This window comes from Pseudoalteromonas sp. RWi3 (genome assembly GCF_054960735.1).
Genome location: NZ_JBHNYL010000008.1, coordinates 115,344 through 172,681, shown reverse-complemented (window position 1 = coordinate 172,681; position 57,338 = coordinate 115,344). Strand labels below are relative to the sequence as shown.

The window sequence follows — 57,338 nt, the reverse complement described above, 5'->3', positions numbered from 1 at the left end:
CTTCCGCTAATACATCAAGAATAGACATAGTATCGTCAAAGTTATAACGCCCTGGCTTTTGTACCGCGCCCATAATACGTACAACCCGCTCTTTAGGTGTACGTAACCAGTCTTTGTTTTTTTCTGGGATAAAAATAGTATCGCCAGGTTGAACATGCGGAAATAATGTTTCATCGCCTGTTTCAAAATAAAGTGCTAAATCTAACTTACTTACTCGTGCACGATTACTATTGCGATGTGTTACGCGGATATTTCTAATATCTGCATTTGCATTTGGCCCATCGGCAGCTGACAGAATATCAATGAAGTGCATATTATCATTAAACGCATAACGCCCCGGAGAGCCCACTTGTCCCATTATATAAATTGATTTGCTTGAATCTTGGCGTATCCACTGTGATTTATTATCCGCAGGATCAACAGGTAACTCTTCCACAATAATCGTATCGCCTGCATTCAAATCAGGTAAAGAGGTTCGTCCATCAGTAATAGTATATTTTTCTAAATCAAAACGTTGGGTTACATCACCGTCTCGAATTATTTTAATATCATTGATATTCGCACCTTTGGTTGGTCCACCAGCATGCGCAAGCAAGTCGGTAAAGTCCATTTCATCACTCCACTCATAACGTCCTGGCGATTGAATAGCACCAATGATTTTTATTGCTCGTTTAGTGGGGATTTTTAACCAGCTTTTTTCATTTACGTCTGTTTTCTCTGGCACAAATATGACATCACCGGGATTAAGATCTGGCACCTTAACCGTTTGTGTGCCTTCACTGTAACTTTGTAAATCAAATAAAATACTTTCCCCCTGAGGGGTCAATATTTTAATTAAACGTGTTTCAGCAAACCGTGTAGGCCCGCCAGCATTGGCTAAAATATCTAAAAAATTAGTACTGTCTGCCGCTTCATAGGCGCCAGGTTTTTGCACCTCACCCATAATGTAAACTGTACGTGAGGTCGTATTCACATCATCTACCATGATAGGCACATAAATGGTCGAGCCTGCTTCTAGCTCAGGCATACTATTGACAGGTTTATCAAGATAGGCTTTTAAATCAAATATGACGGGGGTTTCATTTAAAATGACCCTTATTTTAGTCACGTCGGCGTAACGCGTTACCCCTTCAGCACGCATTAGCGCATCTAAGATTGTCATTTTTTCTTTGAATGAAAAACTACCTGGGTTATGTACTTCACCTAAAATAGTGATGGCACTTTTGTCGCTGGCATCCCCAGTAGCACTGAGCGTTTGTGCATCAAAATCTATTTGTACATTACCTAATAAAGGTGAGACGGGCACAAATACGGTATCTTCACTTTTAAGTTTGGGTAATAGGCTAATATTACCTGTGTCTAAGTAGGCCTTGTAGTTAAATTCAATAACCTCATCGCCACGTCTTATCTGCAGCCTATCAAGCTGGGCCCCCGGCTTTAAGCCATCGGCTTTTGCAATAACCATTTGAATATTGCCATCATCTGGAATACTGACTTGAGATGGGTTAATGACATAACCTAACACGTTAATAAAAATATCGCGGCTACGCACTTCCACATAAAAGTCATCAATTGCAACATATAGCTCTGTTAATAGCGGCTTTAATTCAGATTCTATTTGTGCAGTCGTTTTATTAGCAACGTTAAATTTTCCAATTTCAGGGATGTTGATTTGGCCATTTTTATCTACCTCAAATAACTCATCAAACTCAACCTCACCCGGTATATACAAAAACAGTTTGTTACCTACTTGCACTTCAAGTTCGTCAGCAGCTGTGCTTGCAGCACTAGGGGTAACCAAAAATAGTAATATCAGCATGGTAAAAATGGTTTTCATGACACTACTCCTTTTTACTTGCAATAATTTTGGTCCATTTAACTAATGCTTTTTCTTTTTGATCTTGTGGATTCGTGTTATTTGCATCGAGTATTATTGCTTCAACTCTGCGGTCTGAGTGACGAGCACTTTCATTTTGAATTGCATTGTCACTATACGGTTTTAAACTTCCTTGAGTAAGTGTGGTAATACTCGCTTTAGGCACCCCATATATTACCAACCATTGCTTTACTGTTTCTGCACGTTTGAGGGCAAGCTCATAGTTACTATTCGTTGTACCTAATTTATCAGTATGACCTACCAATAAAATGCTGATACTTTCTAACTGTTTAATTAAATCCGCTGCTTGGGCCACCTTCACTGCATACTTAGGTGTTATTTCAAACGCATTAAATGCAAATTGGTTGTCACTATTTAGCAATTCTGATAATTGCTTTTTAACATTCACAAGCGCAGGCTTGGTCGTAGTTTCTGATGCGCAATCGGTGAGTTTACGTACGGTATCAAAATGATTAGTCAGCTGATTTAGCGCATGATAATGAAGTAGTAAGTCGTGTTCAGCATCTTGCCACATTTGAGCTGCAATTAATCGACGAATACGGTTTTCGTATATTTGCGCCTTGAGTAGCTGTGCAGGCATGCACGCCTTGATGTCTTGTGATTCAAGTAATTCAAGTTTAAGTACTAAATGCTCAAACTCACTGGTTACCACATCTTCAGGTTGCGTATAATTAGAATCATATAACTCATCTTCTTGTGGATAGTTTTGATATTTTTCAGCTAGCCCCCCTTTACCGTGCTCCGGCCAAGAAGAACACCCACCTACAAACAAAATAATGGCAATGATGATATAAGATCTCATTATACTCTCCTTAGTCCATTTAGATTGAGTCAATAAACGGAATTGTTTTATCTACTCTCAACAGATTCATTAGCTTAAACGGCTGACCCGTCACATTCAGTAAAGATAATGAATTACCTTGTTTTTCAATTCTTTTGTATAGAAAAACAATAGCACCAATTCCAGAAGAGTCGATAAATTCCGTGTTTGAGAAATCAAGAATAACCGAACTCGCATCCTGTTCTACAAAATATTCAAACTTATCTTTTAGTTCATCAACTGCAAAACCTGAGAAGTCTGTAGGAAGTGTTAAAACTTTTTGCTCTGTATCGCTGGCTAAATTAATCATGCTTGTTACCTTTTAAGTTTAAAGACTCTTAAAGTAATTCAAGAAGAATGCCAAATATAAACAGTTGAATTTTATTAGTTTTTATTTTGGTGCTTGGTATAAGCAGGCTTGATACGCATAATGCAATCGCTTTTTAAGTGTGCTTTTGCATTATGCGAAAAAAATTACTGACCTTTTCCTGTAAAGATAACAACAAAGGTTTTATACAAAATACTGCACTCCATATAACACCAACTACGCGCTGATGACGTACTTAGCATATAAGCATAATCCCAACCGATTTTATTTCGCGCATCATCAATACTTTCATCATATCCATTCATTACTTGCGCTAAGCCTGATATACCTGGTTTTATACCGTATGTTCTTTGGCAGAAATAAGGAATGTCTTTTTCCAGCTTTGAATAAAATACTGGGCGCTCAGGACGAGGACCTATCAATGACATATCACCAATCAGTACATTCCAAAGCTGCGGTAACTCATCTAGCCGAGTCTTACGAATAAAACGGCCTATAGGCGTGATTCTAGGATCATTCTTACTTGCCCAAACGGCACCACTTTTACTTTCAGCATCAACCACCATAGAGCGGAACTTAAGCACATCAAATAAGGCAACAAAATCATCACTACTCTCACCCACTCTTTGTTGCTTAAACAATACAGGTCCTTTCGATGTCATTTTTATACTTAGCGCCACTCCAAACATAACAGGCAATAATAGAATTAATCCGGTTGCAGAGCCGATAATATCAATTCCACGCTTGATAGTTTTGATCGGCGCATTATTTTGCGTATTTAAGTGATGCACACGCTGCCAATGAGTTTTGTAGTCTCCACGTTCGAATTTAACAATTCCCCAAAGCGCCAGTGCATAAGCACTAATAAGGTAATTAACGCTGTCTACAATTGGGAGTTTAGCTTTGATATTAAATATGCGTTTAATTACGCCAACTCCATGAACAGCAATTATCAACATACTTAACAATGAGGGGAATACTGAGCTGGACAAAAACGCTAGGGTAAACGTCGATACATAAACACTCAATAATATAATCGGCATTAGTCCACGTAACACCTTATGTGAAAAAAAGTTAAAACTAACCCAACCCAACTTAGGGTTTAATAAAGCAAACAATGCTTTTATTTGTTGCCAGTTTCCAGCACCAATTCGCACTCTTCTTGCATTATCATGGCTTTGTTCGTCACACTCTCTTTCTAAAATATTGATGTCACAATTAACCTGCGATTTACCCCCTTTTTGCAGCGCCTTCATAGAAAGAATAAAATCGTCATTGATGGTGCCGCCCTCTAAAAGTTCAGCAGCCTCAGAGCGTATAGCAAACATAGCACCTGGCATCCCAATAACAGCCCCAAGCGATGATTCCATACTTTTTACTTTGTTCTGATAATGCCAATACTGCTTTTGCTGTGCAGAGGCGAGTTCATCAAGCACATACACCCCAGTGATTACATTCACCTCTGGATTTTTAAAATCTGTATCGATTTTATTTAATACATCTATGCTTAATAAAGCGCTAACGTCGGTAAATAATAATGCATCGTAAGTTGGCTTAGTGAGTTTGATCAATTCATTGATGCCAAATGCCTTGCCTTTATTCTCTTTGCTAAAATGCAAATGACAATTAACATTTTGCTTTGCAAGATGCGATTGAGCAATCATGGCTTCTTGGTACGTTTTATCTGTGCAACCGTCAAGGTAAACATGAATTGCATAATACTGAGTATCGTAAAGCATTGACCCTAAGTTATATAACTTCTCTTTAATATGAGCTTGTTCATTGTAAGCACACATTAAAATTCCAAAGCGTGTGGTGGGAGTTACAGTGGGCTTATCTTCCTTATGCTTTTCATTACTAAAGAGTTTTAAAACAACTAAATACCCCACGTGATGGTACAAAACCAATACAATTAAAATTACCCATATAGTAAATAAGACTGACATAATGTTTCCCCTATAAAGCCAAACCATTATAAAAATGATCGTATGCTTTGCTCATTTGATCTGCATCGGCAATTGAGAAGATATGTTCTCTAATACATTGCCCTTGCTTCATGTTTAACGCTTTTAATAGAGCAACTTTTAAACCAACTAGATCATTTAACCCAATAAGTACTCCTTGCTCTTGCGTAACAACTTCACTAATGCCGCCAACATCACTTGCCACAATGACTTTTCCACACGCCATGGACTCCAATATAGAAAGTGGTAATCCCTCTCTTTGCGAATAAAGGCACATCACATTAATTGCCGAGTAAAACTGCTGCATATGCTGTACATTTCCTAAAAAATGCACTCGCTCAAACACACCAAGCACTGAAGCTGCATTTTGAAGCGACAACATTAAACTGCCATTTCCTGCAAACACTAACTCAATATCGCTGTCTAACTCAAGGAGCAGCTTTATTAAGTCCAAATGGCCTTTTCCTGGCTCTAATCGAGCAGAACACCCTATGAGTTTTTTATCTAAGGGTAACCCGAGCAGATTACGTGCATTGGCCTCGTTGATATCGGTAAACTGATGAAAATCAATTCCATTAAGAATAGTTTTATCAGCCTTGATAGATGTATGTTGGTAAAAATCATTTGCCACTACTTGAGCATCGGCAACCCAATTAATTTTGGTAAGGCTGTTTAATACTTTTGTTATTAAGCGTTGCTTAAAATTATTTAAATACCATGCATCGTGGATTGTTGAGACATGACGCACATTCTTGTTTGTCAGGCATACTAAACTGGCATAAAGCATAGGACCTATGTGATGGCTATGTATCACATCTATATTGTGCTCTTTGATTAATCGGGTTAGCTTTTTAAGTACGGAAAAATCAAATTTAGGTGATTTATTTAAGCTCACCATTTGATGCTCAAACTGTGCAAGCGCAGGCCACTCTTTTAATGCATCTTGTTCTTTACCTTCAAGGGAAACAATCAAGCTGTTATGAGCAAATTGGCTTTTTTGCATTAGTGTAACAGCCATTTTTTCTAAGCCGCCAATTTTAAAATGCTGAACCAAGTGTAAAACATTCATATTAATACCCCTTACTTAATAAGTTCATCGTTGAGTGCGAGTTCGTATAGATCTCCTCTTTACTTACGATGGGTAAAACAGTTATCACCTCAACGGCTGCTAACCTCTCAATAGTTTGAATATCTTTTAAGTGGCTATCGAATAACGTAGCAACGAAAACACATGTTCCACTTGTAAAGACACCTAATAAAATACCTACAATCACAGCGACCATCATTGAAGTGTTAATTGGTTGAGTTGGGCTATAAGCGCGCTCGATTGTTTTAACTTTATCTGGGCCTTCATATTTGACTAACTTACCTGTGACTTTAGCCATTTCGTATCGCCCTAACATGTCTTTGTACAAAGACTGTTTAACATCGTAATCACGCTCTAATTTTCGTAATTGTTTTTCAACATCACTGGTGACAAGTAAACGTTGGCTAAGCTCATTGACTTGTTGATCAAGCAGCTCAAATTCCTGTTGATGCTGATAAACTTGGTTTTTAGCTTCTTCCAACGCCAATATTTGTGACACAAGCACATTACTTTCATTATCCGTGTTAGCGGGTAATGTATTAGCCATTTGCCATAGTTGTTCAATATTTTTGGCATCTAGATTCTTGCCGTTTTCAATTAACGTTTGCTGACGAGCTCTGATGTTTATCAGCTCCCGTTGTTTTGAAATCACTTTACTGTGCTTGTCTGTGTAACGCGTTTTTAAAAAGCTTAATTCGGACTCAGCAGTAATGATTCGTTCCTCAATGCGCCCTAAAATAGGGTTTGCTTGGCCCATTTTTGAGGTTAACGCTTCAAGCTTGGCTTTGGCGCCAGACAGCACAATTGATTTTTGCTGCAAGTCACTCAATAACTTATCAAATGTCTGTCTGTTACTATGAAGTACAGTGGGCAGCGTATTACTGTTTTTAGCTTTGAATGCTGCTAACTCCTCTTCTGAAATCTCAAGCTCTTGACGAAGGCTAACAAGCTGTTGGTAAAAAAACTGCTCAGAAGTATCCAGCGAGGCTTTTGTGGGAGCCAATAAGCTCTCAATGAACTTTTCAACAATTTTTTCCAACACAGGCTTCATTTGTGATGGGTCATGCCAAATAAAGTTAACACGCACAAGTTCATCACCGACTAATGAAAGTGAAAGTGACTGAGACAACTCTTGGTGTACCTTTTCAATGGCTGCTGGGCTTGCATTTTTAGGCACTAAATTGGTTTCGCGTGCAACGGCAATAAGCACCTTACGGCTGATAACCAAGGTTCTTAAAGCTGCCATACGGTTAGTTAAGTCAAAAGAAAAAGATAAATCATCTAAATAAGGATTAAGTAATGCCGACTCTTCAATAAGAATTGTAGCGTGGTTAGTGTATTTTTTTTGTGCCGTTACTGCCAATAATATAACCACAACAGGGACAATCGCTAATGGCAGCACAAAAAGCTTAGCCCGTGTATACAGTGCATACAAAGCTAAATAAAGTAATCGTTTTATTTGCTCTCTAACTAACATAATCCCTACCTATATATTTGCATTTTGCTATGCATAAATGAGCGATTATTTGCAAAATAAAAATGATTTACTGCTAATAACCGGCTTTACTAGGTAGTTGCACAGGGCGCGCCAATATAACGTTTGCGCTAAAAAATTAGCGATTTAGCAGCGCTGTATCATTGATTACTGTATTCGCCTTAGATTGCCAACTATGTTGGAGTGCAATGTTTTGCTGTGTCTTTTCTAAGCACATTAATTGCGCTTTACTAAGGTTCAGTGCGTTATCAAGGTGGCTAATAAATTGCTCTGCAGTATCAGCTATAAAAAGGTGGGAAGCATAATGCTCTACAGCGGGGAAGTTTGTTGTAACAATAGGTTTGCCTGCGGCTAGGTATTCTTTTAGCTTTAGGGGATCGCATGCACGTATTTGATCGTTAATAACAAAAGGTAAAATCGATACACTCCAATGCGCAGAAAAAGATGCTAATCGCTCATGACTGACGGCTGGAATATGCGTCACATTTTTAAAACTTAATAACCGTTCTATGTTAGTAACAATATGACCTATTAATACTAATTGGTAATCTGGTCTTGCTGCTGCAAGTGCCTCAAGCAAGTCAATATCAAGCCATGCATTTATACTGCCGTAAAAGCCAATCACTGGCGCATTGAATGCTTTGATTTCATCGGCCTTGATTGTACTTTCACTAAATAACTCAACGCTCACGCCGTGGCTTAACATTTTAGCTTTGTTCGCGGGCATTTTTGCCATTAAAAAATCACTTATGACATAAATTAAATCTGCGGTTGCAATTAATTGTTTTTCAAAAGGAGCAACAAGCTGAACATCTACCCCTGCTAATGCTGAGAAGTCATCCCCACAATAATAAATCACCTTATCTTGTGGCTGTTTTTTTACAAGGTAATGCGCAGTTGGCACACTTAGCCAATAAGTTACGGGGGTTGCAGCTGATTGCTCTTTGAAAAAATGAGCATAAATACGTTTATTTATAGAACGAATAAATCGGTTATCATGCCAAGGTAAAATAGGCAGTTTATATACAACCATATTTTTAGGCGTTGTAAGTGACTGTGTTTTGGTAGGTTTGAATACTTGTAACACTTTATCAAAAACACGCTTTAAATCATGTAGCCTCAAACGTGGTTTACGCATTCCAATAGAGTTCACCCAGTGAATCTCATGCTCTTTTGCAAGCTCATGAAATAAATGCTGAGTGCTGCTTGGGTGACTGCCCCAATCTTCTGCGAAAACGATAAATTTCATGCGTCACCCTCTATTTCCTTTACTACTTTTGCAGGGTTACCAGCTGCAATACAAAATGCTGGTACATCTTTAGTAACGACACTGCCAGCACCTATAATGGCCCCTTTACCAATAGTCACACCACCAAGTACAGTTACTCCGGTTCCAAGCCACGCACCTTGTTTTATTATGATATCACCAACCTGAGACTCATCATCACTTTCCCCCGCTGCGCGACGTTCACAGTCAACAGGATGCCCTGGAAAGCCTGCAAGGAACACTCTGCCAGCTAATCGAACATCATCTTCAAGTATGATAGTACGGCCAACAGAAAACGCATTTTGCCAACCGATATCAACGTTATTACCCACGGTTAATTTAGCCTTAGTATACCCACAAGAACGGCCACACAAGGTACTAATTCCAGAGACTCTAACGTCATCACCACACTCAATTTCAAGCTCGCCAAGAATCTGCGGCATACCCGAGTAAACATACAAGTGCTTCTTTGAACCTGAAATTTGGCTTTTAAAAAGTGGCGTAAAATATAAAACACGTAGTAGCTCATGGCTTAGCTGCTTAATCAAATGATGGAAGTGGAATAATCCAGAGTGAAACACTGGTATCACTATCATTTGCGGATTGCGAAGCGCTTTTGCAAAACGAAAAAATGGGGATGCCAGCGGATGTTCACTATTTTTTAGCCAATGCTTTAGTTGTATCAACATGCGGTTATTCCTTATTGTTTTGAACTGTTAGCTTTTCAAGTGCAATCGTCAGAGACAAGATAATGTAAAGAGGCCATGTAAAAGCTTGTGTTAAAAACGTGCCAGCTACCATGAACCCTATTAAACCTGCTTTTAATGCATTGGCATTAACAGCTACATCAGGGCTAAACTTCAGCTTATTCATGCACAGCACTCTAGATAAACTGCGGTAAATAGCAGCAATCACCAACACAAATATACACAAGCCTACAAACCCCGTCTCACCTAGAACTTGAAACCATGTGCTATGTACTGCATGATTCTTGCCATCCCAATGCGGACTATAAAAATAATAATTAACAAAAAAGTTATTTACACCGACGCCTGTAAATGGATTCGCTATCGCCATATTTATTGCCGCTTGCCAAGCATATATTCTCCCCATAGCTGATTCATCGACACCAGATTCAGCAGCGCCTCCACTTTGTCGATCTGAAATGCCTGCGAACACCATCATAGCTAACATGCCAACAGCACCGAATACAGCCACAACAACAGGGTTTTTTACCTTTTGATATAAGAAGAAACTTAAAATAGCGGCAATACCTAAAAGCCCGCCTCGACTTTGCGTTGCGATAACACCTGAAATAGCTAAAATTAATCCAACTCCGGCAAAAATGCGTCGATACTTATTCGCATGTGTATCAAACAACTCCGCCGCTAAAAAAGAAACAGGAAACATAAGCACCAAAGATAGATCGTTTGGGTCTCCTAGTTGCGAACGGTATTCACGTGAAATAGTTACTCGAGTACCTTCAACAAGCCCTACTCCATTCATCTTGTTATTAAGTGCGACCAAAGAAATCGTGACTCCTGAGATCATAATTCCCAGCCTCACAAAGCTAAAGTGAGAGAAACGAGTTAACCACCAGCTAATAGCAAACACCATAATAAACACTTTAACTAAAACACCTGACCAATATTCAATAGCCACGCCTCTATTTGAAGCTGAAAATACACACACCGTAAGCCATGCAAACCAGATCACAAATATCAAGTGAGTAGAACTCCAGTGAGGCTTTAATGTTTTGGAAATAAACAAATGCCATGCAATTGCCAGTAATGAAGCAATTGCCAACAATTTGGGTATTTTTAACGGCATGAGCACCACAAATGCTTCGTGGATTCTAAAATAACTGAAGAGGATAAACAGGATGACAAATACGGTACTTAAACGAACAGCTAAAAAGCCTGCAAAGGGCAAAAGTAATAATGCAAAAGCGGCGATTGGACCAAATAAGAAATACAGCACCAAAACTAAAACAGTGACCAACAGCCCATTGATTAATAAATTATTTTGCTTATACCAATTAACCATGTGCATTCCTTTTAGTTAATTGCTCAACGGTATTGGCTATTAAAGATTTATATTTCTTAACCAAAATCATCAGTAAACAAGTAAAAGTAAAGCACTGAATACTCACAGCATAGCTTACGTCAATCACAGCAAACGCAAAAATGCTTAAAAAGCACACCCAGCTTGGCACTATTTGATAAAAATTAAATGCTAAGGTTTCTAGCTTTTGGCTCACCACAAAGAATAAAACAGTTTTTAAAGTTTGTGCCAAAGCCAACGACACAACTGCACCTAATATTCCCCATAAAGGCACTAAAAAGGTAAGTAAAGCCAAAACAAACAATGCACTCACACCATTAATGGCCGAAACATATACACCATTCGAATGGATATAACAGCCTATATTTAACAAGTCACTATGATGGCGAAGTACAACAATAAAAATAAGACAAGGTAACAACCAAGCATTGAGTAAGTAGCTTTGAGGTAGCACAAAAATAAACAGGTATGGCGTAACAATTAGCATTAATGCACACAGTGCAATACCTATCTCAAGGCTAAGTTCGCATAAGTACACATAACGTGTAGGGTTGGAGGCTAATTCATCAAATCGGCGGGAGAACCACCACATTCTTATGGGCTCAAAAGTGAATGAGGTCATCACTGCAAATTGCAAAGCAACGTAATATTGCGCTAACTTCTCCTTCCCTATATTAGCTGCAATAAACCAATTTTCGGCACCGTTATTGGCATATACAAATAACGATGACACTAAAATACTTAATAAAAACAAACTATTTTTGCGTGAGATGCTCCATGGCACTTGTTTAAAATCAATGTTAATCCTTGAAAAAATAATACCAAGTGAAATGACTAAAACAACGCAGCTTGCAATCGCTCCTGATGCCATTACCCCTGTTACCCCAAAATCTAAGTAGAGTAAAACAATGGTTAAGAGTGTTTGACCCACCCCTTGCAAAACCGCCAGAAAACAAAATTGCTTCGCCATTTCGTAATACCTGAAAAAGCAAAAAACGAGTGATAAAAGTGACGAAAAAGCTAAGTTTAAGGCGAGTAACTGCAAGTCAATTAATGACAAAGAAATAGGTAACAGTTCACTTATAGGCTGAATAAAAAACCAGAGAATTAAAACAAACAATAAACTTAATACACTACACAGTAGTAATGCATCTCTAAATAATGCACGCTTATGGACTTCACTTTGCATTTGTTGTTTAAATAAAAGTTCTGGTAAACCTAAACATAAAAGCAACGACATCACAGCTGAAATAGAGACTAAAAAATTCAACTCACCAAATTGTGCTTGGTTTAATAACCGTGTTGAAATAGGCAATAAAACAAAACCTAACCCCTTGAGAAGTAAGGTTGATAGTCCAAAGTAGGCAATTTGCTTTATTCCTTTCATACACTACCCCTGTGCTTTTTGCACCCATTGCGATAATTTTTTAGCTTGCGCATTCGCATTGAACTTACTCGCAGCTAAACGTTTTGCATTTACACCTTTTGCATATCTCTGGTATGGGCTTAATTCACAAAACTCCCTGAGTATTTTTTCTAGGCCAGAAATACTAGATGGCTCACACTTATAACCTACCGCATCATTGACTATCTCTTTCGTTCCCATCAACTCAGTGGTTAACACAGGTATACCACTGGCCATCGCTTCTTTTAAAACTACAGGGCCTGTGTCTCTATCACCGTTACGCGACACGCAAAAAGGTGCAACAAGAGCAGAATAATTACAGGCGTTCTTTGACAACCAAAACGGTGTTTTGCGACCTAAAAACCGCACGTTATTCTCTATACCGAGCTTTTCACATAAAAATTTAAGATCATTTAATAATGGACCATCTCCTACAATATCTAAAGAAATGGGGTACTTAGTACTTAATTTCTTGATTGCAGGAAATAGAAACTGCAATCCTTTCTTTTCAACTAATCGACCTACAAAAAGTAACTTTACTGACTCGCTTAAGCGGTTTGGCGAAGAGTTGAATAAACTAAAATCGATACCGCAATGAAGTAACTCAACTTTACCTGCTTTGTATTCATTTAGTTTCTCAACCATGTCTTGGCAAACTGCCACTGAAAAATCACAAAGAGAAAGTTTAAGCTTTAAATCTGAATAATTAACATACACATCATGGCCATGGCCGATAGAAGAAACGCTGATACCCGCCATTTTGCTACCCGCAATTGCGTAGGCCAGTGGTGCATGCATAAAGTGACAGTGTATGTGCGAAATTTTATGCTGTTTTATAATAGCAGCTATATTTGCACCAAAACCCAATAATGACTGTGTTGATATTGATTTAAATTTAGTTGCGATTAATGCTGTATTTATAAATTTGCCTGGGTGCGCTGATGCAAACTTCACGGCTTCAGATAGCGACCTTTTTACAACGATAACGTTAACGCTTTTATCGATATTGCTAGACTCATCAGAGTTTTCAAATGTAATAACACTTACTTTATGCCCTGCTCTAACAAGCGCGTTAATTTCGGTTACCACAAATGTTTCTGAAGGTACGTGAAATGCAGGGACTACAATGCCGATATGTTTCATGGTGAATGCTCCTAATAATAACTAACTTGTTATTTCGCAAGAACCATGCCCACGTTATTTCCCATAAAATAGCGACTAAAAACCCAATTTGCGAACATATATTGCAATATGCAAAGCATTAGACAAAAAACGCTGCGTTAAGCCATTAAAATAGTTGGCACCTAAATTGCGTATACCCTTGTAAGTTAATTTGAACCTCACAAGGTAAACATTATGAGCGTAGATATCAGTGTTATTATTCCAAACTACAACTGTAAACAGTATTTAGCCAAAGCGATTAGCAGTGTTGTTAGACAATCTAAAGTAGATGTAGAGATTATTATTGTTGATGACGGCTCAACTGATGGCAGCCTTGAGTGGCTAAAAGAAGCACAACAAACTTTTCCACAACTTGTGATTTTAGAACAAGAGAATACAGGCGTCGTCAATGTCAGAAACAGAGCCATTGGTGCAGCAAAAGCGGAGTATATTGCATTTTTAGATGCCGATGATTACTGGACAGATGACAAGCTGTTTGAACAGCTAAGCTATATGCAACAGCATAAGGATTGCGTACTCAGTTTTACCAATTATATGCACGTAAATGAAGCGTATGAACCCATTGTAGATTGCTTTTCATTTTGGCCTGAATTTGCAAAACACATAGATCATAATGATCTTGGCTATCAAAACTTAAAATCACCGATGGATTTGCTCATTTACGCCAATGTTATAGGCACATCCTCTGTTATGGTAAAACGCTCTACCATTAACTATATTGGCCGGTTTGACAATGCATTAAACAGCGCAAGTGACTGGGATTGTTGGTTAAAACTAGCTCGAATTGGTGATGTTGCTTTTTCGCCTAATGTATCGATGGACTACTTAATGCGAGCAGGCTCAATCACAGCAAATAGAACTAATAGGCTTAATGCAATGAAAGAAATTGTATCACGTTGTAAAGATGATGCAGGCTTACTTGCACAAGTAAAAGCGCAAGCGCGTATTTTAGAGTGTTACGGTGAATATTATCGTGAAATAGGGAATAAATTTAAAGCGTTATCAACGGCCGCGGCTGCTTTTACTCTATTTCCACATAAACGAAATCTTCGCCATTTATTACATGACTTAAAGAGCTCGATATCAACAAGTTAAAATCCAGCCAATCTAGTTAAAAAAACGTGCTAATTATGGGCACGTTTTTTATTGCTATTTAGATATTAATTTACACCGAGGGCGTAACTGAGCATTTTGTGATCGCTGCCTTTAAAAGGAGTCACCGACAAATTATCAAGCGACAGTTCACGACTAAATAAACAATGATCAATGGGTAATCCAGTAAACATCGAATCAATAAAGTCAAAAGGGGTAAAGCTAGTATAAGCGTTCGCTTGGCTATAACAGCTGTTTGCTTGTGCAAAATTAAAATAGTATGACCAAGGCACGGTATTCAAATCGCCAGCAACTAACCAAGGTGTTTTTTCACTGAGTACAGATGCGTTAATTGAGGCCAATAAACGGTTTCTATTGTGCCAATGTTGTCGCGTTCTGGGTGACGGTGGGTGAGCTACATAAGTTGTAATCATCCTGTTTTTAAATAGCACACGCAGCTTTATATAACCTAGCCGATCACCGTCGAGCTTTATTTGCTGCCTATAAACGATAGGTAAACGTGAAATAACCACGATCCCATAAGGTATCCCTTCAACTTCTCGATAGCCAAATAAATCAGCCTGCGTTAAAAATGGGCGAAGTAAATGGCGATTCAAATCACTGAATTCTTGTAGAATTAATATATCCCATGTTTGCTCTTTAAGGGCAGTTAAATGCTCAGCAATAAAAGGATTGGTATAGCTAAGATTAATTTGCTTAATGTTAATAGTATCTTGGCTACTTAATTTTGATGATGACGGCAAAGGGATCAAAGTACCCAGCCCCACAGCACTTGCCAACAGCATGAGCAAGGCAACCCCTTTTGATTTTGTTAGCATCAATAATAAACTACACACTACTGTGAAGCTTAATAAAGGCATTCTCAACGAAATAAGAAGATCGCCATAGTAACTCTCAAAGGGAATGTATGCGCAGGCAATACACACAATGCAAACAACGATTCCCAGCCACTTTAATAGGCTTTTTTGCCAGCCCTTTATGGACTTTTTTTGCTCAATATAATCAACCATTTTCTATAAACCTTTACGCATAGAAAAAAGAATATACCTAAGTATATTCTTTCATATTTTTAACCATTACTCAGTACTAGCGAATCTCGAATAACTGCTGCTGTTGCTGTGTGTCGTACTGCCATGAATATGACAATGGCTCAGTGCTGGAGTCATAAAACCAAATTTCAGCTACTAACTCAATGTCTTGACGACTCATCACCACCGTTGTGTCTATCATGCCTTGAGTTAAAGGAGACCTAACAACGCAGTTATTGTAATCTGCGCGATCTGATTGGTCTTTTTTGTAGCACACATTTAGATAAGCCCGTTGATCACCCGCATTAAGGTTTACGTCTATATCCAGCTCAAACTTAGTCGATAAATTGAAATCATTCGCGATGGTTAACCCTTGCATTCCTGTTAAATCAGAGTCTGTAGTAGCTGTTGTGGTATCCGTTGTTGATGCCGCGCTAGTCGTTGTCGTTGCTGCTGCCGATTGCACTGATGATGTTGCTTTGTCATCACCACCGCCTCCACCACACCCAACTAAGCATACTGAAAAACATAAGGTAATCGTTAATTTGTTCATTATTGCTCCCCTTTTACAACATTGCCTACATTGTAATTTTTAAACCATTGTGAATTTTGTTGCCCTGAAGATTCTGCAAAACTAGCGAAACGATCATAGGCAGTTGTAATATCAACCCCTTCAAGAGGATGTAACCACTGTGTTCCAACTTCAATTGCCCACGGCAGACCACTTTCAGTTTGAAAATATAGGTTGCTAGCAGGCTCGCTCACATCGTCGCTCTGTGCGTATTTAAATAAAGCAGTGTCAAAGGCCGCTGTCGGCTGCTGGTTTTTCATATGAACCTCCCAACTACGTGCCTCTTTGCCAACTAAAAAATCACCATGGTAAAACCCCTCGCTTGCAAAAATAAACGGGTCTAACAATGTGCCTGGAGAAACGGATTTAGCTTTAGGCGCCTTTAGAGGAATCGTCATTGAAAACGACACTTTAGTATTCACATCACAATCTTTTTGTGTTCTAAAGTAGCTACACCCTGTTTGAGTGGTTACATGTTCCCAGGTGTCCTGCATGAAGATTAAAATAGCATTCTCACGTCCTGTCTCTAGCACTTGCTTGTTCTGCAATTGCCCATCAATAAGATAAGTAATGTTTTCCTCATCCACTTCGCTGCGTAAAACAGTCAATGTGTTGCTGCCAACCGTTTCCTTTAAGCTAACTGCAAACCCATTATGGTAAGTTGCGCCTATTCCTATTAGTTGACCTTCAATTCTGTAACCAACAACATTACTACCTTCAATTAATTGCGTGGTGCGATAATTTAAAACAACATCATTGAAGTCATAGTCTCCTGCAAATGGCCATTTATCCTCATAGGCAAGGGTAACCCAATCACTTTCACCAGGGTAAACAGCGCTGGCAAATGTGGTAATTTCATAATCTTCGACTTCACCACCCAATACTCCACCAGTAGCAGTGATTAACGATGCCTCTGTACCATCTGTAACCCTAAAACGTGCCCAAGTTTGGCCTGACTTTGTGTTGTTAGGTACATCAACTAAAATGCTGTTGTCACCTTTATTAAGAACAGTCTTAGTCACCATTCGCTCAGTTTCACTAAAAACACCATTTTGATCCCAATCAAACCAGGCGTATAAATAGCTGCCCGCTGAAGCATTCACGATAATTTGACTTGATTGCCCTGCAGAAAACGCAGTAACAAAACTAACTCCATCATCTGATGCGTCGACTGGGTTAGAAGCAAGCTCACTGTCAGTGTTGATGTTTTCACCATCAACCGTTGCGCCTAAATAAATTAGATTAGTATTATCGCTATTTGGGTCGAATAAGTGTCTTGCACCACTTTGCGCTAGACTTGTGCGGTATGGCAAAGGTGCATCACCAAAATCAATTGAACTGTCAGTTACCTTAACTTCAGCGATAGCACAACGAGCACCATCATTTTGACTTGATTTAGGCCCAGACGTAAATACATTGGCCACCGGCGTGTAATCCACAACAGGGCTGGTACTTAAATCCACTTTATGAATTTTACCGCTTCTATTATTACTAAAATAAAATTGGCCATTAATATCAAAGTAGGCTGCCCCGAAAGCCCCTGTATCTGTGCCAATGTCTAGCTGCGTTATAAACTTACTGGTGTTCGCATCGACATCTATTTCATGTAAATCGCCATTTGATTCAACCGCATAAAGCAAGTTACTCTGGGGGTGAAATGCAAAGTCATAAATCCCTAGTTTCCAATTAACAGTACCAGGCATTAGGTTAGCGGTGATAGGTGCGTTTAAGTCACCATCCAAATCAATTTCATACAGCCCAAAGTTAGGCGAATAAACATAATATGCAGCACTTTGTTCCGCTTCTTCACCAGTGACACGAACATCACCAACATAAAAATTAGTGTCTGGAAGGCCTGAGATATCAAGGCGGGTCATCTCGTAACCACTGCCGATCTGCACCACACTTTTAGGTGCTTGGCGGCTAAAGCCATATAAATACTGATCTTTATAATTAAAACCAATTGCATTGACGCTTTCGTTGTTTGCTTCTGTAGAAAAGGTTAATTGAGAAGCTAAAACGGTGGGCTTTGCAGAGACCAAGTCTATTCCGTAGAGCTGAGCATTTGCGTCTTGCATTAAGAATGCTTGGCTTGGACACGTATCAAATGACTGACTATACGCGGTGCATGGGAGTAGCAATATACATGCTTTTGCTAAATAGGTTAATTTCATTAGATACCCCTCATAAGTTAAGTGGGTATACCAATGCAGGCTTCATTCCAAAATTTAACCTATTGAAAATTAACACTAAACATATTTAACAATGCATCTTGCAACTTGGTTTTTTGCATTATGCGAGTCTTTTTTGAAAATAGGCGAGCAACAGGATTCACTACGCTCAATTTGGTTGGTAGTTGAGTCAGGTGAGATAAATACAGTACAATAATGTAATTAAGGCTTAGCTCCATTAACGCTAAGCCTGTTTATTTTAGGTAACAAGCATGGCACAAAATCGCGGAAATCTATTTATTCTATCAGCCCCTTCTGGAGCAGGTAAATCAAGCTTAATAAATGCGTTATTAGCAAAACATGCAGATATGAAAGTATCTGTATCTCACACAACTCGCTCACCTCGACCTGGTGAAGATAATGGTGTGCATTACCATTTTGTATCCGTTGATGAATTTAAGTCGCTCATTGATAAAAATGACTTCTTTGAATGGGCTCAAGTATTTGATAACTATTACGGCACATCTAAACAAGCTATCGAAGAACAACTCGCGGCAGGTATTGATGTATTTTTAGATATTGATTGGCAAGGCGCACAACAAATGCGCAAGCTAGTTGATGATATTGAAACTATCTTTATTCTCCCCCCGTCAAAAGAAGAATTAGAAACCCGTTTAAACAATCGCGGTCAAGACTCTGCAGAAGTTATTGCTGGGCGCATGGCACAAGCACAGTCAGAAAGCTCTCATTACGACGAGTATGATTACGTTGTAATTAATGACGATTTCGACACGGCATTAACACAGATAGAAACAATAGTGCTTGCTAAGCGTTTATCTTTAAAGTGTCAGTCTGTTCGCCATCAAAGCCTTATTACTGACTTAATAAAATAGCTGTTTATATATTTATAGATAAAAATTAACCACTAGCTATTGGCGAATCTTACTGGGTGCAGTAAACTACGTCTTTGCTTAAAAATTTATTTGGAGTGCTGAAGATGGCTCGCGTAACTGTTGAAGATGCAGTAGATGCAATTGGTAATCGTTTTGACTTAATTTTAGTTGCGGCTCGTCGTGCCCGCCAAATTGCTGTGGGCGGTAAAAACCCACTGGTTGACCCTGAAAACGATAAGCCAACAGTTGTTGCTTTACGTGAAATTGAACTTGGTTTAGTTGATAGCTCATCAATGGATGTTATTGATCGTGAAGAGCAACAACACCAAGAAGCAGCTGAAATGGCTGCCGTTGCTGCTATTGTAGGTGGCAACCAATAATCTGACTTCCCGGTCTGATTTCGCCAACGGCGTAGTATTTCTACTCTAGCCGTTGGCAATCCCTTCTTTTCATCGTATATTCTTAACATACCGTTACCTATTTGCTTCACGAGAACATTGGAGTGTGAATGTATCTTTTTGAAGGTCTAAAAAAGAAAATATCAGAATATTTGCCATCGGCAGATGTAGAACTGGTGCAAAAAGCCTATGTTGTCGCTCGCGAAGCGCACGAGGGGCAAACTCGCTCTAGCGGCGAACCCTATATTACTCACCCAGTTGAAGTAACTCACATCCTTGCTGGCATGCATTTAGACCATGAAACTCTCATGGCTGCATTAATGCATGACGTCATTGAAGATACCGACTTTAGTCAACAAGACTTAGCCGATATATTTGGTGACACCGTCGCGGAGTTGGTTGAAGGTGTTAGTAAACTCGATAAACTCAGCTTCAAGGATAAAAAAGAATTTCAAGCTGAAAACTATCGAAAAATGATTATGGCCATGACGCAGGATATTCGCGTTATTTTAATCAAACTTGCCGACCGTACACATAACATGCGCACCTTAGGGGCTCTTCGCCCTGATAAACGTCGTCGCATAGCACGTGAAACGCTTGAGATTTACGCGCCAATCGCTAACCGATTAGGTATTCATGACATTAAAAACGAGTTAGAAGATCTTGGTTTTCAAGCACTCTATCCTATGCGTCATCGTGCACTTAAGTCCGAAGTAGCAAAAGCACGTGGTAATCGTAAAGAAGTTATTTCCAATATTCAGACCGAAATTACAGCTCGCTTAGAAGAGGCTGGTATAAAAGCAGGTGTTTCAGGTCGTGAGAAGCATTTGTATAGTATTTATAAAAAAATGCTAAACAAAGAACTGCTGTTCAATGAAGTTATGGATATTTACGCCTTTAGAATAGCTGTTGACTCCATGGATACTTGTTATAGAGTTCTCGGTGTTGCGCACAATCTTTACAAACCCATTGAAACACGTTTTAAAGATTACATAGCAGTGCCTAAAACTAATGGTTACCAATCGCTGCACACCTCCTTAGTTGGGCCTCACGGTATCCCTGTCGAAATACAAATTAGAACTCACGACATGGATCACATGGCTGATAAAGGTGTTGCTGCACACTGGATGTATAAAAAATCAGGCGATGGTGCAGGCCATACAGCGCAACAACGAGCACGCCAGTGGATGCAAAGCCTACTTGAGCTTCAGCAAAGTGCTGGCTCTTCATTTGAGTTTGTTGAAAACGTTAAAACAGAACTTTTCCCTGAAGAAATATATGTATTTACACCCGATGGCCGCATAGTTGAATTACCAATGGGCGCAACAGCCGTTGATTTTGCATATGCGGTTCATACTGATGTGGGCAATACCTGTGTTGGAGCCCGGGTTAACCGTAAGCCTCATCCGTTAAGTAAAGCATTAGATACAGGCCAAACTGTAGAGGTCATCACCAGCTCTGGCGCGCATCCAAATGCAACATGGCTTAACTTTATTGTGACTGGTAAAGCACGATTAGGTATTCGTAACTATTTAAAAAATCAACATCAAGAAGAAGCTTTACAACTGGGTCGTCGTTTACTTGACTCAGCATTGGGTGAATCAAATCTAAACGATTTACCTGATGAAAATATAACTCGCGTACTGAACGAACATAACTTAAATACCGTACTAGAACTGTTAGTCGAAATTGGCGCTGGTAATTTAATGAGCATGCTTATTGCCCGACGCTTATTACAAAACGATGATGAAGATTTAAGTGATATAGCCAAAAATGCCAAAGCAACAATAATTGGCACAGAAGGAATGTTGGTTAACTACTCTAAATGTTGTCGCCCAGTACCCGGAGATGCTATTACCGCACATATTAGTCAAGGTAAAGGCGTTACTGTACATCGCCAAGAATGTAAAAACATTCGTGGTTGGGAGTCTGAGCGCTCTAAATACCTAGTAGTGAAATGGGATGACAACCCTGAAAAAGAATATATAGCTGCACTGCGTGTTGAAATAATTAACCATCAAGGTGCACTGGCTAAATTGACCAATGTTGTTGCGACTACACAAGCAAACATTGTAGAAATAGCCACCGACGAAAAAGAAAGTAATCTCTATGTGATAGACCTTGGCATAACAGTGAAAAATCGTGTTCACGTTGCCAATATTATGCGCCGAATCAGGGTTATGCCTGATGTGCAAAAAGTCTATCGAAAAAAATAAATAGGACAATCATGAATAAAGCATTTATTTCTACCGATGATGCACCTGCTGCAATCGGTACTTATAGCCAAGCAGTAAAAGTAGGCACCGCAGTATACTTATCGGGTCAAATCCCACTTGTTCCTGCAACCATGGAAGTGGTATCAGAAGACTTCGCAGAGCAAACGCACCAAGTATTTAAAAATATCAGCGCAGTCTGTGCTGAAGCAGGTGGCACAATTCAAGACTTAGTAAAAGTGAATATTTATCTTACTGACTTATCAAACTTTGCCACCGTTAATGAAGTAATGAGCCAGTACTTTAAAGCGCCCTACCCTGCACGCGCAGCAATCGGTGTTCGCGCATTACCAAAGAATGTACAAATTGAGATTGATGGCATCATGGAACTGCCATCAACAAACTAGCATTATGACCCAAAACATGTTTAAGTACTTGATACTTAAACATGTGTTTGGCCATTGTACTTCCCCTTTTTTCTAATACCTTGACAGCTTCTAAATTCTCTAGCACTCTATGGTTATAAATTTTGATAACCTTTAACTTTAGTAGTGTAAAAGGATAATGTGTGTTTAAGCTTGCCCATAACGGAAATGTATTACTGGATGTTGTAGAACATTCACCTCCTAGTGCGGCCTTCGTAACCGAGGCTCTTGAGCGCTCGCAGTTTTGCGAGTACCGAGTAGAGCACGACTCAATCAAAGCCTATTTCGATGCACCAAATAACGAACGCACCCTTGTTGTTGCTAGTAAACATGACGCTAAGCTCGTCGTAACTATTGATAATGAGAAGATGCTTGCTACAGGTGAGTTAACCTTAGCCGAAGGTGGGAACATACTCGACCTAGACACAGCTAAACAACTATTAGTAAAGTCAGGCGTTTCCCGAGGTTATAAACAAGCATTTTTAGAACACTTATTACAACAACAATTTGAAATGGCAGCAGGTCAAACTGCCAAAGGTGTCCTTGCTAAAGGCCGGCTTCCAGTTGATGGGCAATCATCGCGACTAGTTCCTCACGTAGAAACTCTCAAAGAACGCTTAAAATCGCCAAAACTACGTGAAGATGGAACAGTAGACATGCGTGATTTTGGTAAGCTTGCCAGTGTTGAACCGGGCACATTGCTATTACAGCAGTTACCTGCGACGCCAGGTAAAGAGGGCTTTACCGTCACAGGTGATAGTATTTCAGCAAAGCCTGGGGAAAGCTTCTCATTGATCGCTGGTGATGGAACTGAAATATCAAAAACCAATCCGTTAGAGCTAGTCTCTACTATTTCAGGTGTACCTGTAGAAATAGCTAATGGCATGCGTGTTGATGACATTTACACAGTTAAAGACGTCAATGTTAAAAGCGGCCATATTAACTTTGATGGCAGCGTTATCGTTACACAGAATATAGAGCCTGGAATGAAGGTTACTGCTAAAGGCGACATTACAGTGATGGGTACTGTTGAGTCAGGAGAGTTAACTGCACAAGGCAGTATTACCATCAAACAAGGTGTTATTGGCCACCAACTTGATGATAAGTCACTTTCTTGCAAAATAATCTCCCAAGGTAATATTCATCTATCGCACGCACAGTATAGTTATCTAAGTGGTGAAAATATTTTTATCGAACGTCAATCAAGTCATTGTGTAATTAAAGCAACTCAACTATTACAAGTTGGTCAAAAAGATAATCCGCAAGGAAAAATTTTTGGTGGTGAAATACTTGATGCAGGAATGATAATCGCGGGCGAAATAGGTAATGAGTCTGGCGCTAAAATGCAGATCAACTTAGCCACTTCAGGAAAAGAGATCACTGAAGAAACAGATAATTGCTTTAAAGAACTAGCAAAAACAGATAGCCAACTTGATACCTTGCAATCAGCAATTGAAAAAGCTGATTTAGTAAAAGATATAGAAAAGAAAAAACAACTTCTCGCTAAAATTGGTGCAACACAGCAGCATTACTGTCAAGAAGCTGAACAACTCGAAAAGCGCCTATCAAAATTAGAAAAACACTTACATGACATACTTTGTAATGCTAACTTGGCAGTGAATAAAGTACTTCATTCTGGTGTGGAAATTCATATTTTTGATAAGGTGTTAAAAACTAACCGTAATTACCCTCCATGCAATGTAAAATTGCAAGAAGGTAAAATTGAAGTCGAATTTAAAACTAGCTAATGCGACTCAGTGGCGATGCTGCTTAATCTCATAAATTAACCTGGACTCTGGAGATAGATAAATACATTTGTACATATCTTAACCAGAGTTCAAGTTGAACTATTTAGGCACTATAGAATATCAGCGACTTCTTGTTTAAGTTGCTCATTCCAAACCCCTACTTGAACCTGGCCTATATGCGGTTTTTGTAAAAGCAGCATTGCTAAACGTGATTGGCCAATTCCACCACCAATTGTTTGTGGAAATTCATTTGCCAAAAGTTGCTTGTGCCAATCAAATTCTAACCTTGCTTGATCTGCGGTAATCTCAAGTTGTTTTACAAGGGCCTCGGCATCAACGCGAATACCCATTGATGAAATCTCAAACGCATCTTCAAGCACAGGGTTCCATACGATAATATCACCATTTAGGCCGCTGTATTGCTCACATGTCACGCTAGACCAATCATCGTAATCTGGTGCACGCACATCATGTATTTTTGCATCACCAAGTTGACCTCCAATACCAATTAAAAAGACCGCCCCGTACTCTTGAGCTATGGCTTTTTCTCGTTGTTTTGCAGTGAAATCAGGGTACATTTGGCGTAGCTGCTCAGAGTGAATAAAGGTAATGTCTGCTGGTAGAAAACCGCTGATGCCAAATTCATCAGCAACAAACTTTTCCGTAGCTTTTAAGCCTTGATAGAGTGATTTAACTGTCTGTTTTAATTTATCGAGGGAGCGCTCTGAGCTTGCACAAATTACTTTTTCCCAATCCCATTGATCAACATATACAGAATGAATTGGACTCAAAGATTCCTCATCAGGGCGCAGTGCTTTCATGTGGGTATACAACCCTTCTCCGACAGCAAAGCCATATTGAGCCAACGTTTTTCGCTTCCATTTTGCTAGTGAGTGCACTACTTCAAACTGACTGCCAGGAATCGCTTTAACGCTCACACTAACTGCATTTTCAGTACCGCTTAAGTTATCTTGAATCCCATCACCTACTTTTGCCAAAATTGGTGCCTGAACTTCAACTAATCCAAGCTGTGTTTCCAGTTGCTGTGAAAAAAATTGTTTAACTTTACATATTTGCTGCTGTTGCTGCACATAGTGTGAACTCATAATAATTGGCCTCATTCCCAGTTATTGTTACTTGCTTATTTTGTCGCCGCGACAAATCTCAATAAAACAATCCTTAATCATTTAGCAAAAAAACTCAATAACCCACAACAAAAACAACTTGAACATATAACTTTAGTTAAAATAGTGGTATAAAAAATAAAGATTAAATAATTTAAGACCCCAAATTATATGGAAAATTATCAAATCGATAATCTCGATAAACAGATACTTCACGCATTAATGGATAATGCACGCGCCCCCTATGCAGAATTAGCTAAACGCTTTGCTGTCAGTGCCGGCACAATTCATGTGCGCGTAGAAAAAATGAAGCAAGCAGGTATCATTACCGGCACGCAAGTAACCATTGATGCCAAGCAACTGGGTTATGACGTTTGTTGCTTTATTGGTATTAACCTAAATAATGCCCGCGATTACCCGCAAACCTTGCTGCTGTTAAAAGAGCTTGAAGAGGTAGTCGAAGCCTATTACACCACAGGTAACTATAGTATTTTTATTAAAGTAATGACTCGTTCAATTGAACACTTACAAGATGTACTGATTAATAAGATTCAAGCAATTGAAGCAATTCAATCAACGGAAACCCTTATATCACTTCAAAACCCGATTAGCCGCAGCGTAATGCCTTGAAGACCTAATTGGCGTATAATCACGCTACTTTAAAGATTATAGAAAAGGTAAATGATGGAAAACACACGCTTTCACCGAGTTAAAAATGTACTGGACCGTCGCCAAACAGATTTAACTGTGTGTTTAGAGGATGTGCACAAGCATCATAATTTATCAGCGATTGTACGTAGCGCTGACGCCGTTGGCTGCCATCATGTTCATGCCGTATGGCCTGAAAATCAAAAATGGCTTACCAACAACACTTCTGGCGGCAGTAAAAACTGGATTGAAACGCATCTACATAAAGATATTGATAATGCGGTAGCAACAATGCATAAGCATAATCCTGATGTACAAATCCTTGCCACAAACCTATCTCCAGATGCCGTAGATTACCGCGATATTGATTATACAAAACCAACAGCCATTATCGTGGGGCAGGAGAAAACAGGGATATCACCTAAAGCGCTGGCTCATGCAGATAAAAATATCATTATTCCAATGCAGGGAATGGCGCAATCACTAAACGTATCAGTAGCCGCAGCATTGATTCTATTTGAAGCACAACACCAGCGCCTAAAGGCCGGTTTATATGATCGCGATATGTTAGATGAACGCATAAAACACACCATGCTATTTGAAGGCTGCCACCCCATCATTGCACAAAAATGCAAAGAAAAAACCCTGCCATACCCTGCACTTGATGAAAACGGAGAAATTGTGGCTGATGAGATTTTTTGGCAGACACTAAAACACACTTGATGCCTTGCCTAATCGCACGTAAACTCAAAAACAATCTAAAAATTAAAGTGTTGAGCCTATTTTGTCAAAGCCCGATTTAAGTCGATTTCCGATAACCGAACTAAAAGGTGTTGGGCCAAAAATGGCTGAACGCCTAAAAAAATTAGGCATTATCACTGTACAAGATATGCTCTTTCACTTGCCTCTTCGCTATGAAGATCGCACGCGAATATATGCAATAAATGAATTACAAGCTCACAGCCATGTGAGTATTGAAGCCACGATAGAGACTAGCCAAATCACATTTGGCAAACGTCGTATGCTAGTCTGCCAAGTTAACGATGGGACTGGCAGACTTACACTCAGGTTTTTTAACTTTAGCGCGGCACAAAAAAATGCCATGGATGCAGGGAAAATCATTCGATGTTTTGGTGAGGTACGTCGTGGCCGTGTTGGCTTTGAAATGACCCACCCAGAATATAGCATCAGCGACTCACCCGCAGAGCAACCTACCGCCAGCACACTGACCCCCGTATATTCAACCACCGAAGGGTTAAAACAACTTTCAATTAGAGCATTAAGCGATCAAGCCATTGCGCTATTAGATAAATATCAGGTTGAAGAGTTATTGCCCACACAATTTCAACATGGTGGTATGGGGCTAACCCAAGCCTTGCATATACTTCACCGACCTAGCAATGATGTCGATGTCGCCGCGTTAGAGCTTGGCTCACACCCTGCGCAACAACGGCTTATTTTTGAAGAATTGGTTGCACAAAACCTCAGTTTATTAAAATTACGCCAGCAAGGTCAGCAAGTTAAAGCCGTCGAATTAACTCCGTCGAATACGCTGGAGAAAGACTTTCTTTCGCAACTCCCATTTGCACCTACGAATGCTCAAAGCAAAGTGGTGAACGAAATTAAGCATGATTTACAGCACCCTTATCCAATGATGCGTTTAGTACAGGGTGATGTAGGCTCGGGTAAAACCTTAGTTGCCGCACTAAGTGCCTTAACAGCAATAGCACAGGGCTACCAAGTCGCGCTAATGGCACCAACAGAAATACTGTCTGAGCAACATGGCATCACATTTTCACAGTGGTTTTCTGCTCTAGGAATAAAAACAGCATGGCTCGGTGGAAAAACCAAAGGCAAAGAACGAGCAACCACACTTGAGCAAATAGCCTCGGGCGAAGCTCAAATGATTGTAGGTACTCACGCTCTATTTCAAGAACAAGTCGTTTTTAATAACCTCGTCCTTATAATCATTGATGAACAGCATCGCTTTGGCGTTCATCAACGATTATCGCTAAGAGAAAAAGGTCGATTTGGGGACTGCTATCCACATCAGTTGGTCATGACTGCCACCCCAATACCTCGAACTTTAGCAATGACGGCCTATGCCGATTTAGAAACTTCAATTATTGATGAGCTTCCCCCTGGCAGGACTCCAATAACAACTGTAGCTTTGCCCGATCTCAGGCGTGAAGAAATTATCCAAAGGGTTAAAACTGCCTGCACAGAGCAAAGGAGGCAGGTCTATTGGGTATGCACGTTAATAGATGAATCTGAGGTGCTTCAGTGTCAAGCGGCTGAAGACTCAGCCTTACAGCTGACTCAAGCACTGCCTGAGCTCACTGTGGGCCTTGTTCATGGCAGAATGAAGCCAGCTGAAAAACAAGCCATCATGAGCGACTTTAAAGCCGGTAATATCCATGTGTTAGTTGCAACAACTGTGATAGAGGTTGGTGTCGATGTACCCAATGCCAGTTTAATTATTATTGAAAACCCAGAGCGTTTGGGGCTTGCTCAGTTACATCAATTACGCGGACGTGTTGGTCGTGGAGCCACCGCCTCCCACTGTGTACTGCTTTACCATGCACCACTTTCGGCAACCGCGCAAAAACGTTTAGCCGTACTTCGTGATAGTAATGATGGCTTTATTATTGCTGAGCGAGATCTAGAGATAAGGGGCCCAGGTGAAGTGCTCGGTACTAAGCAAACAGGGTTAGCTGAGTTTAAAATTGCCGATTTAAGCCGTGATAAGTATATCTTAAATCAAGTAAGACCAATCGCCTCAGAGTTACTTAGAACACACCCTAACCTAGTAGATAAATTAATTCACCGCTGGTTGGCAGGAAAATCAGATTACGCGCTAGCTTAGCGATACTTTTAAGCAAAAAAACCCAGCAACTCTGCTGGGTTTATTATCAACTATTTAAGATTACGATAGTTTAGAATTTGTATTCAATACCAACACCCATGTAATCTTGGTCTACTAAACTATCCATATCGAAGTTAGAGTAGAAACCGAATACTTTGGTGTTTTTAGTTAGTTTATGGTCAACACCTGCTGAAACAGCTGTTTTAGTATCACCCTGATCAAAGTCGATAACTTGATACTGTACTTTGAAAGTATTACTGTTTAGCTTGTATGCTGCATTTAACAAGTAGCCATCAGCTTCACTGCTGCCATCAACCTTTTCTTGTGTTTGGTACATTGCACCTAGTTTAAAGTCGCCCAACTTACCTTGAACAGTTGCACGAACAACATCATAACCTTTCACTTCACTGTCAGCGGCGACTGATGCATAAACATCGCTTTTCTTAAGACCTGCATCGCCGTAGGTTAAGGCCACTGAGTAACCATTATCACCATCACTTGAATCTTCTGCGATATAAGAGGCAAGCACTTTAAAACCATTAAGGTCATTTGACGCGTAAGAGATGCTATCTCCAACACGGTTTTCGCCTTTAAATAAATTTTTAAGATCGGCTTCTAGGTCGTTAAATAAATCAATTTTGCCCTGCGACTGCTTCGTGGCAGTGTCATTTCGGCCAATAACCACTTGACCAAAGCCACCTTTAATACCTACATATTGGTTGCGAGAAGTAATGTTATCTTTATCACCTTTTGAATCGGCATCAGATACATCTACACCAAACTCAAATTTATAAACAGCTTCAAGGCCGTTAGTTAAGCTTTCAGATCCTTTAAGGCCAAAACGAGAGCTATTACTTTTAATTTCAGTGAATGAACCTTCACCATCATCTGAAGATTGAACTGTAACGTTCGCTTTACCGTAGACGTCAACATCTGCTGATGCAGAAAAAGATAAAGCACCCAATACTGTTAGCAACAGACTAGATTTTACAAATTTCATATTAACAACCTCATAATCGCAACAAACTAATTTTCAAAACAGCTGCAGTTTGCCCGCATTTAATGACAGAATTATTACAACGGAAATATTTCTGCCTCATTTGTTTAATAAAAAAGAACAATTATCGACATGTAAATGTCATAGTTACTCGTTAAGCTACTGACCTAACTTTGGCCCTAACTCAATTAGCAAATTCACTAGCTTTTCAAGCAATTGTTTTTGTTCATTATCTTTATGGTAAGCAACAAAAATATCCCTTGAAGTATGTTCAACATCAGGAACTTCAAATAATTCACCCGCTTCGATGTAGTTTTTTACCAATACATCAGGTATAAACGCACTTCCACCACATTGCAAAATTAAATCTAACGCGATTCTTCCTGTACTTGTTCTAAAGAAAGGTGGTGTGCGGCCATTAAACTGGCGAGCGTGCCACAGTGAAAACGTAGTCCCCCAGTCAACATAAACATATTTGTTATCAAAAAAATTTTCGTTTGCAGCTGCTTCATAAGCACTAACCGGAATAATAGGAAGCTCGCAAATACGCTCAACCACCAGCTCATCTACTTTTGGCGGATCAAATAAAATAGCTAAATCCAGTGTCCGTTCGAGTAGTAGTCGCGTGCTTTCTTGTTGCGCTTTCACTTCAGCAACCAGTGAAACACCGGGCATAGCTGAAACTATATTGGTAATACCAAACTGTAAAAAAGCATCCCAAATATTAGGGGTTCCAGCTAAGCTTACTTGTTTATGCATATTATCAGCTAATGCAACGTCCACTTTCGCGCGCTGCATACCCGTAATAATCATTTGCGCATGAGGTAATAATCGCTCACCTGGGGCCGTTAGCTGAATATTGTTGCGCTGACGAATAAATAAATTTACACCCAATCCTTGCTCAAGCTGACGTATTCGAAAACTGACTGCTGACTGTGTTATATATAAATTTTCGGCAGCTTTGCCAAAATGTCTTGTCCGTACAACTTCTACAAACGTTTTTAATAAATCGATATCCAATTATTTATCCTCACGATAAAAATTTCTCGCTTAAAAAATCACGCAACTTGTTCCATACTCCAGCATGAAATTAAGGCATGAGGAAACAGCCATGAGCAATGATATTTCAGTACTTCGCCAAGCATTTGTAAGTCAACGTCAGTTCTATGATGACAAAAACTTCCCTCGGGGATTTAGCCGCAGTGGAAATTTCACATTACTTGAAGCAAGCATCCTAGAGCAACATGGAATTATTCTTAATGGGTTATACAACAAATCTCTTGCACCGCAAAATGAAATTCAAGAACAATTTTTAAATGTCATCAATGGCGAGTCTGCTGTTAGTAATACCATTGAAAGAGCATGGCTAAAATACTTAAAATTAACAACCTGTAAAACCAAGTTTCATACCTTGTTTGGGCGATCAAAAATGTCAGCCCCTGTGCCGCAAAGTCAAACATATTATTTTGAATCTGACGGGGCTTAAACCCTGTCAGTTTCTTGAATAATATCGTAATGTAATTTGCTTTTTTGTGTTTTACCAGTTACAACTTGTACTAGCAGCTGTTATTGCTTAAGTAAATTAGTATCAGGGTGATACGTGACACGAAAAATTCTAATTATTGAAGATACGCCTACCATTGCAATGGTTCAAAAACACATTGCACTGAAGGCAGGCTATGATGTTGATATTGCAGGCTCACTTGCGCAAGCAAAAGAATGCATTGAAAATAACAAGTACTTTTGTGCTGTGGTCGATTTTATATTGCCAGATGCCCAAAATGGCGAAGCCGTGCCATGCACTGTCGGTGCAGAAATCCCCACAATTGTTATGACTGGCAGTTTAGATTCTGCCACGCGAGATACTGTTGAAAAGTATCCCATTATTGATTACATCACCAAAGAAAATAAGCAAGCATACCAATACCTCTCAAAACAACTGTTACGTTTACCTAGAAACGAAAATATAAAAGTATTGGTTGTTGATGATTCCTCATCAACAAGGCGTCATATATTGAGTTTGCTTAAACGGCATAAATACCAAGTACTCCAAGCAGACAGTGGTGAGCAAGCATTACAAGTGCTTTCTCAAACTCCCGATATTGATGTGATCATTACTGATAACGAAATGCCAAATATGAATGGTGATGAACTATGCAGTGAAATTCGCAGGCTCTATAGCAATGATGAAAAAGCTATCATTGGCATTTCCGGTTCAGATGCTCAACACTTGTCGGCACGTTTTTTAAAAAGTGGGGCGAATGACTATTTACGAAAACCATTTAACAATGAAGAGTTTTATTGTCGGTTAAGCCAAAACGTCGACATGCTGGAAAACATAGCCACCATTCGTCTTCAAGCGAACTCAGACTATTTGACTAAGCTCCCTAATCGCCGTTACTTTTTTGAAGAAGCAAATAAGTCGTTAAAGCACCTAAAAAAGCAAGAAGAAGTAACCTCACTTGCCATGATAGATATTGACCATTTTAAATCAATTAACGACACTTATGGTCACGATGCTGGCGATGAGGTACTTAAAGGTTTAGCTGTTTGTTTTGCTAAACACTTTGAAAATCAGCTGGTAGCCCGTTTAGGCGGGGAAGAATTTGCCGTTTACTTTGCAGACACAGCAAAATCAGAAGCAACAGCGCTACTTGAGAAGTTTAGACAATTCATTGAGTTAAACAGCCCTAAATTTAGCACCGAAAAGATTAAGTTTACGATTTCTGTTGGCTATTTCCAAGGGCCTGTTTACAAACTAGATAACCTATTGAAACAGGCCGACATTAATCTTTACAAAGCAAAAGAGTCGGGCCGTAATAAAGTTATCGCCTAGACAGGCCTCACAGGCGCAGGAACCGCTGCACGCTTGCGCTTTTGTGATTGACGATATGAATCCCAACTAAAAATAGCCAGCGCACTCCAGATACATGCAAACGTCACCATGCGTTCATTACTAAATACTTCACCATAGAATATCACAGCAAGAATAAACATTAGACTAGGCCCTATGTACTGAAAAAAGCCCAGTGTCGTGTATTGTAAACGCTTAGCAGCCCCGGTGAAGCAAAGTAAAGGCAGGGTAGTTACAACACCTGCACTAATTAATAATAAGTTGGTATACCACTCATTTAACATTAAGTTAGAGCTCGATGTAGGAGCCATAAACCACCAATATATTAACGCAATTGGCAGTAAAATAACCGCTTCTAACAATAACCCTGGTAAAGATTCTATTGGTAGCTTTTTACGCAACAAGCCATAAATAGCAAATGAGCCAGCAAGAGAAAATGCCACCACAGGAAAAGAGCCAAAGCTCACCAGCTGAATAACTACGCCACTAAACGCTAATGCCACCGCAATGCCTTGCCACTTTCGTAATTTCTCACCTAAAAATACCATGCCAAGCAACACATTGAGCAACGGGTTAATATAGTAGCCTAAGCTTGCATCAAGCATATGGTCGTTATTGACAGCCCAAATAAACAACCCCCAGTTAAACCCAAGTAAGGTCGCAGTTAGCACCAACATAAGGAGCAGCTTAGGTTGCACAATCACATGTTTTATTTTACGCCATTGTTGCATTACCGATACAATAACGATAATGAACAACACAGACCACACAACACGATGCATGAGTATTTCAAATGCCGAAATATGCTGCAATAACTTAAAGTAAATGGGTGCCAAGCCCCACATAAAAAAGGCCATACAGGCTAATATAACGCCCTTACGTTGTTCAGGATTAGTTGGCATAAATTCACTCTAAGCATTGAAAAGGCGGCTAGTTTACTCTTCAAGCAATGTTTTATCCAACTAAATAAGTCCCTGTACCAAAGGCAATTTGCACACCCAATTCATTGTGTAACTCCATTCGGCAAACACACACTTTATTTCCTGAGCGAATCAACGTAGCACTGGCTGTAAACTCAGCTCCTTTACCTGGTCGCAAATAGTCAGTTCTTAAATCAATGGTGCCGAGTGTTGATAGCTGTTTTTGAATACTGATTACATCAACCGTTTCAAGCTTATCAATAATAGAAGCCGCAGCAAGCATGCCGCCAACATTGTCAAGCACGGCTGAGATAACACCACCATGCAGTATTTTTTGCGAAGGATTACCAATAAATACATCCTGCCAAGGAAAGGTTATCTGTGCTTGCTCTGCATTAAGTGATTTAACACTAATTTGTAAAAATTGGTTAAACGGCATTTGCTCAACAAAAATATGGGCAACTTGATTGGTTAGCATGGTTTTATTCATTGTTATTTTTCACTATTGCAAACTGGTAAGATGAGTAAAGCACAACTAAAAAGAAAGCGCGATAAAAAGCTCCTATGCAAGGTCGCTTAAAAGCTCTAAAATAACCGCGATGAATACACTAGCCCCTACTTCAAGCGCCTTAGTGCGCACTCCCGCAGCCATACTAAAGCAAGTATTTGGTTATAGCGAATTCCGAGACGGCCAAGAAGCCGTGATTAATGCTGCACTTGATGGCAAGGACTCGCTTGTACTGCTTCCAACTGGCGGAGGCAAGTCTGTGTGCTATCAAGTACCGGCCTTAGCTTTGAGTGGCCTCACAGTCGTGATTTCACCTTTAATCTCCCTCATGCAAGATCAAGTCACTCAATTGCAAGCTCTCGGAGTAAAGGCTGCGTATATAAACAACAGCCTAAATCGTGATGAGCAACAACAGATATACCAACAGTTACATAGTGGCCAAATAAAATTACTGTATGTAGCGCCGGAAAAAGTGTTGCAAAGAGAGTTTTTAGAGCGATTGAGCCACTTAAATATCAGTTTATTTGCTATTGATGAAGCGCACTGTGTATCGCATTGGGGGCATGACTTTAGACCCCACTATTGCCGTTTAAGTGAACTAAAACAGCATTTTGCGCATGTACCAATGATGGCTTTAACGGCGACAGCAGACAAGGCAACTCGGTTCGATATTGTGCAACAGCTTGGGCTGCAAACACCTTACATCCACACAGGCAGTTTTGATAGACCTAATATTCGCTACACCATTGAAGAAAAATTTAAACCACTGGCGCAACTACTACGCTACTTAAAAGAACAACAAAATCAAAGTGGCATTATCTATTGCACTAGCCGTAAACGTGTTGATGATATCGCTGAAAAGCTTGCCGATGCTGGTTTAAATGCAGCTGCTTATCATGCTGGCATGAGTAACGAACAACGCCAGTTCGTACAAACAGGCTTTGCCCGTGATGATATACAAATTGTAGTTGCGACTGTGGCATTTGGCATGGGAATTAACAAACCCAATGTGCGCTTTGTACTGCACTATGACATACCCAAAAGTATAGAAGCATATTATCAAGAAACAGGAAGAGCAGGACGTGACGGGCTCGCAGCTGAAGCAATCATGTATTTTGACCCAGCCGATATAGGCCGCGTCAGACGCTTTTTTGAAGATATTGAAGATGAGCAACGGCGTCGCGTTGAAGAGCAGCGCTTCAATGCCATGGCAAGCTTTGCCGAAGCACAAACATGTCGTAGACAAATACTGCTTAACTATTTCAGTGAATATCAACGCGAACCCTGCGGTAACTGTGATATCTGCTTAAATCCACCCAAGAGCTTCGATGGTACTTTAGTTGCGCAGCAAGCTCTTTCATGTGTCTATCGAGCTGAGCAACGATTTGGCTTAGGTTACGTAGTAGAACTCCTACGAGGCGCGAATACCAGCCGAATTAGGGATAATAATCATCACCAATTGAGTACTTATGGTATTGGTAAAGAGCACAGTAGTGAATTTTGGCTGAGTATTTTACGCCAATTGATTCATCAAGGCCTACTTAGCCAGGACATAACTCAAGGCTCAACGTTACGCTTAACGGAAGGAGCACGTGCTGTCTTAAAAAGTGAGTACAGCTTACAGATGGCTGAACCACGACTCCAAGCTAAACACGTATATCAAGATAAGCTGGCGCAATTTAATTACGACAAAAAATTATTCGCTAAGTTACGCGCCTTGCGTAAGCAGCTCGCTGATGATGATGATGTACCACCTTATGTTGTCTTTAATGATAAAACACTGGCAGAAATGGCTCAGCTTATGCCAACCAACGACAGCGAATTTTTAAAAGTCTCAGGGGTTGGTTTTACTAAGCTCAATAAATACGGCAGTCCATTTTTAACTGCAATACGTAATTACTTAGCCACTCCCTAAATGACGGTAACACCATGATAGATTTTCAACTTGATAATAAGCATAACGCCATTGTCATTTCACCAACAGAAATGCCAAACGACGAAGATTTTGAGCTTTGGGCTAACTTATTTCTGCACTTTCCACTTATTACTATTACTGAATTTGAAGCGGGTGCTGACCGCCACCAACTACGTTTCAATTATGAACAACACAACTTTAATTTAAATTTTGAACACTACAGCAATAGTATTTGGATTAACGGTGAAGGAGCAGGAGCTGAGCATTTACTTGCAGCATTAACACTGTATTTTATGACTCAACTACAACAATGATCTAGACATACATAATTAGTTAGTGTGTAGTGTACACATACTAACTAATTCATGTTCTAGGATTTAAATGGTCGTAAATAGTTATTACAAAGCAATATTGCTAAGCTGCATGAGTATTGGCTTATACAGCCCTATGGCTCTCGCTGAGCAGTTTGATAGTAACAGTTGTAGCAATCAACGCACCATCACTCCATCAGAACAAAACCTAAGACGCCAACTTAGTGGTGAGGAACAACTTCCAAAAAAAACCACCGGTTCAAAAATAGCTAAAGTCACTCTGAATCAACTCAATGTATTTAATACCAACTTAGAAGAAGAAAATAACGCTATTTTTAGATTCGCCAATCGCGTTCATATAACCACTGAGCCTGATGTCATTACTAATTTATTGTTATTTAAACCTGGTGATGAATACCTTCCTAGAAAGCTCTCAGAATCCGAACGCCTTTTACGCAAGAAAAATTACTTATACGATGCAGATATTAGTGCTGAGCTTGACTGTGATGGCAATATAAATGTCAACGTTACTACCCGTGACTTATGGACCTTACTGCCAGAAATAAGCTTCAGTCGCAGTGGCGGGGAGAATAAATCCAGTATAGGTTTTCGAGAGTCTAATTTATTTGGTTGGGGTAAGCGCCTGTCAGTCTCTCGCACCAGTGACGCGGATCGCGATGGCTATTTATTTGTGTATGACGACCCTAATATTTTTTCTAGTCGCTACCGTGGTCGTGTAGAGTATTCAGATAACGACGATGGAAAGCGTCATCTATTAGAGTTGACCTACCCCTTTTATTCAATTGATACACCTTATAGCTATGGTCTTGTCAGCTATTCAGACCAACGTATTGAGTCTCTCTATAAACGTGGTGAAGTATTTAGTGAGTTTGAACAAAGAACTGATTACAACCAATTGCACTTTGGTCATTCTAAGCAATTAGGTAATAGTTGGACGCAACGTTTAAGTGTTGGCTACATATTCGAAGAACACTCATTTAAAAATATACCTGCTACTAATATACCACTTGCCCAGAGTCGTGACTTAAGCTACCCCTATGTTAGCGGCCACTGGTTTGAAGATCACTATATTAAAGTTCGCAATTTTGACAGCATTTACCGTACTGAAGATTTAAATCTCGGCTGGAATGTGAAAGGCCTAGTTGGTTACTCTAGCGAAGAAATAAGTGACGATGATAGCCGCGCCGTTTATTCATTTAATGCTAAAAAGGCTCACTTTAGTGGTGACAACACCCTATGGCGATTTTATGCTAGCCTAGACGGTTACTGGAACGAACAACAAAGCAAAGTCGAAAACCTGTTTGCCACCAGCCAAATACAATATTACTTAAACACTAGTTTAGAACAATCTTGGTACGCTAAAGTACGTCTCGATTACGCAAAAAACCTGACACACGATAAACAGCTTAATTTAGGCGGGGACAACGGCCTTCGTGGTTACCCACTTAATTATCAGCAAGGCGATCGTAGTTTTTTAATCAATCTTGAAAAGCGCTATTACTGGGAATACGACTTACTGCAATTATTTAAGGTCGGGGGTGCTGCCTTTTTTGACATTGGTCGCGCTTGGTTTGACGATAAAAATAATGGCGCCAACGGTCAGATTTTAAAAAATGCTGGCGTGGGTCTTAGGCTAGCACCGAGTCGAGCTAATGCAGGCACAGTGATCCACTTAGACATAGCTGCCCCTCTTAATAAAAGTAATGATGTAGATTCAATTCAGTGGTTAGTTACTGTTAAAAATACCTTTTAAAGGCTGCTAAAATGACTAAAATACACTTTAAATAAAGCAGACATGGACTGGCCGTGGAATTACTTGATATTCTTAGCATGCAATATAAATGGGTGGTAACCCTAGTTGCCTTATTAGCCTTCCCTTTGCTATTAAAGTTCACCAAAAAACTACTCGAAAAAACCATAAAAGGTAAAGTCGATGTACACCGTAAATACCGTGCAGAGCTACTACTAAAAATAATCTTAGCGATTGTGATGATTTGTTTAGTATTGGTATTTTGGGGCATTGAACTAAGAGGCTTGTTAGTACTAGGCTCTTCATTATTTGCAATGCTTGGCGTTGCTTTATTTGCAGCTTGGTCGTTGCTAAGTAATTTAACCTCGTTTTTATTGATGTTCATACAAAATGACTGCCGTGTTGGTTATTGGATAAGAGTGATTGACGGCGCTAATTTTGTTGAAGGACGCATTATTGAAATGGGCCTAATGAATGTTGTGCTAGAGCACATCGATGGTCACCGTGTTATTTATCCTAATAACCTATTTGTAACGCGCCCTGTCATGGTTTTAAACAAAGAGCCCAAGCCGACAAAGCCCGCCGCAATAAAAAGAATCTTAGGCCCTAAAAAGCCCTAAACTTAAAAGGCGCTTGTCAGTCAGCCAACAAACGCCTTTTATAGCAAATTAAAAAATTAATTATTTAAATCGGCTGTTTTTAATTCGTCATCTATTTCATTAATACCATCAATAAAGGTTTCTAGCTGCTGTTCAACTAAGCTATTTGCATGGGCAAAATAAGCAATATGGAACACCGCATCCCCTTCATTTACTAATGGCATTGTTTGCTGACCAATAATAATTCCGCTGCGAGGTGCTAGTAACTCTAATTCAGAATCACCTAGCGGACTGCTGATATAGGCCAAAATCTGGCCTTTAACAACTCGCTCACCCAGTGATACTTGCGCACGTACAATACCGTCAACCTCAGCACGCACCCAACTGGTAGAACTTGCGATAATCGGCTCTGGTAACTTTTTAGCGCGTTTTCCTCGAATCATTTTTAAGTGACGCATTACATAATCAACCCCCTGCATACCTGCTGCAATGGCAATGGGATCAAACCTAAGCGCTTCACCAGCCTCATAGGTAATAACAGGAATACCTAAATTCGCCGCTTCACTGCGTAATGACCCATTACGAAGCGATGCATCAATCACAGCGGGTGTACCAAATGCTTTAGCCATTTCAGCTGTCGCCTCATCACTAAGGTTAGCCCTGATCTGTGGCAAATTAGTGCGGTGTATTGCCCCTGTATGCAAATCAATAATATGTGTGCAATGAACAGCTACCTGTGAGAAGAACATATGTGCCATGCGCCCTGCTAACGAGCCGCGAATAGAACCAGGAAAGCTGCGGTTCATGTCTCGTCGATCAGGTAAATAACGTGACTTATGAATAAAGCCAAACACATTCACAATTGGCACCGCAATAAGTGTTCCGCGCAACTGACTGGCATCAATTTTAGCAAGCAGCTGCCGAACCACTTCCACACCATTGAGTTCATCACCATGTATAGCAGCGCACACCATCAATACTGGACCTTCTTGTACACCATTAACCACTTCAATTGGGATATTCAACGGCGAGTGGGTATAAAGCTTTGCGGCCTCTAGTGCCAGCGTCTTGCGCTCTCCTACTCCGACCGTTTCGCCTAATAAAGAGAAGGCGCTATTAATTTTAACCTTTGCCACGTGTTGCTGTTCCCTTAGTCGCAGCGGCTTTCTCAATAAAATCGATCACCATACCTGCAATATCTTTACCTGTTGCCACTTCAATACCTTCAAGGCCTGGTGATGAATTCACTTCCATCACTAATGGTCCGCGAGATGAGCGCAGTAAGTCAACACCGGCTACATTCAAGCCCATTGCTTTAGCAGCAGCCACCGCTGTTTTACGTTCCTCAGGGGAAATACGTACTAATGTTGCGCTACCACCGCGGTGAAGGTTTGAACGAAACTCACCCTCTTGTGCTTGGCGCTTCATAGCTGCAATTACTTTGTCACCTAAAACAAAACAACGAATATCAGCACCACCAGCCTCTTTTATGTACTCTTGAACCATAATATTCGCTTTTAAGCCCATAAAGGCTTCAATAACACTTTCAGCCGCTTTACGTGTTTCGGCAAGCACCACACCAATACCTTGAGTGCCCTCTAGTAACTTAATCACAACAGGCGCGCCACCAACCATTTCAAGTAAGTCTTTAACATCATCAGGCTTACTCGCAAAGCCTGTAACAGGCATGCCTACACCTTTACGAGATAAAAGCTGTAATGAGCGTAACTTGTCACGTGAACGAGAAATTGCCACAGATTCATTTACTGGGAAAACATTCATCATTTCAAACTGACGCAAAACAGCACAACCATAAAACGTAACTGATGCGCCAATACGTGGCACAATCGCATCGAAGTCTTTTAAGTTTTCACCGCGATAATGAATTTCAGGTTGCTCTGAGTTAATGTTCATATAGCAGCGTAGTGCATCAATCACTTTAACTTCATGGCCTCGCTCTGTAGCGGCCTCAATTAAACGACGTGTTGAATACAAATTTTTATTGCGAGATAAAATACCAATTTTCATAGTTAAAACCTTAACTACCTAATAAATGAGATAAAGCCGGATCAACGACTATGCGATTTTCCATGGCGGTACGCCCTAACAACATTCTAAACTTCATACTTGAGCGACGAGTTAATGTCACTTCAATAGGCCAGCTCTCGCCTCCTGCGTGGAGCATGGTCTCAATAAAATAACGTAACTGGCGCTCTCCACTGGAGCTGGTCACGTATTTCATCTTTTTTACTTTTGCTTCACACTCTATTTGAGTGTGTTCATTACCCTGTATAGGCTGAGCAATAAAACGAACCCACTGCTGCTCATCACGTTTAAATTCTTCAATATTAATAGCATGTATGCATGACGTGCGGGCGCCAGTATCCACCTTTGCTTTTATTTTATTTATACCAAGCTCAGGTAAGCTTAACCACTCACGCCAACCAACTGTAATTTTTGCCGTCATAAATGCGCCCTTTAATAAAAAAATGACTTATACGCGATTACCAAATAAACACCAACGAAATAAATTACTCTTATCGATAAGAAACTTTAATTGACCTAGATTAAAGATTAGACAACTATAGCGCCCTTATTAAAAGTAGAGACAAACTTATGTTCGATGGCTTACTTCATGCGGTGCTACTCGATGGCAAAGGCGGTGCGTGCACACTAGACACTAGTAGCACTCTTGCTAATTGGCAACCTGAACAAGGGAAACTATGGCTGCATTTAGATTACTCACAAGATCAAGCTGTTAACTGGCTAAAAAACATCGAGCTGTTGAGTGACTATGAATTAGAGTCTTTTATTGCTGATGAAACTAGGCCCCGACTAAGCAAAGCAGCCAAAGGCTCAATGCTCTTTTTACGCGGGGTAAATCTCAATCCAGCACAAAGCCCTGAAGATATGGTATCACTTCGTCTATTTATTAATGATGATATTGTGATTACTACTCGTAGGCGTCGCCTGCTATCAGTACAAAATGTATTGGATTCATTGCTGCAAAATGATGGCCCGTGCAATATTTCTGAATTAGTGTGTCATTTAACACAAAGCTTAACTTCTCGAATGCAAAGTGTGATTGATGAACTTGACGATACTTTAGATATTTTTGAAGGCGAGATTGACGAACCGACAAAGCGCTTTGATAATCAAGGCCTATCACAGCTACGCAGGCAAACTATTGCTTTAAAAAGGTATTTACGACCACAAAAGGAAGCTTTAAGCTCGCTTGCTAGTAACCGTTTCACATGGTTAGAAGAAACGGATAAAGCCAAGCTAAATGAAACGACTAACTTGCTGATAAGATACCTTGAGGAATTAGACAGTGCGATTGAGCGTGCCCAGGTTATACAGCAAACAATCACTAACCATGTGTCTGAGCAGCTTAATCAACGCATGTATGTAATGTCTGTTGTTGCGGCATTATTCTTACCGCTAGGCTTTTTAACTGGCCTACTCGGCGTTAACGTTGGAGGGATCCCAGGCACTGATAGCCCGTACGCGTTTAGCGCATTTGTGATATTTTTAATTGTGCTAACAAGCGGTATAGGCGTTTATTTTAAAAGTAAGAAATGGCTTTAATTTTATCAAGGCGGACTTTATGTTCGCCTTGTTCTTCACAGCAAATCAGCAAAAACTCCCCCTGACCTTTATGGTTTTCAAGGTTAATCGCTTTACCAATTAGAGTTTCATCGTCAGTGGTGATAATTGTAACCTTAGCTTGCTGCATACAGAACAGCTCAAGTTGATCGTAATCACCACACTTAATAGGCCGATAATGCATAACTGATCTCAAAAGGATAAAAATTGAAGTGTAACAAAGTAAGTGGGATTTGATATATAAGAAAAGCAAATGGCGCTCTCGGCAGGAATCGAACCTGCAACTTAGCTTCCGGAGAGCCACGTGATATCCATTTCACCACGAGAGCACATTTGTTGCCGCCACACCGACTCGCGATATCGATGCTTTAGCACGGGCAATAATAAAGACATCTTGGGCTAAATGCTAGCGTCTGTTGCTTATATGCTCATTTAATACACTAATTATAATAATTTACTTCACAAGAAGACAAAAAACAGCTATTAAATTATACTTGATAAAAATTAATAACTATTTTGTAACATCTGTACGGTTCAAAACCGCTTTTCGAAATAGTTAACCACGAGGAAGTAGAGTTATGAGTTTAATGTCGACAGAGCAAGTCGCCGAGTTTTTAGGGGTTAAAGTTGAGCGCGTCAAACGCTTAGCCAGAGAGAGCCTATTAATTGCAAAGTCTGAAGATGCCAATGGAGAGCCACAGTTTGATGCTGAAGAAGTAGCGAAATACAAAGAGTTAGCTGCACGCTTTGGTGGCCTTTAATTCACAGTAAAGACGGCACTTACACTTTACTTATCAAGTCATCCAATTGCGCACGTAAAGTCGTTACTTTACCATCAACATTGCGTGCGCTGTACCAACATATACACAACACTAAAAAAACCACTTCATAGCATACTAGCTTGTCTATAGAGTGATAAAACTCAGAGCTTTTTGAGCGCTTGTTTTGATAAACATTAAGTAACTCTATTTTTTGCTTTTGATTTAATTTAAAGCTCACAGCTAATGCAGCCAGATCAAAGTACACGTCATTGCTTTTGGCGTATTCAAAATCAATTAAATACATGCCAGTGTCATTCTCTATGATATTTTCTTTAACCAGATCATTATGACAAAACCCACGATCACACTTAAAAGCTTTTATCCTTGCTAACGCTTGAACGATATCACGCTGATAAAATTGATAAAGTGCTGTGCTTTGATAATAATCAAGCTCGCACTTAATATCCATTGGTTCAGTCAGCACTGAGTACTGATGAAGGTGTACTAACTTACTAATTAGCTGCTGATCCAACCCACTTTGCGCAGTTGAACCCTCTATGTATTCGAATATAGCTATGCGTTGTGCCTGATCAATCCATAGAGGAGTTGAACACACGCCAAACACAGCACATTTATTTTGAGCCTTTAAACCGACTGCAGGCCAGTGTTCACGGTAACACTTGAGCAAGTAGCCACGGCTTGATGTGCGAACGAGGAAATTATCGTTGCTTAAACCACTATGTAAGCGTTCACTATGGGTAATGACTAACTGAGCATCAAAAACACTAAATATTGCACTGATTTTATCAAAGTTCATCACTACTCATTATAGTTGTGCTAAAGGCTTAGCTTGATCTTGTTCGTACTCTTCGTACCAAGTTTTAAATCCCCATGCAGCCATTACCGTATAAAATACGAATAACGCAAGCGTTGGGTAATAGCCTTTTTCATAGTATAGATACATTGATGCGGCATCTATCACTATCCAATAAAGCCAATTTTCAAGTACCTTTTTAGCCACTAAATACGTTGTCACCACAGCAAAACAAGTTGTAAAGCTATCTAGGTAAGCAAAATCTGCATGAGTATAATTAGTCATTATGTAACCTAATACAATGGCCACTAACGAGGTACCTATAATGATAGCTATATGCTGATTTATACTCCATGAGGTAATGGCCAGCTCTTGCTTATTTGCACCACCTTTGCGCCATATCATCCAACCATAAACAGCCATGTACATATAATAAAAATGCAGTAATGACTCCATCAACAAAGCACCATTCCAATACATGATGGTATAAATTAACGTGCTAAAGAACGCTGCTGGCCAACACCATAAGTTTTCTTTTATAGCCAACAATAGATAGGCCATAGACAAAGCGACTGCAATATATTCCCAGTGCGACATTGCAGTAAACCCTGCAAGAGTTTGCGTAATAAAATCCATTATTGGCTCACTAAAATACTAAGTTTATTCAGGTGAAAGGTCACCAGAGAGAAATTTACATACAAAAATAGCTTTACCAAACTCTTCATATGAGCGCTTAATTTCCGTATTAAGAACAGACATGACTAAATCATAGTCGCCAAATATTTGCGTAGACAGCGTATTGGTTATCACTTTCAAATCATCGTAGGTATTTAAACGATCAATAAATCCTTTAATAAATGGGATATAGTCTTGGTGAAGTGGGTATTTACTGATCTCAACAGATAATTTCATTACTAACGCACTCATTATTAAAATAATTACCTTATTGTAACTCGCTACTGCTTACAAGTCATTCAATGGTAGAGGCGACGGCAAAGAAGGTGTAAAATTAGCATTATTAGTTTTAATTATGAGTATCTCATGGCACGACGTATTACCTACACTTTTAAAAATCAACCTCGTGAAATTAACTTCGCCAAAGATAAATATCAAGATATGTATCAGGCGATAGCTGCAGCTGAAGGTATAGATTTAACCAACTATTTAAATATGGTACGACAAATTGAAATGACATCGAAAGGATCTGCCGCGGTGCGTAACTTTCGCGATCAAGAGTTTGCCCGAATGGGCTTTGCTGATATCTACTTTATTAAAGAATAGCCTTAATCTAGATACTCGTAGCTCACTCTTGGGGTAATGTTACACAATAATTCATAAGGGATCGTGGTTGCACATTGCGCGATCTCTTCAACAGGTAATTCAGGGCCCCACATTACCACCTCGTCACCCACTTTAATATTTTCGCTGTTATCACCAATGTCTACGCTTATCATATCCATTGAAACATTGCCGGCAATACCATAGCGCTTATTACCTATCACTACAGGTGTACCATGCTTCGCATGACGCGGATAACCATCACCATAGCCCATAGCAACCACTGCTAACTTAGTTGCGCTTTGAGAGTGCCAACTTCCACCGTAGCCAACACATTGCATTGCATCGACCTCACGAATAGCAATGACTCGGGTCGTTAAGCGCATAACTGGTTTTAAATTATGTTGATGGCCTAAAGCTCCCAACATAGGCGATACACCATACATCATAAGACCTGGTCGCACCCAATCCCCATGCCCCGCAGGCCATGCAATAATCCCCGCAGAATTGGCTAGGCAATGCGCTTGTTGCTTACCTGCGACGAGGGAGTCGAACAACGCGATTTGCTCAGCTGTTTTTGCATCGCTCACATCATCTGCACACGAAAAGTGCGTCATTAAATTAATAGTACTGTTAGCATTTTTAGTCGCACTTAAGCGCTGGTAAAAATTATTTAATTGCGATGGCGCAATACCTAAACGGTGCATACCAGTATTTATTTTCAGCCAACAGTTTATAGGCGCCTCTAATTGCGCCTCTTCAAGCGCAATTAATTGATTCTCATCATGAATAATAGTTTGAAAATTGTTAGCCAGCAGGATAGCTAAATCTTCGGGGTGAAATACACCTTCAAGCAGCACGATTGGTTTTGTCAGCCCACCAGCACGAAGCGCTAGAGCCTCATCAATTCTGGCAACGGCAAAGGCATCAGCATCATTTAAATGTTGTGCAATTTTAACTAAACCATGGCCATAGGCATTGGCTTTTAATACAGCCATTACCTTGCTATTAGGTGCAAATCGTTTTACTTGCGCAAGGTTATGCGCAAGGTTTGATAAATTTATTTGTGCTACTGCTAAGCGCATTAATACTCGTCATCAACTGCTGGGCCGGCGTAATTATCAAAACGCGAGAACTGGCCTTGGAAGGTCAAACGTACTTTACCGATAGGGCCGTTACGCTGTTTACCGATAATGATTTCAGCGATGCCTTTTTCTGTACTGTCTTCGTTGTAAACCTCATCACGATAAATAAACATGATTAAATCGGCATCTTGCTCGATAGAGCCTGATTCACGTAAATCCGAGTTGATCGGTCGTTTATCAGCACGTTGCTCTAGAGTACGGTTAAGCTGAGAAAGTGCCACAACGGGGCATTTTAGCTCTTTGGCTAATGACTTAAGTGAGCGTGATATTTCTGCAATCTCTAAGGTACGATTATCTGACAAACTCGGCACCCGCATCAACTGCAAGTAATCGACCATGATCATACTAATACCACCATGATCTCGAGCAATACGACGTGCTCTTGAGCGCACATCAGTCGGCGTTAGGCCTGATGCATCATCCACGTACATCTTACCCTTTTCCATCAATAAGCCCATGGTGGATGATAAGCGCGCCCAATCATCATCATCTAATTGGCCCGTACGAACTTTGGTTTGGTTAATACGACCAAGGGAGGCCAGCATTCTCATCATGATTTGCTCAGATGGCATCTCTAATGAATAAATAAGTACAGGCTTATCTTGCGTCATTGCGGCGTGTTCAGCTAAGTTCATCGCAAACGTGGTTTTACCCATTGATGGACGCGCTGCCACAATGATTAAATCAGAGGGTTGCAAACCCGTTGTCATTTTATCTAGATCAGCATAACCAGTACCTACACCCGTTACACCATCTTGCGGTGACTGGTAAAGCTCTTCAATTTTATCAACAGTTTTCTCTAAGATATTATGAATACTTTGCGGGCCTTCACTGCTTTTTGTCCGCTGTTCAGCAATTTTGAATACTTTGCTTTCTGCAAAGTCGAGCAAATCATGACTGGTTCGCCCTTCTGGATTAAAACCCGCTTCAGCAATTTCGTTAGCCACGCCGATCATTTCACGAACCACTGCACGCTCACGTACAATATTCGCATAAGCATCTATATTTGCAGCACTGGGTGTATTTTTGGCGATTTCAGCTAAATAAGCAAAACCACCAATATTACTTAGTGAGTTCTTTTTTTCTAAGCTCTCTGAAATTGTGATTAAGTCTATCGGATCACCCACTTCAGCCAGCTCAACCATAGCCTCAAAGATAAGTTTATGAGTACGCGTGTAAAAATCTTGCGCAACAACCAGCTCAGCAACACGGTCAAAGGCTTGGTTATCAAGCATTAAGCCACCTAGAACAGACTGCTCTGCTTCAATGGAATGAGGAGGAACTTTAAGGGTGTCGACTTGTTTATCTGGTTTAGCCATAACTTCGCAATACTAACAGGGAATAGCTCTATTCTATCGACTTGCTGAGGTTGTGAAAATAGCTAAGCAGGAATTCTTTTCCTGCTTAGCACTTTCTACGGCTAGTTATGCTTTTTCAATTCAATACGGCCGCTGATTGTATCTATTTCGATATCAGCGTCGCCGCCATTTACACTAAACTCAAGTTCGCTTGAAGGACCATACTTAGCTTTTTTTACTTTATCATTGCTGAGCTCATTAACTATCTTGCCATTTGCATGTGCTTCAATTTCAAATTTAGCAGATATGTCATCAGGGAAAAAGAATTCAGCATCACCACTGACTGACTCAAAGCGTATGTCAGCCTTATCAAGTAAACGGTTAATGCGTACTTCAGCCTCACCATTAACAGTGTTAATGCGTAACTTTTTAATAGTATCAAGGGCAAAGTCGATATCCCCATTAACATTCTCTAATCTTACATCTTGCGCTTTCGATGTTGATTTAATATCACCATTTACAGCTGTAAAACGTAATTTTCCTTGAGAGTCTCTATCATTAATTTCACCATTTACGGTTTCATAGCGAATATCACCAATTAAGTTTGTCGCATCTACATCGCCATTAACCGTTTCAACGCTTATATCCCCTTCAATAGCAGACAAAGTAATATCACCATTCACAACATCGATTTCTGTTCCATTGCTTAGTTTGCTCGCGATAACATTTACATTTACGCCTGATAACTCTAATTCACTACTGTTGGGCATGAAAATAACCAAATCAGAGCCATCACCACTATTCCAACCATAATTACCGCTGCGTGGCATTTTTACAATAAACTCTATACGATCATCTTCAACTTCAAGGCGGTAACCTTTAGCTTTATCATCAAGTTCACCACTAATTTTAAGTTCAGCTTTATCCCACCCTTCAACGCGCACATCACCGCGTTGGTTATCAATAAAAATACGTTTATTAGCCGGTACGCTAATTTGCTCATCAATTTTTTGCCCTGCAACTGCTATTAGCGGCAACATACTCATCGCTAAGATTAATGCTTTCATTCTTATTACTCCTAAATTGTTTGCCACTTAGGTGCATGCACCTTATTAATTAGATCTAATTGCTGTTGATAAACTTGCGCCAACATTTTTAATAATGCAGGATTTTCGGGCTCATTTTCTAACGCTTGCTTAATTGCCCGTTCTGCATCTTCTAACTCTGTTAATTGTTGCTGCCAGTTATCAGTTAACGCAGGCTGATTTTGGTACTGTACTAATAACGTTTGTTTTTGCTCTGCAAAAAAGTCACTCATTGCAACACTCGTGTTTTGAGTTGAGCTATTTAAAACAAGCTGAACACTTAATAATGCAGCAACACTGCATGCTGCAATTCCAGCAAGTTTTGGCCACATAGACGATTCATGCTGTTTTGTAGCAGGGTTCGAAATTGCTTTTTCTATTCCTTGCCATAAATCTTTTTGCGGCGCAATCTGCGCCTCTGAGTTATTAATTGACTCAGCTAAGAATGTTTCAAAATCTGGTTTACTCATTTTCATACCACTCTTTTAATAACTGTTTTGCACGATGATATTGCGACTTACTCGACCCGACAGCCATTCCAAGCATGGTCGCAATTTCTTCATGGCGGTAACCTTCAATGGCATGTAATACAAACACCATTCTTGCTCGCTCAGGTAATCGCAGCACTAATTTATCGAGCCCGTTTAAACCTTGGCAATCAGTCGCACTTTGCTCATCCATGCCGCTTTGCTCAAAACTCACCACTTTTTGCAGCCAGTTTTTATGCTTTCTTAAATAACTAATCGCAATATTACTGGTTACACTATGTAACCATGTGGAAAATTGTGATTGCCCTTCAAAGCTCGCAATTTTATGCCACAGTTGAACAAAGACTTCTTGTGTTGCATCTTCTGCATGCTCTTTGTCCGCAAGTAAGCGCAAGCACAATGCATAGACGCGCTTAACATGTAACGTATACAGTTGGGCATAGGCCTGTTGATCACCTATTTTAACTTGCGCAATTAATGCATCCTCAGAAGGGGGTGCAAAAGCCTCTTTAGCATCTATCAACATCGTTGATGTTGTCCCTTTATAATTGTTGTTATGAATTGAGTTTATACCCAAGCCATTAAAAAATACGTTTTATTCATATTTAACCTGAACTCTGGTTAAGAGATGTAATAATATATTGATATTAAATAACAAATTCCCCCCTTAGTCTCCAGCCGGAGTCTTTTAGCGATAACAAGGCGAATTTACGCGTCAATAGCTGGCCTATTGCAAGTAAATTCAACGCAGTTAGCGTTAAAAGTAGCCGCTGGAGATAGATTTATTATCCAGAGTTCAGGTTACTTAGTTTCTTGAATAGTTAGACGTTAGGCAAGGTAGAAAAGGTTTAAAAGAAATAAAATTATTTATTTTCTAAATGAAAGGTCAGTGATCAAACGATCATTAAAGCCAGTTTTGAATGGCTACACTGGGGTGCAGCCATATTCTTAAGGAGTTGTTTCTTCAACAATCGTTTCGGGGGCTTTGTATGACCAACCTAGAAACTGTAATTTAGGTACGGTAGCACCGCCACCGCCAGCACTAATATCTTTTAAACGTTTGTCATAATGGATCCCACCATTACCGCATGTTGAGACCGTTTTGCCTCTCAGGGAGCCATTAAAGTCATTACCAGAATCTGAATTAACTTGAATATGAGCTCTAGGTGCATAAATCGCTGCATACATAGATGCATTTGACAAAAGCTCTACGCCAACTTTATTGCCTGTTGAAGGCACACCATGACACACCAGCGGATCCATGTCTGGGGTTTCGTAACTTGAAAAAATGCTAAATACAGCACGCCCAACTGACGAAATAGGCTCATGCGCTGTAATTTCATCATCAATAATAACGCGTCCTTCAATATATATTGTTAATGTGGCACCCGAGGCAATCTCAAACCCATTACTAGGATGATTATTATACCTAAAGTCGTTTTTAATATATAAAGTGACATCACCACTTTGCACAGTCAGTTTTCCGCCAGAAACGGTCAAGCTATCCAAGACATAAACTTGTTGATTAGGTTGCTCAAATACGGTTCTTGATACAGGCGTAATGTTTTGCCCCATCGGTTTTTTCCAACTCGGCCACTTGGTAAATGTCCCCTGATTTGCGGTCAAATTAAATGCTGAAAATTCGATAACATTTAAATCCGTAAGTGTACTGCTGCCGGCTAAATTTTCATTGTTACGAACAACCAAAATCGGATCACAGTTAGTACGTGGATCTGTGTAGTCATGATTTGGGTCTGGGTTATTTGGGTCAACCGAAGGGACAGGTTGTATATCTGGCACTTTTTTAAATACTTCATGTGAATATGGTTTACCATCTTGATACTGGTGCGCACCTAAATCACTGGGGAAGCTACCTTTACCGCCATACATAATATCAAGGCCATTTGCTTCTCTATTCTCAACAATACCGTCATCATTATTACGGATTGTTAAATCTTTTATAGCCCTTAACACCCCCAAAACACGTCCGCCAGTGAAATCAATGCTTTGCATTGATAAAATATCTCCTGCTACGCGGGTGTCAGCTGGATAGCCTTCAGGCACACCGGTGCCAGTACCGCCATTAATAGTAACACTTCCGTTGGCATGTATATCTCCCATTACAGGTGAACTACCACTTAAAGTTACATTACCCGTTACTATCACATCGCCCCAAATAGGCGAGCCACCACTTAACGAAACATCTGAATCATGATGAATAGTCCCTACCCGTGCATCTGTACCCGCATCTTCTTCTTTATATGGCCCGTCCGCTGAATCATAGCTGTCAATACGACCGCTACCATTAACAAGAACCCCTTCACAGCCAACAATGGCTTGCTCAAAGGGAGACTTAGGCGCACCAGGAATCATTTTATAACGTGCAACGAGGTTACTGACCGCGTCGCCGCTATAGCGCCGGCCCTGACTAGCTATTTCAATTTCTCCTGCTGCATTTTTACTTAATGTCGCATTATAAATAGCATCATCGCCAATTAAACCACTCCCTGTGGCATTTCCTGCTGCAGCAATTAAACCATCTACATCAAGCGCCTGATTATCGTTCAGTGCCTGTTTTAATAACTTCGCCTCTTCGAATACCCCTTTTTCAGCTAACAGGCGGCTATTAATCTTCTTTTGAAAGTTACCCGTCAAACGTTCTTGCACAAGGTTTTCACGTAATGAATTAAGTACAACAATGCTGGCCATACTTGTTAAAATAAGCACCGTTATTAATGTAAAGCCATGCTGTTTCTTACTCATTATTCACCACTGTATACTTTTTCAAGAATAACGTTAGATGCAGCTAGCTCTATAGCAACGGAATCCCCAAATTGAGCTGGTAACTGCTCTGGTTTAACGTTAATTGTGACTAGCTCATTGTTGATACTAAAATTTAGCGATGCTAAACCGGTTAATAACCGCTCAGGGGTCAATGCACCGAGCGCACACATGAGGTTATTACCGTCTAGGCTGTACACTTCATTTACATCCGCCGCTGCCACACTTCCTGTACAAGTCACAACTCCTGCGGGCTGGGTTATTGTAATTGATGAACCATCAGCACTAACTATAGGTGTAACCGGTGTTTGCTTAATACTGCGAGTAAATACCTTGCTGGTATAGCGTATAACTTCTTGCGCGTTTTCTAATTCCTTGCCAACCAACACAGTCCCTTTTATCGCTGAGTATGCCAAACTTACACCACCGAGCAAAAACGCCCCTGCTGCAAGTGCTACCATCAACTCGACCAATGTATAACCGCGTTGTTTTTCTCCGCAATAAAACATTAACTACACCCTGCAGATAAATCAGGGTAACTGGCATTGAGTGTGATTTGATTTTCTAAACCCTGCGGGTCGTTTTGCTTAATACGTTCGTCATTCCAGCTAACAATAACCTGCATTTCATCATCAAAAGTAGCTGGTATGGTTAACGTGTAGTCGGCTATTTGTGGTTCAAGCGCAGCGCGAAAATTCACGTCCGTAAATAGGTCTGGGTTCGTTGTTTGCAATTCACAAATATGAGGCCATATTCGCTCTATGGTATTTTGCGCTTGAATTAAAGAAACAGTGTAATTAAAACTGTTGGTCGCGTATTGTAAAGATTTTAGCTGCGCAGAGGCAAGACCCAGTAAAGCAATACCCGCAATCACAACCGATATCATTACCTCAAGTAATGAAAAACCATTTTGCGATTTCATTACGCGCACCCAGTGGATTTTTCAGCTAACCAATTTTGACCACTTTTTAAAACACAAAGATAATAGTCCGTCGTTTTTTCGTTATCATCTTTAATCAAAATGGTACTTGCTAACGAAACCTCACCTGTGGACATAATTGTTCGGTTAACTAAAGCCACATCAATGCCCTGATGCTGAATAGCAAACTCACGCAATAAGGTTTCTACTCCATCAACGGGTGCCTTTACTTGCCATTTATCTGCGCTCACAACAAGCTTAACATCACTATCACGCTTTACCGCTTCGCTGCGCGCAAACTTGTATACACTGTTCAACTGATTGGCGGTTGTTACAACACGATCTTGCATTATTTGCTGGCTAAATGAGGGAAATGCAAGCACAGCCATAATCGCGATGATACCAACCACCACCATTAACTCTACAAGGGTAAAACCTGAGGTTTTATTCATTTGGTTAACCCCAACAACTATTAGAATTTGGTAGCTGTGAACCATCATGAGTTAACGTTAAGGCACCACAACGGTCATTCGCTTGAGCTGAGCCTGCTTTAGGAGTCGCTTTTAAAGTGTATTTTCGATTACGAAAATCATCGGCAGCAGCTGCACCGGGGACTCTATCTGATGGCGTGTATGAAAAAGTATAGAATTCAGTATTTACAGCAGCATTAAATGCATTTGGGTAGCCACCGTTACGTGAATATATTCGCTCTAGGCTTGCACCATATTGTAACATTACCTGCTGAATATCAGCGCGGCGACTGCGCTCCATATGTTCCGTATATGAAGGTAAAGCTACACTATAAAGAATACCTATTATTGCGACAACTATTAATAACTCAGTAAGTGTAAACCCATGTTGTAGTAAACTTTTTTTCATTTTATTGTTCATCAATTACTTCCTTCACACCATGCCCAGTGCACAAACAATATACAGTGACAACGCTGTCACTGTCAACAAACTGTAATCGAATGGAAACAACAAATAAAAGTATATCAACTACTCTATGGTTTTTCTTCGACTTCACACGGTGAAAAAAGCTACACCGAAAATATTATACACTCTAATACATTATAACTAACAACAACTTACATATACGAACAATATAAGTAGTTAGTTCATTCTGTTGGGTAACAAAAAGCCGTGCTCAATGAGCACGGCTTTTTTGGCTTAATTAAAAAATTAAGCTTCAGCGATTACGATTACTTTGATAGTAGCCGTTACGTCTGAGTGTACTGCGATTGCAACGTCAAATTCGCCAGTCTCACGGATAGTACCTAGAGGTAAACGAACTTCTGATTTAGCAACTTCAACACCAACAGCTGAGATAGCGTCAGCGATGTCACGAGTACCGATTGAACCGAATAACTTACCTTCGTCACCCGCTTTAGATACTAATGTAACTTCAGCTAATGCTTCTAGTTTGTCAGCGCGCGCTTGTGCAGCAACTAACTGTTCAGCGATTTTCGCTTCAAGTTCTGCGCGACGTGCGTCAAAAGTTTCAATGTTAGCTTTAGTCGCAGGAACTGCCTTACCTTGCGGGAAAAGGAAGTTACGTGCGAAACCAGATTTAACTACAACCTGTTCACCTAGGTTACCTAGGTTAGCGATCTTATCTAGTAGAATAACTTGCATGTTTCTACACCTTTTAAAAACTGTTAATCCGCTGCTTACTTATGTAAGTCAGTGTATGGAAGAAGGGCTAAGTAGCGAGCGCGCTTGATAGCAGTTGCTAGCTGGCGCTGGTATTTAGCGCTAGTACCTGTAATACGGCTAGGTACGATTTTGCCACTTTCTGTAACATAGTTTCTAAGAGTAGCTAGATCTTTGTAATCGATTTGTTGTACGCCTTCCGCTTTAAAGCGGCAGAACTTACGACGTCTGAAATAACGTGCCATGAGATAAATTCCTCAATTAATTCTTTCTATATGCTGAGCATGCAAAACCAATTGGCTAAGGCCGTTACGACCTTCGTGGCGATTTAAAAAACCACTCACTTGCAATGCCTGCCCAACGTGCAAATGTTGAGTCTGTTGTTGCATTTGCTTACCACTAGCAACCACTTGAAGTTTCACATAACTATTACGGTTAAGGTCTGCTTCAATTTGCATTGATTTATGTTCAATAACAAAAATACAATGCGGTATACCAGCAGGGCTTTGGCTATATTTGGGTGTTTTACAAACAACTCCAGATAGTGTTAGTTGATTCATGTAAGGGTTAAGCTTTTGGCTCATCTTAATAACTCAACTGAACAAGCGCCATGCTTGGACTCAAAACAATTAAGCAGCTGGTGCTTCTTTCTTCTCTTCTCTTACAAGAGGAGACGCTTCAGTTACAGCGTTTTTAGTACGCATAACTAAGTTACGAAGCACTGCATCGTTGTAGCGGAAAGTAGTTTCTAGCTCGCTGATTACTTCAGTAGGTGCTTCAACGTTCATAAGAACATAATGAGCTTTGTGAAGCTTGTTGATTGGGTAAGCCAGTTGACGACGGCCCCAGTCTTCAAGACGGTGGATAGTACCACCCGCTTCAGTGATAGAACCAGTATAACGTTCGATCATACCAGCAACTTGCTCACTCTGATCAGGGTGAACCATGAATACGATTTCGTAATGACGCATGGATATTCCTTACGGTTAATAGAGCCTTCTACCGTTTCGGCCAGTCGGTTTAAGGCAAGGAATTAATATTAAATAGGCCGAAATGAGCGCGCATTTTACGCTTAGTTGGAAAATTAAGCAAGCAGGTTTTTTAGCTTTAAGCAGTAAGCTTTAAGTTATAATTGTTTTGGAGTTAATAAAGGTAAACTGATGCTATGATTAACATCAGCTTAGGGCTTAAAGCTTATACCTTAAAGCTTTTTAAGCTTGTGTCGCATTTCTCTGGCGCAGTACTTCAAACAAACAAATGCCGGTGGCAACAGATACGTTTAGGCTTGAAACACTGCCTGCCATTGGGATTTTAACCAGTACATCACAGTGCTCGCGAGTTAAACGACGCATGCCTTCACCCTCAGCCCCCATAACAATGGCCATTGGGCCTGTTAGGTTTGCATCAAATACGTGAGTATCAGTTTCGCCAGCCGTACCAACTACCCACACACCTGCATCTTTAATTTCACGTAAAGTACGGGCAAGGTTAGTCACTTGAATAAGCGGAACAGTTTCGGCTGCGCCACAGGCTACTTTTCGTGCTGTGCCATTGAGCTTTGCTGATTTATCTTTTGGTACAATAATCGCGTGAACACCGGCAGCATCGGCGCTACGTAGGCAAGCACCTAAGTTATGCGGATCAGTAATGCCATCAAGCACCAATAAAAACGGGGTGTCTTCACGGGCAATGATCACATCAAGATCTTTTTCATTGTATGTCGGGGCCGCTTTTACATTCGCGATAATACCTTGGTGCTGCTCATCTTTTGCTTTGTTATCAAGCGCTTTACGCTGCATAAACTGTACTGAAATACCAAATTTACGTGCTTCATTAATTATCGGGGTTAAGCGCTTATCATCACGCCCCTTTAAAGCGTAAATTTCTAAAAAACGCTCAGGCTCTTTTGCTAAAATTGCTTCAACAGAGTGAAAGCCAAAAATTAATTCATTACTCACGTATTACTTGCTCCTGGGCTGGTACGTTTACGGGCATTTTTGCCGGGTCTTTTTGGCTTTTTAACAGCCTTTTTCTTGGTTTTCTTTTTGGTTACGCCATCAGTTGTTGCTTTTGCTTTGCTGCGACTGGCAGGTTTCTTCTTACCTTTTTTACTGGTATCAGACTCTGCTTTACCCTTAGAGCGGGTTGATGACTTACCTTTGCGTTGTTCTTTATCGTCGCCTTTTTTGCCAGGAATTTTACCCGCTTTTAATTGCGAACGAACACTCGCTGGTGCATGACTATCTTTAGCACCACGGCGGCGCGAATAACGGTCTTGTGCCACATCGCCACTTAAGGTTAAATTAATACGGCGCTCATCCAAGCTCACAGATGCAACCTGCACCGTTACTTTGTCGCCTAAGCGATAGACTTTATGGGTTTGCTCTCCAATCAAGCAATGCTTAGCAGCATCATGTTGGAAATATTCACTGCCTAGGTTGGTGACATGAATTAAACCATCAATTTGTAAATCATCTAAACGAATAAACAAACCAAAGTTTGTTACCGATGAAATAACGCCTTCAAACTCATCACCCACATGATCTTGCATGTATTCGCATTTAAGCCAATCAGCAACTTCACGTGTGGCATCATCTGCGCGGCGCTCAGTGGTCGAACATTGCTCGCCTAACTGATCAACTTCGTCATCACTATATACATAGTCACCGGAAGTTTGCATGCCCTGCGCTTTTAAAATACCTTTAATTGCACGGTGCACCACTAAATCAGGGTAACGGCGAATTGGTGAGGTAAAGTGTGCGTATTCACCCAGCGCCAAACCAAAGTGACCGATGTTATCTGCTTGATAAACAGCCTGCTTCATCGAGCGCAGTAACATGGTTTGAATCAACTCAGCTTCAGGGCGATCCCCTAACTTAGCGAGTACATGGGTGATTTCTTTTGGTGTTGGTTCATCACTAAGTGTTG

Annotated in this window: 60 protein-coding genes and 1 tRNA gene (2 of these 61 cut by a window edge); 18 read left to right on the top strand and 43 right to left on the bottom strand. The window is 40.2% G+C overall.

Features of this window, described 5'->3' with window-relative positions:
* The 11 genes from ACFI4Z_RS12445 to ACFI4Z_RS12395 form a co-directional block, all read right to left on the bottom strand.
* Positions 1–1,837 carry the 5' portion of an SLBB domain-containing protein gene (locus ACFI4Z_RS12445; protein WP_462670852.1) on the bottom strand. 245 nt of this gene lie to the left of the window's left edge, so 1,837 of the gene's 2,082 nt are visible here — the first part of the coding sequence; its start codon is at positions 1,835–1,837; the stop codon falls past the left edge of the window.
* A 4-nt stretch (positions 1,838–1,841) separates the two neighbouring features.
* Complete coding sequence (locus ACFI4Z_RS12440; protein WP_462670851.1) at positions 1,842–2,699, bottom strand: OmpA family protein; 858 nt, start codon at positions 2,697–2,699, stop codon at positions 1,842–1,844.
* A 19-nt stretch (positions 2,700–2,718) separates the two neighbouring features.
* On the bottom strand, positions 2,719–3,027 hold the full coding sequence (locus ACFI4Z_RS12435) for an STAS domain-containing protein (protein ID WP_099296238.1): 309 nt from the start codon (positions 3,025–3,027) through the stop codon (positions 2,719–2,721).
* A 164-nt stretch (positions 3,028–3,191) separates the two neighbouring features.
* Entirely contained in the window at positions 3,192–4,991 is a 1,800-nt protein-coding gene (locus ACFI4Z_RS12430) for a sugar transferase (RefSeq protein ID WP_462670850.1), read from the bottom strand.
* Between the two features lie 10 nt (positions 4,992–5,001).
* Positions 5,002–6,078 carry a glycosyltransferase gene (locus tag ACFI4Z_RS12425; protein ID WP_462670849.1) on the bottom strand — a complete coding sequence of 359 codons (1,077 nt, stop codon included), beginning with the start codon at positions 6,076–6,078 and terminating at the stop codon, positions 5,002–5,004.
* Between the two features lies 1 nt (position 6,079).
* Positions 6,080–7,573: a GumC family protein gene (locus ACFI4Z_RS12420; RefSeq protein ID WP_462670848.1), complete on the bottom strand. Its 1,494-nt coding sequence runs from the start codon at positions 7,571–7,573 to the stop codon at positions 6,080–6,082.
* A 136-nt stretch (positions 7,574–7,709) separates the two neighbouring features.
* Positions 7,710–8,840 carry a glycosyltransferase gene (locus ACFI4Z_RS12415; protein ID WP_462670847.1) on the bottom strand — a complete coding sequence of 377 codons (1,131 nt, stop codon included), beginning with the start codon at positions 8,838–8,840 and terminating at the stop codon, positions 7,710–7,712.
* Positions 8,837–9,547 carry an acyltransferase gene (locus tag ACFI4Z_RS12410; RefSeq protein ID WP_462670846.1) on the bottom strand — a complete coding sequence of 237 codons (711 nt, stop codon included), beginning with the start codon at positions 9,545–9,547 and terminating at the stop codon, positions 8,837–8,839. Before ACFI4Z_RS12410 ends, ACFI4Z_RS12415 begins: the two co-directional genes overlap by 4 nt.
* A 4-nt stretch (positions 9,548–9,551) precedes the next feature.
* The gene (locus ACFI4Z_RS12405; protein ID WP_462670845.1) at positions 9,552–10,904 is read right to left on the bottom strand and encodes an O-antigen ligase family protein; all 1,353 of its coding nucleotides are present in this window, start codon (positions 10,902–10,904) and stop codon (positions 9,552–9,554) included.
* The gene (locus tag ACFI4Z_RS12400; RefSeq protein ID WP_462670844.1) at positions 10,897–12,309 is read right to left on the bottom strand and encodes a lipopolysaccharide biosynthesis protein; all 1,413 of its coding nucleotides are present in this window, start codon (positions 12,307–12,309) and stop codon (positions 10,897–10,899) included. Before ACFI4Z_RS12400 ends, ACFI4Z_RS12405 begins: the two co-directional genes overlap by 8 nt.
* Positions 12,310–12,312: 3 nt before the next feature.
* On the bottom strand, positions 12,313–13,470 hold the full coding sequence (locus ACFI4Z_RS12395) for a glycosyltransferase (RefSeq protein ID WP_462670843.1): 1,158 nt from the start codon (positions 13,468–13,470) through the stop codon (positions 12,313–12,315).
* A gap of 213 nt (positions 13,471–13,683) precedes the next feature.
* On the opposite strand from ACFI4Z_RS12395, the gene ACFI4Z_RS12390 reads away from it, so the two are divergent.
* Positions 13,684–14,604, top strand: a complete 921-nt coding sequence (locus tag ACFI4Z_RS12390) for a glycosyltransferase family 2 protein (RefSeq protein WP_462670842.1) — start codon at positions 13,684–13,686, stop codon at positions 14,602–14,604.
* 65 nt (positions 14,605–14,669) lie between these two features.
* On the opposite strand, the gene ACFI4Z_RS12385 is transcribed toward ACFI4Z_RS12390, so the two are convergent.
* The 3 genes from ACFI4Z_RS12385 to ACFI4Z_RS12375 all read right to left on the bottom strand — a co-directional run bounded on the left by ACFI4Z_RS12385 (position 14,670) and on the right by ACFI4Z_RS12375 (position 18,395).
* The gene (locus ACFI4Z_RS12385) at positions 14,670–15,632 is read right to left on the bottom strand and encodes an endonuclease/exonuclease/phosphatase family protein (protein WP_462670841.1); all 963 of its coding nucleotides are present in this window, start codon (positions 15,630–15,632) and stop codon (positions 14,670–14,672) included.
* Positions 15,633–15,708: 76 nt separating this feature from the next.
* Complete coding sequence (locus ACFI4Z_RS12380; protein WP_462670840.1) at positions 15,709–16,203, bottom strand: hypothetical protein; 495 nt, start codon at positions 16,201–16,203, stop codon at positions 15,709–15,711.
* Positions 16,203–18,395 (bottom strand): LruC domain-containing protein, encoded by a 2,193-nt coding sequence (locus ACFI4Z_RS12375; RefSeq protein ID WP_462670839.1) that lies wholly within the window; start codon positions 18,393–18,395, stop codon positions 16,203–16,205. Before ACFI4Z_RS12375 ends, ACFI4Z_RS12380 begins: the two co-directional genes overlap by 1 nt.
* A gap of 269 nt (positions 18,396–18,664) precedes the next feature.
* On the opposite strand from ACFI4Z_RS12375, the gene gmk reads away from it, so the two are divergent.
* The 5 genes from gmk (at position 18,665) to ACFI4Z_RS12350 (ending at position 24,069) form a co-directional block, all read left to right on the top strand.
* Complete coding sequence (gene gmk / locus ACFI4Z_RS12370) at positions 18,665–19,285, top strand: guanylate kinase (RefSeq protein ID WP_099296225.1); 621 nt, start codon at positions 18,665–18,667, stop codon at positions 19,283–19,285.
* 104 nt (positions 19,286–19,389) lie between these two features.
* Entirely contained in the window at positions 19,390–19,665 is a 276-nt protein-coding gene (rpoZ, locus tag ACFI4Z_RS12365; protein ID WP_058560306.1) for a DNA-directed RNA polymerase subunit omega, read from the top strand.
* Between the two features lie 128 nt (positions 19,666–19,793).
* A complete protein-coding gene (gene spoT, locus ACFI4Z_RS12360) occupies positions 19,794–21,899 on the top strand; it encodes a bifunctional GTP diphosphokinase/guanosine-3',5'-bis pyrophosphate 3'-pyrophosphohydrolase (RefSeq protein WP_099296224.1) in 2,106 nt (701 codons plus the stop codon).
* 11 nt (positions 21,900–21,910) lie between these two features.
* Entirely contained in the window at positions 21,911–22,303 is a 393-nt protein-coding gene (locus ACFI4Z_RS12355; protein ID WP_394193664.1) for a RidA family protein, read from the top strand.
* 161 nt (positions 22,304–22,464) lie between these two features.
* Positions 22,465–24,069: a DUF342 domain-containing protein gene (locus ACFI4Z_RS12350; RefSeq protein WP_462670838.1), complete on the top strand. Its 1,605-nt coding sequence runs from the start codon at positions 22,465–22,467 to the stop codon at positions 24,067–24,069.
* 110 nt (positions 24,070–24,179) lie between these two features.
* On the opposite strand, the gene asnA is transcribed toward ACFI4Z_RS12350, so the two are convergent.
* A complete protein-coding gene (asnA, locus tag ACFI4Z_RS12345) occupies positions 24,180–25,175 on the bottom strand; it encodes an aspartate--ammonia ligase (protein ID WP_462670837.1) in 996 nt (331 codons plus the stop codon).
* Positions 25,176–25,364: 189 nt separating this feature from the next.
* On the opposite strand from asnA, the gene asnC reads away from it, so the two are divergent.
* The 3 genes from asnC to recG all read left to right on the top strand — a co-directional run bounded on the left by asnC (position 25,365) and on the right by recG (position 28,707).
* Positions 25,365–25,823, top strand: coding sequence for a transcriptional regulator AsnC (asnC, locus tag ACFI4Z_RS12340; RefSeq protein ID WP_462670836.1), 459 nt, complete (start codon positions 25,365–25,367; stop codon positions 25,821–25,823).
* Between the two features lie 54 nt (positions 25,824–25,877).
* Positions 25,878–26,564: a tRNA (guanosine(18)-2'-O)-methyltransferase TrmH gene (trmH, locus tag ACFI4Z_RS12335; protein WP_462670835.1), complete on the top strand. Its 687-nt coding sequence runs from the start codon at positions 25,878–25,880 to the stop codon at positions 26,562–26,564.
* A 61-nt stretch (positions 26,565–26,625) separates the two neighbouring features.
* Positions 26,626–28,707: an ATP-dependent DNA helicase RecG gene (recG, locus tag ACFI4Z_RS12330; RefSeq protein WP_462670834.1), complete on the top strand. Its 2,082-nt coding sequence runs from the start codon at positions 26,626–26,628 to the stop codon at positions 28,705–28,707.
* A 70-nt stretch (positions 28,708–28,777) separates the two neighbouring features.
* Here the strand turns inward: recG and ACFI4Z_RS12325 are convergent, their stop codons facing one another.
* Together ACFI4Z_RS12325 and ACFI4Z_RS12320 are read right to left on the bottom strand one after the other, a co-directional pair.
* On the bottom strand, positions 28,778–29,707 hold the full coding sequence (locus ACFI4Z_RS12325) for a porin (RefSeq protein ID WP_462670833.1): 930 nt from the start codon (positions 29,705–29,707) through the stop codon (positions 28,778–28,780).
* 156 nt (positions 29,708–29,863) lie between these two features.
* Positions 29,864–30,724 (bottom strand): LysR family transcriptional regulator, encoded by an 861-nt coding sequence (locus ACFI4Z_RS12320; RefSeq protein WP_394193658.1) that lies wholly within the window; start codon positions 30,722–30,724, stop codon positions 29,864–29,866.
* Positions 30,725–30,815: 91 nt separating this feature from the next.
* On the opposite strand from ACFI4Z_RS12320, the gene ACFI4Z_RS12315 reads away from it, so the two are divergent.
* Together ACFI4Z_RS12315 and ACFI4Z_RS12310 are read left to right on the top strand one after the other, a co-directional pair.
* On the top strand, positions 30,816–31,190 hold the full coding sequence (locus ACFI4Z_RS12315) for a MaoP family protein (protein ID WP_462670832.1): 375 nt from the start codon (positions 30,816–30,818) through the stop codon (positions 31,188–31,190).
* 114 nt (positions 31,191–31,304) lie between these two features.
* The gene (locus ACFI4Z_RS12310) at positions 31,305–32,540 is read left to right on the top strand and encodes a diguanylate cyclase (RefSeq protein WP_462670831.1); all 1,236 of its coding nucleotides are present in this window, start codon (positions 31,305–31,307) and stop codon (positions 32,538–32,540) included.
* Here ACFI4Z_RS12310 and rarD read toward each other — a convergent pair.
* Both rarD and ACFI4Z_RS12300 read right to left on the bottom strand, forming a co-directional pair.
* Entirely contained in the window at positions 32,537–33,460 is a 924-nt protein-coding gene (gene rarD / locus ACFI4Z_RS12305; RefSeq protein ID WP_462670830.1) for an EamA family transporter RarD, read from the bottom strand. The genes ACFI4Z_RS12310 and rarD overlap by 4 nt on opposite strands.
* Before the next feature lie 52 nt (positions 33,461–33,512).
* Positions 33,513–33,968, bottom strand: coding sequence for a thioesterase family protein (locus ACFI4Z_RS12300; protein ID WP_462670829.1), 456 nt, complete (start codon positions 33,966–33,968; stop codon positions 33,513–33,515).
* A 109-nt stretch (positions 33,969–34,077) separates the two neighbouring features.
* Between ACFI4Z_RS12300 and recQ the strand changes: the two genes are divergently transcribed.
* The 4 genes from recQ to ACFI4Z_RS12280 all read left to right on the top strand — a co-directional run bounded on the left by recQ (position 34,078) and on the right by ACFI4Z_RS12280 (position 38,603).
* The gene (gene recQ, locus ACFI4Z_RS12295) at positions 34,078–35,901 is read left to right on the top strand and encodes a DNA helicase RecQ (RefSeq protein WP_462670828.1); all 1,824 of its coding nucleotides are present in this window, start codon (positions 34,078–34,080) and stop codon (positions 35,899–35,901) included.
* A gap of 14 nt (positions 35,902–35,915) precedes the next feature.
* Complete coding sequence (locus ACFI4Z_RS12290) at positions 35,916–36,215, top strand: DUF3630 family protein (RefSeq protein WP_462670827.1); 300 nt, start codon at positions 35,916–35,918, stop codon at positions 36,213–36,215.
* Positions 36,216–36,324: 109 nt separating this feature from the next.
* Positions 36,325–37,986, top strand: coding sequence for a POTRA domain-containing protein (locus tag ACFI4Z_RS12285; protein ID WP_462670871.1), 1,662 nt, complete (start codon positions 36,325–36,327; stop codon positions 37,984–37,986).
* 77 nt (positions 37,987–38,063) lie between these two features.
* Positions 38,064–38,603 (top strand): mechanosensitive ion channel domain-containing protein, encoded by a 540-nt coding sequence (locus ACFI4Z_RS12280; RefSeq protein ID WP_099296259.1) that lies wholly within the window; start codon positions 38,064–38,066, stop codon positions 38,601–38,603.
* Between the two features lie 56 nt (positions 38,604–38,659).
* On the opposite strand, the gene ACFI4Z_RS12275 is transcribed toward ACFI4Z_RS12280, so the two are convergent.
* The 3 genes from ACFI4Z_RS12275 to ACFI4Z_RS12265 are packed head-to-tail and all read right to left on the bottom strand — an operon-like array spanning position 38,660 to position 41,049.
* On the bottom strand, positions 38,660–39,718 hold the full coding sequence (locus ACFI4Z_RS12275) for a succinylglutamate desuccinylase/aspartoacylase family protein (protein WP_462670826.1): 1,059 nt from the start codon (positions 39,716–39,718) through the stop codon (positions 38,660–38,662).
* Positions 39,705–40,610 carry a 30S ribosomal protein S6--L-glutamate ligase gene (rimK, locus tag ACFI4Z_RS12270; protein ID WP_462670825.1) on the bottom strand — a complete coding sequence of 302 codons (906 nt, stop codon included), beginning with the start codon at positions 40,608–40,610 and terminating at the stop codon, positions 39,705–39,707. Before rimK ends, ACFI4Z_RS12275 begins: the two co-directional genes overlap by 14 nt.
* Before the next feature lie 10 nt (positions 40,611–40,620).
* Positions 40,621–41,049 (bottom strand): ATP-dependent zinc protease family protein, encoded by a 429-nt coding sequence (locus ACFI4Z_RS12265; protein ID WP_099296207.1) that lies wholly within the window; start codon positions 41,047–41,049, stop codon positions 40,621–40,623.
* Between the two features lie 149 nt (positions 41,050–41,198).
* Between ACFI4Z_RS12265 and ACFI4Z_RS12260 the strand changes: the two genes are divergently transcribed.
* The gene (locus ACFI4Z_RS12260; RefSeq protein ID WP_462670824.1) at positions 41,199–42,170 is read left to right on the top strand and encodes a zinc transporter ZntB; all 972 of its coding nucleotides are present in this window, start codon (positions 41,199–41,201) and stop codon (positions 42,168–42,170) included.
* Here ACFI4Z_RS12260 and ACFI4Z_RS12255 read toward each other — a convergent pair.
* Positions 42,148–42,372, bottom strand: a complete 225-nt coding sequence (locus tag ACFI4Z_RS12255) for a Rho-binding antiterminator (protein WP_135473344.1) — start codon at positions 42,370–42,372, stop codon at positions 42,148–42,150. The genes ACFI4Z_RS12260 and ACFI4Z_RS12255 overlap by 23 nt on opposite strands.
* Before the next feature lie 70 nt (positions 42,373–42,442).
* A tRNA-Arg gene (locus ACFI4Z_RS12250) sits at positions 42,443–42,517 on the bottom strand.
* 249 nt (positions 42,518–42,766) lie between these two features.
* Between ACFI4Z_RS12250 and ACFI4Z_RS12245 the strand changes: the two genes are divergently transcribed.
* Positions 42,767–42,949: a hypothetical protein gene (locus ACFI4Z_RS12245; RefSeq protein WP_058560327.1), complete on the top strand. Its 183-nt coding sequence runs from the start codon at positions 42,767–42,769 to the stop codon at positions 42,947–42,949.
* Positions 42,950–42,968: 19 nt separating this feature from the next.
* Here the strand turns inward: ACFI4Z_RS12245 and ACFI4Z_RS12240 are convergent, their stop codons facing one another.
* From ACFI4Z_RS12240 to ACFI4Z_RS12230, 3 genes are read right to left on the bottom strand one after another with little or no spacing between them, the layout of a single operon-like run.
* Positions 42,969–43,766 (bottom strand): phosphotransferase, encoded by a 798-nt coding sequence (locus tag ACFI4Z_RS12240; protein WP_462670823.1) that lies wholly within the window; start codon positions 43,764–43,766, stop codon positions 42,969–42,971.
* A 9-nt stretch (positions 43,767–43,775) separates the two neighbouring features.
* A complete protein-coding gene (pnuC, locus tag ACFI4Z_RS12235; RefSeq protein WP_462670822.1) occupies positions 43,776–44,399 on the bottom strand; it encodes a nicotinamide riboside transporter PnuC in 624 nt (207 codons plus the stop codon).
* Positions 44,400–44,423: 24 nt separating this feature from the next.
* A complete protein-coding gene (locus tag ACFI4Z_RS12230; protein ID WP_058560330.1) occupies positions 44,424–44,675 on the bottom strand; it encodes a hypothetical protein in 252 nt (83 codons plus the stop codon).
* Between the two features lie 129 nt (positions 44,676–44,804).
* Here ACFI4Z_RS12230 and ACFI4Z_RS12225 point away from each other — a divergent pair, with 129 nt between their 5' ends.
* Positions 44,805–45,044, top strand: coding sequence for a DUF2960 domain-containing protein (locus ACFI4Z_RS12225; protein WP_087531146.1), 240 nt, complete (start codon positions 44,805–44,807; stop codon positions 45,042–45,044).
* Positions 45,045–45,046: 2 nt separating this feature from the next.
* On the opposite strand, the gene alr is transcribed toward ACFI4Z_RS12225, so the two are convergent.
* From alr to rnr, 16 genes are all read right to left on the bottom strand, one after another.
* Positions 45,047–46,126, bottom strand: coding sequence for an alanine racemase (gene alr / locus ACFI4Z_RS12220; protein WP_462670821.1), 1,080 nt, complete (start codon positions 46,124–46,126; stop codon positions 45,047–45,049).
* Entirely contained in the window at positions 46,126–47,505 is a 1,380-nt protein-coding gene (gene dnaB / locus ACFI4Z_RS12215) for a replicative DNA helicase (protein ID WP_099296201.1), read from the bottom strand. Before dnaB ends, alr begins: the two co-directional genes overlap by 1 nt.
* 101 nt (positions 47,506–47,606) lie before the next feature.
* Positions 47,607–48,551 (bottom strand): DUF4097 family beta strand repeat-containing protein, encoded by a 945-nt coding sequence (locus tag ACFI4Z_RS12210; protein ID WP_462670820.1) that lies wholly within the window; start codon positions 48,549–48,551, stop codon positions 47,607–47,609.
* A gap of 11 nt (positions 48,552–48,562) precedes the next feature.
* Entirely contained in the window at positions 48,563–49,045 is a 483-nt protein-coding gene (locus tag ACFI4Z_RS12205; RefSeq protein ID WP_462670819.1) for a hypothetical protein, read from the bottom strand.
* Positions 49,032–49,583, bottom strand: coding sequence for an RNA polymerase sigma factor (locus tag ACFI4Z_RS12200; RefSeq protein WP_462670818.1), 552 nt, complete (start codon positions 49,581–49,583; stop codon positions 49,032–49,034). Before ACFI4Z_RS12200 ends, ACFI4Z_RS12205 begins: the two co-directional genes overlap by 14 nt.
* 422 nt (positions 49,584–50,005) lie before the next feature.
* Complete coding sequence (locus ACFI4Z_RS12195) at positions 50,006–51,820, bottom strand: DUF7305 domain-containing protein (RefSeq protein ID WP_462670817.1); 1,815 nt, start codon at positions 51,818–51,820, stop codon at positions 50,006–50,008.
* Entirely contained in the window at positions 51,820–52,347 is a 528-nt protein-coding gene (locus ACFI4Z_RS12190) for a PilW family protein (protein WP_099296196.1), read from the bottom strand. Before ACFI4Z_RS12190 ends, ACFI4Z_RS12195 begins: the two co-directional genes overlap by 1 nt.
* Positions 52,347–52,760, bottom strand: a complete 414-nt coding sequence (locus tag ACFI4Z_RS12185) for a type IV pilus modification PilV family protein (protein ID WP_462670816.1) — start codon at positions 52,758–52,760, stop codon at positions 52,347–52,349. Before ACFI4Z_RS12185 ends, ACFI4Z_RS12190 begins: the two co-directional genes overlap by 1 nt.
* Positions 52,760–53,209 (bottom strand): GspH/FimT family pseudopilin, encoded by a 450-nt coding sequence (locus tag ACFI4Z_RS12180; RefSeq protein WP_462670815.1) that lies wholly within the window; start codon positions 53,207–53,209, stop codon positions 52,760–52,762. The genes ACFI4Z_RS12185 and ACFI4Z_RS12180 overlap by 1 nt, the downstream gene beginning before the upstream one ends.
* Before the next feature lie 4 nt (positions 53,210–53,213).
* Entirely contained in the window at positions 53,214–53,648 is a 435-nt protein-coding gene (locus tag ACFI4Z_RS12175; RefSeq protein ID WP_462670814.1) for a type IV pilin protein, read from the bottom strand.
* A gap of 291 nt (positions 53,649–53,939) precedes the next feature.
* Positions 53,940–54,392, bottom strand: a complete 453-nt coding sequence (rplI, locus tag ACFI4Z_RS12170; protein ID WP_462670813.1) for a 50S ribosomal protein L9 — start codon at positions 54,390–54,392, stop codon at positions 53,940–53,942.
* Positions 54,393–54,427: 35 nt separating this feature from the next.
* Complete coding sequence (gene rpsR / locus ACFI4Z_RS12165) at positions 54,428–54,655, bottom strand: 30S ribosomal protein S18 (RefSeq protein WP_002962753.1); 228 nt, start codon at positions 54,653–54,655, stop codon at positions 54,428–54,430.
* Positions 54,656–54,667: 12 nt separating this feature from the next.
* Positions 54,668–54,970 carry a primosomal replication protein N gene (gene priB / locus ACFI4Z_RS12160; protein WP_135473388.1) on the bottom strand — a complete coding sequence of 101 codons (303 nt, stop codon included), beginning with the start codon at positions 54,968–54,970 and terminating at the stop codon, positions 54,668–54,670.
* A 69-nt stretch (positions 54,971–55,039) separates the two neighbouring features.
* On the bottom strand, positions 55,040–55,381 hold the full coding sequence (rpsF, locus tag ACFI4Z_RS12155; protein ID WP_036980061.1) for a 30S ribosomal protein S6: 342 nt from the start codon (positions 55,379–55,381) through the stop codon (positions 55,040–55,042).
* A 240-nt stretch (positions 55,382–55,621) separates the two neighbouring features.
* Positions 55,622–56,368 (bottom strand): 23S rRNA (guanosine(2251)-2'-O)-methyltransferase RlmB, encoded by a 747-nt coding sequence (gene rlmB / locus ACFI4Z_RS12150; protein ID WP_087531074.1) that lies wholly within the window; start codon positions 56,366–56,368, stop codon positions 55,622–55,624.
* On the bottom strand, positions 56,365–57,338 hold the end of the coding sequence (gene rnr / locus ACFI4Z_RS12145) for a ribonuclease R (RefSeq protein WP_462670812.1). Its footprint extends 1,525 nt past the window's final position; the window shows 974 of its 2,499 coding nt (coding positions 1,526–2,499); the start codon falls outside the window, past its right edge; its stop codon occupies positions 56,365–56,367. The genes rlmB and rnr overlap by 4 nt, the downstream gene beginning before the upstream one ends.

What these genes read in the sequence shown, in the direction of transcription:
- ACFI4Z_RS12410 (WP_462670846.1), bottom strand. Translation starts at nt 9,547, where the DNA reads ATGTTGATACAACTAAAGCATTGGCTAAAAAATAGTGAACATCCGCTG.
- pnuC (WP_462670822.1), bottom strand. Translation starts at nt 44,399, where the DNA reads ATGGATTTTATTACGCAAACTCTTGCAGGGTTTACTGCAATGTCGCAC.
- ACFI4Z_RS12435 (WP_099296238.1), bottom strand. Translation starts at nt 3,027, where the DNA reads ATGATTAATTTAGCCAGCGATACAGAGCAAAAAGTTTTAACACTTCCT.
- ACFI4Z_RS12430 (WP_462670850.1), bottom strand. Translation starts at nt 4,991, where the DNA reads ATGTCAGTCTTATTTACTATATGGGTAATTTTAATTGTATTGGTTTTG.
- ACFI4Z_RS12195 (WP_462670817.1), bottom strand. Translation starts at nt 51,820, where the DNA reads ATGAGTAAGAAACAGCATGGCTTTACATTAATAACGGTGCTTATTTTA.
- ACFI4Z_RS12300 (WP_462670829.1), bottom strand. Translation starts at nt 33,968, where the DNA reads ATGAATAAAACCATGCTAACCAATCAAGTTGCCCATATTTTTGTTGAG.
- ACFI4Z_RS12325 (WP_462670833.1), bottom strand. Translation starts at nt 29,707, where the DNA reads ATGAAATTTGTAAAATCTAGTCTGTTGCTAACAGTATTGGGTGCTTTA.
- ACFI4Z_RS12175 (WP_462670814.1), bottom strand. Translation starts at nt 53,648, where the DNA reads ATGAACAATAAAATGAAAAAAAGTTTACTACAACATGGGTTTACACTT.
- rpsR (WP_002962753.1), bottom strand. Translation starts at nt 54,655, where the DNA reads ATGGCACGTTATTTCAGACGTCGTAAGTTCTGCCGCTTTAAAGCGGAA.
- ACFI4Z_RS12285 (WP_462670871.1), top strand. Translation starts at nt 36,325, where the DNA reads ATGAGTATTGGCTTATACAGCCCTATGGCTCTCGCTGAGCAGTTTGAT.
- dnaB (WP_099296201.1), bottom strand. Translation starts at nt 47,505, where the DNA reads ATGGCTAAACCAGATAAACAAGTCGACACCCTTAAAGTTCCTCCTCAT.
- asnA (WP_462670837.1), bottom strand. Translation starts at nt 25,175, where the DNA reads ATGAGTTCACACTATGTGCAGCAACAGCAGCAAATATGTAAAGTTAAA.
- ACFI4Z_RS12390 (WP_462670842.1), top strand. Translation starts at nt 13,684, where the DNA reads ATGAGCGTAGATATCAGTGTTATTATTCCAAACTACAACTGTAAACAG.
- ACFI4Z_RS12205 (WP_462670819.1), bottom strand. Translation starts at nt 49,045, where the DNA reads ATGAAAATGAGTAAACCAGATTTTGAAACATTCTTAGCTGAGTCAATT.
- ACFI4Z_RS12380 (WP_462670840.1), bottom strand. Translation starts at nt 16,203, where the DNA reads ATGAACAAATTAACGATTACCTTATGTTTTTCAGTATGCTTAGTTGGG.
- ACFI4Z_RS12210 (WP_462670820.1), bottom strand. Translation starts at nt 48,551, where the DNA reads ATGAAAGCATTAATCTTAGCGATGAGTATGTTGCCGCTAATAGCAGTT.
- rimK (WP_462670825.1), bottom strand. Translation starts at nt 40,610, where the DNA reads ATGAAAATTGGTATTTTATCTCGCAATAAAAATTTGTATTCAACACGT.
- rplI (WP_462670813.1), bottom strand. Translation starts at nt 54,392, where the DNA reads ATGCAAGTTATTCTACTAGATAAGATCGCTAACCTAGGTAACCTAGGT.
- ACFI4Z_RS12200 (WP_462670818.1), bottom strand. Translation starts at nt 49,583, where the DNA reads ATGTTGATAGATGCTAAAGAGGCTTTTGCACCCCCTTCTGAGGATGCA.
- ACFI4Z_RS12280 (WP_099296259.1), top strand. Translation starts at nt 38,064, where the DNA reads ATGCAATATAAATGGGTGGTAACCCTAGTTGCCTTATTAGCCTTCCCT.
- ACFI4Z_RS12180 (WP_462670815.1), bottom strand. Translation starts at nt 53,209, where the DNA reads ATGAATAAAACCTCAGGTTTTACCCTTGTAGAGTTAATGGTGGTGGTT.
- ACFI4Z_RS12255 (WP_135473344.1), bottom strand. Translation starts at nt 42,372, where the DNA reads ATGCATTATCGGCCTATTAAGTGTGGTGATTACGATCAACTTGAGCTG.
- recQ (WP_462670828.1), top strand. Translation starts at nt 34,078, where the DNA reads ATGAATACACTAGCCCCTACTTCAAGCGCCTTAGTGCGCACTCCCGCA.
- ACFI4Z_RS12290 (WP_462670827.1), top strand. Translation starts at nt 35,916, where the DNA reads ATGATAGATTTTCAACTTGATAATAAGCATAACGCCATTGTCATTTCA.
- rpsF (WP_036980061.1), bottom strand. Translation starts at nt 55,381, where the DNA reads ATGCGTCATTACGAAATCGTATTCATGGTTCACCCTGATCAGAGTGAG.
- ACFI4Z_RS12355 (WP_394193664.1), top strand. Translation starts at nt 21,911, where the DNA reads ATGAATAAAGCATTTATTTCTACCGATGATGCACCTGCTGCAATCGGT.
- asnC (WP_462670836.1), top strand. Translation starts at nt 25,365, where the DNA reads ATGGAAAATTATCAAATCGATAATCTCGATAAACAGATACTTCACGCA.
- ACFI4Z_RS12440 (WP_462670851.1), bottom strand. Translation starts at nt 2,699, where the DNA reads ATGAGATCTTATATCATCATTGCCATTATTTTGTTTGTAGGTGGGTGT.
- ACFI4Z_RS12395 (WP_462670843.1), bottom strand. Translation starts at nt 13,470, where the DNA reads ATGAAACATATCGGCATTGTAGTCCCTGCATTTCACGTACCTTCAGAA.
- ACFI4Z_RS12375 (WP_462670839.1), bottom strand. Translation starts at nt 18,395, where the DNA reads ATGAAATTAACCTATTTAGCAAAAGCATGTATATTGCTACTCCCATGC.
- ACFI4Z_RS12315 (WP_462670832.1), top strand. Translation starts at nt 30,816, where the DNA reads ATGAGCAATGATATTTCAGTACTTCGCCAAGCATTTGTAAGTCAACGT.
- alr (WP_462670821.1), bottom strand. Translation starts at nt 46,126, where the DNA reads ATGCGCTTAGCAGTAGCACAAATAAATTTATCAAACCTTGCGCATAAC.
- spoT (WP_099296224.1), top strand. Translation starts at nt 19,794, where the DNA reads ATGTATCTTTTTGAAGGTCTAAAAAAGAAAATATCAGAATATTTGCCA.
- ACFI4Z_RS12415 (WP_462670847.1), bottom strand. Translation starts at nt 8,840, where the DNA reads ATGAAATTTATCGTTTTCGCAGAAGATTGGGGCAGTCACCCAAGCAGC.
- ACFI4Z_RS12225 (WP_087531146.1), top strand. Translation starts at nt 44,805, where the DNA reads ATGGCACGACGTATTACCTACACTTTTAAAAATCAACCTCGTGAAATT.
- ACFI4Z_RS12420 (WP_462670848.1), bottom strand. Translation starts at nt 7,573, where the DNA reads ATGTTAGTTAGAGAGCAAATAAAACGATTACTTTATTTAGCTTTGTAT.
- gmk (WP_099296225.1), top strand. Translation starts at nt 18,665, where the DNA reads ATGGCACAAAATCGCGGAAATCTATTTATTCTATCAGCCCCTTCTGGA.
- priB (WP_135473388.1), bottom strand. Translation starts at nt 54,970, where the DNA reads ATGAATCAACTAACACTATCTGGAGTTGTTTGTAAAACACCCAAATAT.
- ACFI4Z_RS12265 (WP_099296207.1), bottom strand. Translation starts at nt 41,049, where the DNA reads ATGACGGCAAAAATTACAGTTGGTTGGCGTGAGTGGTTAAGCTTACCT.
- ACFI4Z_RS12245 (WP_058560327.1), top strand. Translation starts at nt 42,767, where the DNA reads ATGAGTTTAATGTCGACAGAGCAAGTCGCCGAGTTTTTAGGGGTTAAA.
- ACFI4Z_RS12400 (WP_462670844.1), bottom strand. Translation starts at nt 12,309, where the DNA reads ATGAAAGGAATAAAGCAAATTGCCTACTTTGGACTATCAACCTTACTT.
- ACFI4Z_RS12240 (WP_462670823.1), bottom strand. Translation starts at nt 43,766, where the DNA reads ATGAACTTTGATAAAATCAGTGCAATATTTAGTGTTTTTGATGCTCAG.
- ACFI4Z_RS12260 (WP_462670824.1), top strand. Translation starts at nt 41,199, where the DNA reads ATGTTCGATGGCTTACTTCATGCGGTGCTACTCGATGGCAAAGGCGGT.
- rarD (WP_462670830.1), bottom strand. Translation starts at nt 33,460, where the DNA reads ATGCCAACTAATCCTGAACAACGTAAGGGCGTTATATTAGCCTGTATG.
- ACFI4Z_RS12425 (WP_462670849.1), bottom strand. Translation starts at nt 6,078, where the DNA reads ATGAATGTTTTACACTTGGTTCAGCATTTTAAAATTGGCGGCTTAGAA.
- ACFI4Z_RS12405 (WP_462670845.1), bottom strand. Translation starts at nt 10,904, where the DNA reads ATGGTTAATTGGTATAAGCAAAATAATTTATTAATCAATGGGCTGTTG.
- ACFI4Z_RS12190 (WP_099296196.1), bottom strand. Translation starts at nt 52,347, where the DNA reads ATGTTTTATTGCGGAGAAAAACAACGCGGTTATACATTGGTCGAGTTG.
- ACFI4Z_RS12230 (WP_058560330.1), bottom strand. Translation starts at nt 44,675, where the DNA reads ATGAAATTATCTGTTGAGATCAGTAAATACCCACTTCACCAAGACTAT.
- trmH (WP_462670835.1), top strand. Translation starts at nt 25,878, where the DNA reads ATGGAAAACACACGCTTTCACCGAGTTAAAAATGTACTGGACCGTCGC.
- ACFI4Z_RS12185 (WP_462670816.1), bottom strand. Translation starts at nt 52,760, where the DNA reads ATGAAATCGCAAAATGGTTTTTCATTACTTGAGGTAATGATATCGGTT.
- ACFI4Z_RS12385 (WP_462670841.1), bottom strand. Translation starts at nt 15,632, where the DNA reads ATGGTTGATTATATTGAGCAAAAAAAGTCCATAAAGGGCTGGCAAAAA.
- rpoZ (WP_058560306.1), top strand. Translation starts at nt 19,390, where the DNA reads ATGGCTCGCGTAACTGTTGAAGATGCAGTAGATGCAATTGGTAATCGT.